Origin of the sequence: Xenorhabdus entomophaga, assembly GCF_037996725.1 — a bacterium.
Taxonomy (GTDB): domain Bacteria; phylum Pseudomonadota; class Gammaproteobacteria; order Enterobacterales; family Enterobacteriaceae; genus Xenorhabdus; species Xenorhabdus khoisanae.
The window spans coordinates 1-57,671 of record NZ_JBBMXH010000013.1 but is presented as its reverse complement, the minus strand read 5'-3'; the positions used below and the strand labels follow the sequence as shown (position 1 = coordinate 57,671).

The following is a 57,671-nucleotide window of genomic DNA, read 5'->3' as shown; positions in this document are numbered from 1 at the left end:
GATACGAATTACATTGTTTATACTTATGGCGGCAGGATTAATAAGCCGGGAATTAATAGCTACGATTGGGCGGAGCACGCCCGCAAAGATGAAGTCAATTTTCAAATAAGTTTTGGTTTCCCACTGTGGCGGGACATCGTAGGTGAGGACTCGTTGCTTGGTGCTTCCTACACCCAGCGTTCATGGTGGCAGCTCAGTAATAAGAAAGAATCATCACCATTCCGTGAAACGAATTATGAGCCACAACTTTTTCTGGCATGGTTGACTGATTATGAATTTGCTGGCTGGCATCTGCGGGAAGTTGAGATGGGATTTAACCATCAATCAAATGGACGTCCGGAAGCCACTTCTCGTAGCTGGAACCGCCTCTATGCCCGTTTTATGGTGCAAAACGGTAATTGGCAGGTGGATTTAAAACCGTGGTATCGTCTGCCAGAACGCTCCCGCCATGATGATAACCCAGACATGAGCCGCTACATGGGATATTACCGCCTGAAGATAGGGTATATCTGGGGAGACAGTGTATTTACCGCTAAAGGGCGTTATAACTGGAATAGCGGTTATGGTGGCGGAGAGTTGGGTTGGAGTTATCCAATATCGAAGCATGTTCGTTTTTATACCCAGCTCTTCTGCGGTTATGGCGAATCAATGATTGATTATAATTTCAAGCAGACCCGTTTTGGTATCGGTGTCATGTTGAATGATATGCTGTAATTACTATGACTCATTGCTGCGACAGTGAAATAGCGTAATCTGCAGGCGCTTAGATCGCGTCTGTATTTTTTACAGCCTGTTTTTAGGCTTTTTTTAGTTACGATTGAGGAAAAGCGTGTCTACCGCAGAACTCATCAGCACGGCATCGCTGGCTGAACAAGCATTACGAAAAACATTCGGATACCAGCAATTTCGCCCGGGACAGCAACAGGTTATTGACGCCGTTCTTGATGGGCGTGACTGTCTGGTGATTATGCCAACGGGAGGCGGTAAATCGTTGTGTTACCAAATTCCAGCATTGGTAAAAAATGGGCTGACGCTGGTCGTGTCGCCATTAATTTCGTTGATGAAAGATCAAGTTGACCAATTGCGGGCAAATGGCGTAGAAGCGGAATGTCTGAATTCAACGCAAAGCCGTGAACAGCAGTTTGATATTATTCAACGCTGCCGTCAGGGGGTCATTAAACTACTTTATATTGCCCCTGAGCGGCTGGTGACAGATAACTTCCTCGATCAGCTCCACGACTGGCAGCCGGTCTTATTGGCTGTTGACGAAGCACACTGTATTTCCCAGTGGGGACATGACTTTCGCCCGGAATATCGGGCGCTGGGTCAGCTTCGCCATCGGTTCCCTGCTCTTCCTGTGATTGCACTGACGGCAACGGCGGATAAAACCACCCGTCAGGATATTGTGCGTTTATTGGAATTACACGAACCGATTATTCATATCAGTAGTTTTGACCGTCCCAATATCCGCTATACGTTGGTAGAAAAATATAAACCGCTCGATCAACTCTGGTCATTTGTACGTGGTCAGCAGGGAAAAAGCGGGATTATTTACTGCAATAGCCGTACTAAAGTGGAAGAAACGGCAGAGCGTTTGCAAAAGCGTGGATTAAGCGTTGCACCTTATCATGCAGGGTTGGAAAACAATCAACGTGCATGGGTGCAGGATGCGTTCCAGCGGGATGATTTGCAGATAGTTGTGGCAACCGTTGCATTTGGTATGGGGATTAACAAACCCAACGTGCGCTTTGTCGTGCATTTTGATATTCCCCGTAATATCGAGTCGTATTATCAGGAAACGGGTCGTGCGGGGCGAGATGGTTTACCTGCTGAAGCTGTGTTGTTTTACGATCCTGCGGATATGGCGTGGTTGCGCCGTTGTTTGGAAGAAAAGCCAGCTGGTGAACAACAAGATATTGAACGACATAAGCTCAATGCCATGGGGGCATTTGCGGAAGCTCAGACTTGCCGACGCCTGGTTCTGCTGAACTACTTTGGTGAAAGCCGTCAGACAGCCTGTGGCAACTGTGATATTTGCCTTGATCCACCCAAGCGTTATGACGGGCTGGTGGAAGCGCAGAAAGCGTTATCTTGCATCTATCGAGTTGGACAACGTTTTGGGATTGGCTATATTGTAGAAGTGTTACGCGGTGCGAATAATCAACGCATTAGAGATTTTGGGCATGACAAACTGCCTGTGTATGGCATCGGTAAAGAGCAAAGTCAGGAACATTGGATGAGCGTTTTGCGTCAGCTTATTCACTTGGGGCTGATTAGCCAAAACATCGCCAATTATTCTGCATTGCAATTGACAGAGGCTTCACGGCCTGTATTACGGAGCGAAGTGCCTTTACAACTTGCCGTACCGCGTATCCAAAACCTGAAAAGCCGTAATCAGCAAAACAAATCATACAGTGGCAATTATGATCGTAAATTATTTGCGAAATTGCGCAAACTGCGTAAATCCATTGCTGATGAAAATAACATTCCGCCTTTTGTCGTCTTCAACGATGTCACGTTAATTGAGATGGCAGAACAGTGCCCGATTACACCTGATGAGCTTTTGCTAATCAATGGGGTTGGGCAGAGAAAACTGGAGCGTTTTGGCGATGCGTTTATGACGCTTATCCGCGAGCATTTTGAGGGATTTGAATAACCGAAGGATACTTAACAGAGGAAGATAAATGGCACCTGAGATATTGAAAGCAAGCTGGTTAAACCGCGAACCTCAGTTCTCTGCCTTTACGAATGGACTATTACTGGATTTTTGGCGAACAAGAGAAGAACGGCAATTTATGGGAGTTGATGATATTCCCATCCATTATGTCTCCTTTTGTTCCCCCCATCATGACAAAACACTCGTGATTCTGCCCGGTCGTAGTGAAAGTTACGTGAAATACCCTGAAGTGGCCTATGATTTTTACCATCTAGGCTACGATATTTTTATCATTGATCATCGTGGGCAAGGGCGCTCAGGACGAATGTTGGATGATGAACAAAAAGGTCATGTTGAAGCGTTTGAACATTATGTAGATGACCTTGCGAAATTCATCGAGCTGGAAGTGACGTCCCGTCCGTCTCATCATTGTTATGCGTTGGCGCATTCAATGGGAGGGGCTATCTTGAGCCGTTTCCTGCAACGTCACCAAGAACCTGTTTTTCGTGCGGTGGCGTTATGTGCGCCAATGTTTGGTATCAACTTACCCATGCCCCGCTGGTTGGCGAATTTTCTGGTTAATCAGGCAGAACCCAATGCCAGGATCCGTAATGCTTACGCATTATCGACGGGGCAATGGAGACCATTGCCTTATTTCATCAATCTATTAACGCACAGTTATGCACGTTATCAGCGTTATTTACGCTATTATGTTGATTATCCTGAATTACGCCTTGGCGGGCCGACTTACCATTGGATGCGTGAAAGTATGCTAATGGGAGATAGTCTGGTTGAAAATGCGGGTGAAATTCAGACTCCACTCATCGTGTTACAGGCGAGTGAAGATAAAGTAGTTAGTAATCGGGAGCTACTGGCTTTTTGCGAATCACGTCAAAAAGCGGGAACAGGAAAAGAAGAACAAAAGCCTCTGGTTATCCAAGGAGCTCATCACGAAATCCTGTTCGAAAAAGATGTATTGCGGGCGCAAGCCCTTAATGCAATTTGTGATTTTTTTGACCAGAACTGATTTAGTTTAGGAACTATAACTATGTATCAAGTTGTTGCTTCAGATTTAGATGGCACGTTGTTGTCTCCCGCCCATAAATTAACGCCATATACCAAGGAAACGTTGAACCTGCTGACAAATCAAGGGATTCATTTTATTTTTGCGACAGGGCGTCATCATATAGATGTGGGACAGATTCGTGATGGATTGGGCATTGATGCTTATATGATCACTTCCAATGGCGCAAGAGTTCACAATACGCAAGATGAATTGGTATTCAGCCACAACTTAGATCCTGAAATTGCCCATGATTTATGCCTATTGGAATTCGATAATCCCAATGTGCTGACTAACTACTTCAATAATGATGATTGGTTAATGAATCGTGATGCTCCTGAACAGGAGGAATTTTTTCAGGAGTCAGTTTTCCATTACCAGCTTTTTCAGCCCGATAATTTTCCTCTGGATGGTGTGTGCAAGGTTTACTACACCAGTGACGATCATGATTATCTGGTGGATTTGGAAGAGAGGATCAAGGCGCGTTGGGGAGAAAAAGTCAATGTTAGTTTTTCACTGAGAAATTGTTTGGAAGTGATGGCAGGTGGTGTTTCCAAAGGTCATGCGTTGGAGCAGGTTTGTCAATCCATCGGGTATCAGTTGAGTGACTGCATTGCTTTTGGTGATGGTATGAATGACCGTGAAATGTTGAGTGTGGCAGGAAAGGGCTGCATTATGCAGGGGGCACACCAGCGTTTGAAAGACATTCTACCGGAGATGGAAGTTATAGGTTCCAATTCTGATGACGCAGTTTCTTGTTATTTGCGGAAAATGTATCAGGTTTGATGCTAATAATCTGAATTATTGAGAGAAAACAGCCTCCTATTGGAGGTTGTTTTTTGCTTTTAATATTAAGCATGATAATTAATAGCATTATTTATTTTTAACTTTTTCCTGAGTGTGATTTTTATTTTCAATTCTAAATAAATAGAAAGTAATTATTTATAAAATGAAATTATTTTTATTGTTCTAATTTTAATTGGTTTTGTTGTGGCGTGATGATTTTTTGTTAATGTATTGTTTTTTAAATGGATTTATCTTTTCAATTTGGATGTGATATCGACGGTTTTAATGGATTAATTCTGTGATTATATTGTCTTGAAACAAATTTTAGTGTCTTCCTTTTAAAATTTATTAATTACAAAACTTAATTTTTCCCTAATGTTTGTGACTGGCATTAGATTATTGATTTCTTCTATTTGAATATTCTACGCGAGTAGATAAGTTTATGTATAAAAATTATTCATGAATAACAATAATATTTTTAGATATACCACGTTGGAATTAAAATTTTACTGCTCCAACATTCAGGGAATATATTGCAATGCCGTATGAAAATACGGCATTAGCGCCCATTCAGATACAGCATGCTTCTGAAGCGTGTCTGGCAACAAAAGAAGGGCGCAATGGGTTTCGGCGTGCCGTGTTTTCCTGTTGGTTGGGAACAACAATGGAATATGCTGATTTTGCTCTATATGGATTAGCGGCGGGTATTATTTTTGGGGATATTTTTTTCCCTGATATGACACCCACCGTCGCCCTCTTTGCCAGTTTTGCAACCTATTCAGTTGGATTTATCGCTCGCCCTATTGGTGCTCTTTTGTTTGGATGGTTAGGTGATCGCAAAGGGCGAAAGATCGTCATGATAATGACGATTATCTTGATGGGGATCTCAACCACGTTAATTGGATTTATTCCAAGTTATGCTCATATCGGAGCTTGGGCTCCTGCCTGTTTGGTAATATTGCGATTCATACAGGGATTAGGGGCAGGTGCAGCACTATCTGGCGGCACGGTTATACTTGGGGAATTTGCACCACCAGCAAAACGGGGGCTGGTTTCTTCTGTCATTGCCTTGGGTTCAAATAGTGGAACTCTGTTGGCATCGCTGGTTTGGTTGCTGGTATTGACAATGGATAAAGAAGATTTACTCGATTGGGGATGGCGTATTCCATTTCTGTCCAGTGCCTTAATTGCGATAGTTGCACTTTATATTCGCCGATATATGAATGAGACACCTGTTTTTGAACGCTACAAGACAGAGCTGGCAGAGCAACGTTTGCAATCATTGGCTGCAAGTGAGAAGCAACGAGTCGCTTATGAAAATCGAAGTTTCTGGCAACGTACTAAGGCTTTTTGGATCATGGTTGGCTTGCGAATTGGTGAAAATGGCCCGTCGTATCTGGCTCAGGGGTTCATTATCGGCTATACCGCGAATGCACTGATGCTGGACAAATTTATTCCTACAATTGCAGTATCCATCGCATCCATGTTGGGTTTTTTGATCATACCATTGTCAGGTTATCTGTCCGATCGCTTTGGACGCCGTATTACCTATCGTTGGTTTTGCCTGTTGCTCATGTTGTACGCATTTCCTGCTTTTATCTTGCTGGAAAGCCGCGAACCTATGATTGTCATCCCAACGATTGTTGTAGGCATGGGGCTGGCTTCTTTGGGGATTTTTGGTGCTCAGGCTGCATGGGGGGTAGAACTTTTTGGCGTGGCGAATCGTTATACTAAGATGGCTTTTGCGAAAGAGTTGGGAGCCATGTTATCCGGAGGCTCTGCACCATTAATTGCGTCAGCATTATTATCTTTTACAGGGCATTGGTGGCCTATTGCCTGCTATTTTGCGTTGATGGCAGGTATTGGGTTTATTACGACATTCTTTGCACCAGAAACACGTGGTCGGGATCTCAATTTACTTGAGGACGCGATTTAGAATCGATCTTAACCTGCGGGCGACATATATCATGAGTTCACACTTGAAAAGAGTGACGCGTAGTGATGTTGCAAAAGAGGCTGGAACCTCAGTAGCGGTTGTCAGTTATGTTATCAATGGTGGCCCCCGACCTGTTGCAGAAGCGACTCGTCAGCGTGTATTAGCAGCGATTCAGAAAACGGGATATCGACCTAATAGTATTGCAAAGGCATTGGTTTCTGGGACGACACATGCTTACGGGCTTATTTTGCCAAATATTGCCAATCCTTTTCTTTCTTCTGTTGCTCATGCTTTGCAGCAGGAGGCATTCAGGCATGGGCAAGTTTTGCTGCCAGGGGATTCCGGGGATAATCGTACCCGTGAAAAAGAGTTGCTCAACAACTTATTGAATCGTCAAATTGATGGCCTGCTGTACACGAGTGTTGATCGCCATCCATATATTGATTTGATTCAGGCCAGTGGCACACCTTGCGTGATGTTGGATTGGGTTAATGCGGGATCAAATGTCAGTACGGTTCGTGTCAATGAACGGATCGCCGCATTTAAGGTGACCCAACATCTCACTCAGCATGGTTATCGGGATATTGCTATTATTTGTGGTCCTCTTGATATGTTGAATACACAAGATCGGCTGTCTGGTTGGCGTGATGCTTTGATGCAGGCAAATTTGGTGGTACGTGATGAGTGGATTTTTTCTACGAAATATACCCGTCAGGGAGGCTACGAAATCACTTTACAAATGTTAAAAGGAAAGCGGCCTCGTGCGCTGTTTGCCACCAATGAATTACAGGCATTTGGATGCCTGCGTGCGTTGGCTGAGCATGGAATCGCTGTACCTGATGATATTGCATTGGTTTGTTTTAATGCCACACAACAATCCCAGTTTAATGTACCGTCTTTGACGGCAGTGCGTCAGCCAATTGACAAAATGGCGCAAACAGCCATTGAAATATTGAGAACCTGGGATGGGAAAGCTCAGGAACGCGAGTTTGAATTTGAATTACAGATTGGTGAGTCTTGTGGTTGTCGCAGTATTTTTTGATTTTTTCCTCTTGGGTAGTGAAATAAAGTGTTTTTGTATTGATATTGGTTATTTTATATATATAACATGATTAACTATCATCATTGAAATTAAATTAATCTCTAACGAGTGTTAATAATAAATTTATTAGCTTTGTTTTTCTGATAGTTTTGTGTGTGACTTTGGTATGTGCCAGAGATATCTATATTGGATTTTTTTATAATTTAGCATTTGGAAGAGTTTTTTAATTCATTATCTAATAATGATGTAAATAATACAGTATTGCCCTGGGAATAATGAAATATAGACTTTAAAAGGTAAATAAGTGTAAAGTTAATCATCCTTTATAGTTTGTCTGTTTTTCCTTTATAAAATCTAATTTCAGTTAAGTGATATTATGAATTGGTATCTTGGTGTCTTTACAAAATATGCTATATTTTCAGGGCGAGCCCGACGTAAAGAATATTGGATGTTTTATTTGTTCAATATGATTGCACTTCTGGCACTCTGTATATTGGGTTCAGCAATTGATGAGTCCATTGGTGTGGTCTTGGTTGGTGCTTATACGCTTTTCTCCTTAATTCCAAACATCGCAGTAACGGTACGTCGCCTTCATGATACTAACCGCTCTGGATGGTGGTTTTTATTGATTTTTGTTCCATTATTTAACATTGCCTTATTAGTATTTACCCTGTTAGAAGGTACTCAGGGAGATAACGAATACGGAGCAGATCCGAAAAAAATGCCTTAATAATTTAAGGCATAACCTAAATTAAAAGTTCAGTTTGCCATCACTTTTAAAACGCTGTTCATAATTTTCTTACAGCGTTTTTTTATAAAAAATCGCTGTAAGAAAATAATACCGTTTTTCTAAATATCATAGATTACTTATTTTCTCCCTTTTTTGCATCACCCCGTAAATTGCTAATCCTCCCAATACCACGACAGCCATCATCAATGGTGTTGTCTGGCAAAGTCGGTTTCCAGCACTGCACCAAAACAGAGATACCCGACAGGTACGGCAAGGAATCGTGTAGAGGAAAACAGCGTCATTATGCGGCCAAATAGTTTTTCTGGTACTTGGCGTTGTATCAGAGTGACTTCAACGGGTGCAGAAAACCCAATGCACATGCCAATAGCGAAAAGCTGGATGAACAGGACATATTGTCCGCTGAATAGGTTCAGGGATATCAGAAACAGCACAAATAGGCTGTATCCAGAAAGGATTATACGGTTGCTGGAAAAATGTTTTCCGTAAACACCATACAGCAATGAAGAAAGCGTTGTGCCTGCGCCAAAGCAAGTCATTGAGACACCGAGGCTTAAAACAGAATTAAATTCCTGTTTATTCACATACGGTAGATAAACGATCAGGAGCGGTGTGAGCACAAAATTAACGACTGAACTGATGATAAGGACGGCAAAAATATTTTTTTCAGATTTTATATACCTGAATGCTTCAAGGAAATAATGACGTGATAACGGGGGCGTTTTAGTGACCTCATTGATATCGGCGACAAAGTGTTTTTTCAGAATAATCAGCCCCAGCGAGACGGCCAGGAAACTTATGGCATCGAAATATAACGCATTGATCGTACCGAGCAGGGCGATAATGAATGATCCGATAACAGGGCCGATCAAATCGCAAATATTCTCAATGGTGCCGTTGATCCCATTGATCAACTCATGTTCCCGTTTATTTTGCCTGATCTCCTTTGCCAGCATCACATCTTTTGCCAGTCTCCCCGGAGAATCCAGAATGGTGGAGAATATTAGCAAAACAGCCAACAGATAGAAGTGCAGTATATCCATTGTATAAAACACAGGGATCAGCAGGACACTGAGGAAATTCACCAAATCAGATGACACTGAGATGCGGAACGCCCCGTATTTATCCACTAATTGTGCGCTGAAGAAAATGGAAAAGATCAATGGCAGGATTTTTGCGGACATCACTGTAGCAACCAAAAGCGGGCTACCTGATATTTCCAGAATCAGCCACGGAGTCGCAATTTCAGTAATGGCGTTCCCTAAGATAGAAACGCCATTTAATGTCAGTAACCCACTAATTTGAAAAGGAATGTGTTTTATCATGTCCCGGCACTATTATAGTGATCCCGGTTTACGGGGTGGATTCCGCCCCGAAGTATTGACGGTATAACTACGCATTTCCTGACTAAAAACATCAACATGAGCCTGAAAAGGCGGGAATGGCAAGGTAATGTCGTGCTTGCGGAATTCCTGCAAAATGTGTTGGTTTACTTCATGGCGGGCAGGCATACGGTGCCCCATTTCTGCGGCATAAGCACGCAACTCATAAATCTGAATACCTTGCTGTAAATCCACTAAATAGACTTCCGGCATCGGGTTGTCGAGAATTAATGGCGAGCTTCTGGTGGCACTCATTAATATCTCCGTCGCATAGGCAGATTCAGTCTCAGCGGGTACAGGGATCGTCAGAACAATACGGGTGATTGTGTCAGACAATGACCAGTTGATAAATTGCTCAGTAATAAAGGCCTTGTTGGGAACGATAATTTCTTTCCTGTCCCAGTCAGATAGCGTGGTTGCACGTGTATTGATTTTTGTGATGCTGCCGGTCAGGCCACGGATCGTTACGGTATCGCCAATTCGAATGGGCTTTTCAAACAGGATAATCAGGCCGGAAATGATATTGGTAAAAATTTCCTGTAAGCCAAAACCCAGCCCAACCCCCATTGCGGCAATCAGCCATTGCAGTTTTGACCACTCAATACCCACCAGAGAAAAACCAACCAGACCACCAATCAGGGTAATACTGTATTTGGTCAGCGTTGTGATGGCATAACCTGTACCTGGTGATAGATCCAAATGCTGTAATAGGGCAAGTTCCAGCAATGCCGGCAAATTACGGACCAGTTGCGTAGTAATGATGATAACTAATATCGCAACGAGTATTGCACCGAGAGTAATTGGCTGGACAGTATCGACGCCGTTTATGGTCGTACTAACGCTCCAGAGCCTGATATTTTCAAGGAAAGAAAACGCAGAATGTAATTCAGACCACAATAGAATGAGTGAAACGAGAGCAAGCATTGTCAGGATCGAGCGTACTAACCCTAATGACTGGGCGCTGATGGCATCCAAATCAATAACAGGTTCTTCAACTTCGATCGAGCCTTCTACGCTACTGTTAATATTGCTTGAATCCTCTTCACTTTTGGCGCGTTGAGCCAGTATTTCTGCACGGCGCTGTTTGGCACGTTCAAAAGCAATTTTGCGCCGTTGGATCAGCATCCATCGACGAATAATGTGGTAAATGACCAGCAAGAAAAACCAGATAGCAACGGAGGTTTCCAGACGCCCCAGCAAAGCCTGTGATGTTTGCAGGTAGCCGAGAATCGAAGCAAATGCTGCCAAGATCGGGGCAGAAAACAGTATCCACCATAGGACAGAGCTAACGATATTTTCACCTGACCCATATTTGTCCATGTAAAGCGGGATACCGGCGCGTTTTAGGCTGTTAGTCACCAAACTTAAGGAAATACAGAGCATCACAAAACAGAGCCTGCCGAGGGTAGGGGTAAATTCCCGGTCGCTGTAATTGTTAAAGGTGATTAATGCCATCATGAGAGGCACGATCAGGAAAATGGACAGGCGATAGAACCGCATTGCCCGTTTTATGCGCTCTTCGGGCCAGCGAAAATGCGCGATAAATAAGCCATTAGGATGAGCAAACGCGGCACTGAGCATAAAGATCCATAGAACCGGCGTTGTTGCACGTACACCATCACCAATTGCGTTAGCCATCGGATACTGCCACGCATTTTGCAGGCCATAACCAATGGCTGACCAGAGCATTGGCAGCGGTAATGCCGCGATGATAGACCAGAAAACAGTACGCAAAGTAAGAGAGAAATGATCTTGTGTCACTTTGCCGATGCGATTGCTGGAACGCTCAAGAAAAGCATGATATTGGCGGTGCGAGCTGATACTGAAAATCACTAGTAGCAAAGTACCCAGCAGATAGAGCAGAGTATCCTGTGTGGTCAGCATATTATGGATTGCAGCACCTAACTGCGAAAATGTATCCAGAGACAGAAGGCGCGTCAGAGCCTGCACTACCTGTAGCGGATAATCCAGCGATATGGAGTTAACATCTGCGACCCAGAACAGATAGCGATGAGTGGCGTCCCGAACTTCTTTCACCGCATCATTTAATTGGTTGGTGGCTACTTTGAGCTTTGTTAATTCCAGAATTTCGCTGTCATACCCTGAAAGCAGAGAATTTAACAGCTCTTTCCGAGTCCGGGTCAGGGATTCATAAACTTGTTTCTGTGCCGGAGTCAGGGAGTCATATGAAGATGATGTCTGGTCAGAGTCGTTCTGTGAATGTTCCAGCATATCCTCGTATTTCAGCCGTTCAACCCGCAATTCGGCAATACTTCTGTCGAGTTGCTGGGATTTTGGCATATCAGGGATACGAGTGACCTGAGCTCTTAAGGCTTCCCCAAGTGCAGTGGAGTCGCTTAGCCATTGTGCCTGTTCACGAATAGTATTAAGTGTCTGGCGTACCAGCAAAATATCGCTGGCAGCCTTGCGCTGTTGTGAACCAATAACATCCATGCTCTGAGTCTGGTGGCTGAGCATTTGTGATAATTGGCGGTTTTGCTGAAGCTCATCCAGCAAAAATTGTGGCAGTTTCCCTCCACTCTGCTCTGCCAGCATTTCGGTATGTTCAAGTGCGGATTCCGCTTTTTGTTGGCGTTGGCTGTTTAGCTGACTGCGCAATTGTTGGAGTTTAAGATCCAGCCTCTGATAGCGTTTTTTAAATAAATCGGCCCGTATGCGGGCAATTTCTTGCCGGTTATTCGCAGAAAGTTGTGCCATTTCCAGTTCGTTGGTCACGGCTTTACGGGCGTTGACTTCTGTTTGGGCCAAAGTCAATTGTGCTTCAGAGAGGGGGGAGGCCGGTGAACCCAAAGACTGGAGACGGGAAGTCGCTTCTGTCAGCAGACGTTTCGCCTCAACCTGTTGCTGAGGCAACAGGTTCATAGAGTCGCTGATTTCCCGGATCTTATCCTGTTCTTGCTGTAATTGGCGTCCCTGTTCCAGTAATTCGCTACTAACCTGAATAATTTGTTGTTCTAAGTTACTGATAGACTGATTAGCAGGAATGGGGGGGACAGTATTACTTTCGGCAAGAATTTTCTGGCGTAATTCTCTGATGATAGATGGAAAATCATCAATCGACTGTTGATACTTTTGAGTGCGCTCATCGGCGGATTTTGTATCGTTAACCCAATTTATAGCCCCTTGAAGTGCTTGCGCGATTTCAGAACCTTGTGGATTCTTACTGCCTTCAACCTGCTTTAGCTCCTGTTTCAGCTGGGTTTCATCCAACTGTGTGATAGCGGCAAAAGCCGGATTTGCAATCAACAGGCTGAGAAGTAAACTGATAATCAGGCGCACAATAAGGGGCTCCTTGGTTCTAAAATTAGATGACGATGTCTTTACTCATTGGTTCATCATTTGCTGCTTCATCGGTATTCTCTGTCGGTTCTTCTGCCGTGATAGCCTGAGCCAGCAAACCACCCATGAGGGTTTGTGAACCGCTGTATAAATTATTGGCAAAATTAACCTGATTGGAAGCAAACAGGTTGATTACAGTTGAACCAAGTTTGAAGCGCCCCATTTCCTCTCCTTTTTTGAGAGAAACCACACCTTCTTCACCTTCTGCCGGATATGCCCAGCGTTTGATGATGCCTTCACGCGGTGGTGTGACACAACCGCTCCAAACGGTTTCAATACTGCCAACAATCGTTGCACCCACCAGAATTTGTACCATTGGCCCGAATGCTGTTTCAAACACACAGATGACACGTTCATTACGCGCAAACAAATTTGGTACATTGGCTGCCGTCAATGGATTGACTGAAAACAGATCGCCGGGAACATAGATCATTTCTTTTAGTACACCGTCGCATGGCATATGGACACGATGATAATCTTTTGGCGATAAGTAAGTGGTAATAAACTGACCGTTGCGGAATTGCCCGGCGAGTTGATATTGCCCTGCCAGAAGAGCTTCAACAGTGTAGTAGTGGCCTTTGGCCTGAATAATTTGCTCTTCGCGGATCGCTCCAAGCTGGCTGACGGTTCCGTCTGCCGGCAGAGCCAATTGATTGGCTTCACTGACGATAGGGCGAATGTCTTCCTTCAATGGACGGACAAAAAACTCATTGAATGTTGAGTAAGCAGTGAATGAAGGGTCTTTGGCTTCATTCATGTCCACTTTATAAGTTTTGGCGAAAGCTTTGATTACAAGTTGTGTCAGCCAGCCAGCCTTTTTATTGGCAAACCAGCCTGCCAAATTTGTAATACATTGTTTTGGCATTAAATATTGTAACCTGATTTTAAGATTATCCAGCACGTCAACCTCTTGGATTTTTTTCTGGCAAATTGGACAAAAGTTTTCTATTGTACCTGCCATTATTTTGAATGTCAGGGTATCGTTAATTATTGTCTTATTTTTGACCGCCTGTGAAATTTCGGCGTGGTTTAACTTGTGCCATGCTTTCCAGAATCCGGTGATAATTTTCGAAACGCTCTTCTGCAATAATGCCTTGTTCTAACGCTTCCCTTAAGGCACATCCCGGATCATCGTGATGTTTGCAGTCCCGGAATTTGCATCCGCCAAGGTATTCCCGGAACTCAATAAAGCCTTGTGTCACCTGCTCTGGTGTCAGGTGCCATAATCCGAACTCACGAACACCCGGAGAGTCGATCACATCGCCCCCCAACGGGAAATGATAGAGGCGTGCTGTCGTGGTGGTGTGCTGACCCAGGCCGGAATTATCAGAAACTTCATTAACCAGAATGTCTTTTTCAGTATCAGGCAGCAGGGTATTGAGCAAGCTGGATTTTCCAACGCCAGACTGCCCAGCAAAGATACTGATTTTATCAGCCAACAGGGAGGTAAGTTCAGCGATCCCTTCATCGGTATGGCTGGAAACTTCCAGTACGCGATAGCCGATATTGCGGTAAATGTTCATGGTATCGTTAACCCATGCCCGGCTTTCGGGGTCCAACAGATCGACTTTATTGAGTACGAGCAAAGGTTCGATGTTGAGTGTTTCACATGCGACTAAATAGCGATCAATAATATTCAGTGAAAGCTCCGGCAATATAGCGGAAACAATCACAATTTGGTTGATATTTGACGCGATAGGCTTGATGCCATCGTAGTAGTCGGGGCGTGTAAGCACAGAAGTACGCTCATGAACCGCTTCTACGATCCCATTCACTTTGACATCAGATTGGAGCTGCAACGCAGGACGCCATACAACGCGGTCGCCAGTCACTAATGAGCCGATTGTTCTGCGAATATTGCAACGCTGTATGGAAGAATCTGCGGCCTCAATATCGGCATGTTGTCCGAACCGGCTGATTACCAGCCCTTCCTGTGGGTCACCAAACTGGCTATCATCCATTTCTGGTTTGTTGGCATTAGCCTTGTTCAGCCTGCGCTGATGATTGGCTTGCACACGGCGTTGCTGCCCTTTGGAGAGTTTACTTTTAGCCACTGAACCTCACTTATTTTATCTATCTTGCTGATTATCGCTGTGAATGATCAAAAACGTTATGATACATCACCGATACAGACTACCTCTTTTGAAGGAAACTAGGATATATCATGTCAAAAAGTGAGAACAATCTTATCTGGATAGATTTAGAGATGACGGGATTAGATCCCGAGCGGGATCGCATAATCGAAATCGCAACTATTGTCACAGATGCGGAGTTAAATATCCTTGCAGAAGGCCCTGTGATTGCGGTGCACCAGTCAGATGAGCAATTGGCATTGATGGATGACTGGAATGTGCGGACGCATACTGCCAGTGGGTTGGTCGAGCGAGTGAAACAGAGCCAGTTTGCTGATGCTCAGGCAGAGAAAGCGACTATCGACTTTCTGGAACAGTGGGTTCCGGCAGGAAAATCGCCAATTTGTGGCAATAGTGTGGGGCAGGATCGCCGTTTCCTGTTCCGTTATATGCCAGAGTTGGAGAAATATTTTCACTACCGTTACTTGGATGTCAGTACGCTGAAAGAATTGGCCCGTCGTTGGAAACCTGAGATGTTGTCAGGGTTCAGTAAGAAAAATACCCATCAGGCGTTGGATGATATTCGGGAATCCATTGCTGAATTGGTGTATTACCGTGAGCACTTTATCCAGAAATAACGTTATCCAGAAAAAAATCAGGCATTGGTAAAAGGCTTGTACGTAAATTAATCGCTGCATTGATGATTAAGCGGATGATTTGCCGATTTAATCATCAATCAGAGAAAAAACGCGATTTTTTGTGTTTTGGGGCTTGCCAGAAGAATAATTCCTCGTATAATGCGCTCCCCGTACCGATGAATAATTTCAACAGTACGTCACACCAAGATTTAAGCGGGAATAGCTCAGTTGGTAGAGCACGACCTTGCCAAGGTCGGGGTCGCGAGTTCGAGTCTCGTTTCCCGCTCCAAATTAAAAGTTATGCAGGTGTGAAAAATTAGGCCGATATAAGCCATAAAAATGCGGGAATAGCTCAGTTGGTAGAGCACAACCTTGCCAAGGTTGGGGTCGCGAGTTCGAGTCTCGTTTCCCGCTCCAAATTCAGGACGGTAGATTTTTATCAAAGTCTGCAAGTCATAGAAAAAAGCGCCGAAAGGCGCTTTTTTTGTTTTCAAAATATCTAACCAAGGCCAACGGCCACGTGAACATTCAATGGTGCTGCGGTTTAGTCAGTTACAATGATGTCCAACACGTATTATCACATCGTTTTTTGTAATTCTTTCAGCAATGTTTCCTTACATTCCATCATATATTTCATCGCTTTTTGCTTCACATGTCCAAAACCACGCACCTGATTGGGTAATTCTGCAAGTTGCTGACAGGTTGCCAAATTATTGTGATCTATTTTTTCGATCAAAATATCAATTAATCGCTCATACTCAAGCAGCAAATTTCTTTCCTGCTTACGCTCTTCCTGATAGCCAAAAATATCGAAAATAGTACCACGCAGTGATTTACACGCAGCAAGAAAGTGGAGAATAGGAATAATCCATGAACCGTATTCCCGTTTTCCTCGTTGACCTGTGCGGGGATCTTTACGATTGAGAAGGGGAAGGCTGAGGTGAAAGCGAATTTTATTTGTATTATCGAATTGAGTTTTGAGATTATCGAAAAAATCAGTTTTGACGAAAAGGCGTGCAACTTCATATTCATCTTTGTACGCCATCAATTTAAATAAGTTTTCAGCAACTGCTCGGGTAATTTCTTCGGCATCAATCTGTTGCGCTACCATCTGAATCTGGGCAACACGGCTGAGGTAATGCATCGCGTATCTTTCATTCTGATAATCAACCAGCAATTGATATCGGTGCATCACGAGGTCGTCCAGACTTTTTATGCTTTTTTGTGGATGCATATTTAAATGCTCCTGTAAAATTTCTGGCTGTACAGCCGCGATACGGCCTATCAGAAAAGCCCGTCGCGCATTATCCGCTGAATTTTCCAGCTCTTGAATGGTATTGTTGATAGAAGATAAGGTGATCGGGAGTTTACCGAGTTGCCAGGTATAACCGATTAATATGATATTTGTTTGATCCCTGTCTCCTACCAGATGAGTAGCCATCATTTCTGCATCAATAGAGAGTAATGTGTGAGTATGTTGGTTAAGGATATCTAGCATTTTAGGTTGATCCAGATCCAACATCGGGGCTCGGAGCATTGCGCCAATCTGCGTTTCATGAGTGTTCAGGATACATTTCGTTGACCCCCTCGACATCACTTCCAGCGCATTTTGTCCTACCGCAGCAACGAGGTCAGCCGCGATAACCAGATTGGCTCTTCCCCGATCAACCCTGACTTGATGCAGTTTATTGGCGTCATGGCATAACCGAACATGGGTGATCGCTTCCCCTCCCTTTTGGGCAAAACCGGTAAAATTGAGCAAGCTGACGGCACAATCATCTAATTGTGCGGCATTTGCAAGGAGGTGTCCTGCGGTGACGATGCCTGTACCGCCGACCCCAACCAATAGGATTTCATAAGGGGTTTCCGCCAAGACAGGTGTTGGTAGTGGTAGTGGTAGTTTCTGGATAATTTTTTCTAAATCGGCTTGTGAAAGAATTTTGTTGAGATCGGGACATGGATTGGCATTTTCGACGGTGATAAAGCTGGGGCAAAACCCTTTCAGACAGGATAAGTCCGAATTACAAACGTGTTGATCTATTGTGCGTTTAGTGCCTAAAAGGGTTTTTGTCGGGATCACCGCGAGACAATTCGATTGTATTTGACAATCACCACAGCCTTCACAAATTTGCTCGTTAATGACAGCACGTCGCGTCACTTTGGGGGCTAACCCACGCTTTCTTTTGCGGCGAAGTTCTGTAGCACACTCTTGATCGTAGATGATGACTGTTACGCCGACAATCTCACGAAGTCGTTTCTGAATATCTTCCAAATAGTCCCGCCCATAGAGCTTCACACTGGCGGGAAGGCGGTTTTTATCTTTATATTTATCAGGACGGTCTGTCACGACAACGACTTCTTTTACCCCTTCTGAAATCATCAAAGAGGCAATTTGTAATATTGTAATGCTTCCATCCAGTGGCTGCCCGCCTGTCATTGCGACGGCATCATTAAACAGTAATTTATAAGTAATGTGACTTCCCGCAGCAACAGACTGACGGATAGCCAAGTGACCGGAATGAAAATAGGTTCCATCTCCCAGATTCTGAAATACGTGAGAGCGATTGACAAAAGGGGCATGTCCTATCCAATCGACACCTTCTCCTCCCATTGGCAAGAGGCCGCTTCCGGAGTTGCGATCCATCCATGCAGCCATGACATGGCATCCTATGCCAATTTGAGCTTGGCTACCGTCCGGCAAGCGGGTTGAAGTGCTATGGGGACACCCTGCACAAAAATAAGGGGTTCGTTTAGGCAAAGTGGCATCATGCGGAAGAATCGCTGTTGACCATTCTGGCGGTACGGAGAGAAAGAGGCCGAACTGTTGTAACCACCCGGAAAGCGGAGTTACGATCCGTGAGGGGCGTAATTCTATATCAGTCGGCAACAATTTTTGACCGAGATGGTTGTGTTTACCGATCAGATTGACATTTTTTCGTAACTTAACTAATTGATGTGCCAACAGCATTTCAACGATGGCTGCTTTCTCTTCAATGATAAAAATATCAGTGACTTGTGCAGCTAGTTCGCTGAGAAGCGGTGATAAAGGAAAAACCAAGCGTACATGAAGAAATGCGATTCCTTGTTGTGCCAAGTCGGAAGGCGTCAGTCCCCCAACACGCAGAGCTTCCATGACATCCTGATGGGCTTTGCCAACTGTGACCAATAAGGCGCGTGGTTGTTCGCAAGGTGTGAGGAGATAATCGATGGGGTTCAGTTTGGCAAAATCTTCAATGGCTTTTAGTTTATAGGCTAAACGCTTTTCAATCTGCGGGCCGGGGAGGTCTGGCCAACGCCAGTGCAGCCCATCGGGGCCAGAATCAATTTGGGGGATTTTGTACTCGGGGAAGGGTTTGCTTTCTCTGACGGCACCACTTTCCACAACTTCACTGATCGCCTTGAATCCAAACCATGCGCCGCTTATGCGTGAGGCTGCCCATCCCCATAGACCAACATCGAGGTAATCAGCAACCGATGCCGGATGCAGAATGGGCATGCTCCATGCCATCATCGCGAGATCAGATTGGTGGGACATGGAAGAAGAGACACAGCCATGGTCATCCCCGACGATAACCAACACCCCACCGTGTGGTGAAGAGCCATAGGCATTGCCATGTCTCAGTGCATCACCAGAACGATCGACTCCCGGCCCTTTGCCGTACCACATCCCAAAGACACCATTAACTTGCCTGTCAGGGTCAGACTCCACTTTCTGTGTACCCACCAGTGCATCTGCCGCAAGATCCTCATTGACTGCCGGCTGAAACCGGATGTTAGCTTGAACAAGTTCTTTGCTGTGTTGCCATAATGTTTGATCTAAACGGGCTAAAGGTGAACCGCGATAACCCGAAACGAATCCCGCTGTATTAAGATTATGGAGTTCATCTAATTTAGCTTGAGCGAGTAGAAGGTCAACCAGCGCTTCAGTGCCCGTGACAAATTTAGATTGATAATATCGAGCCATATCTTTGACCCTCTCTGAAGAGAATAATCATCTAAGTAACGACCAAAATTGATGCTAATCTATTTCTATCAAATGGTTACGACAAGCATAAGTCTTATTAGATGTTGGTTATTTGTTTATTTAATGTTAATTTTATGAGCTAAGCCATTCTAAATAATTGTAACGGAGATAGCATGTCATTTTTGTGTCAGAACAGAGAGGGTATCTTTTGAGCGTTTAGTGTGAGGATAAATGTAAAGGGCTTGCCATCTTATCTGAACATGTTCATAATAGCGCGCATTCCTGATATGCAGGTTAAGATATAGCCTTGCTATTCATAGCGTTAACCAGTATTCAGGTATCTCCGGCTAATGATAGCCGTCAGCGACGCGGGAATAGCTCAGTTGGTAGAGCACAACCTTGCCAAGGTTGGGGTCGCGAGTTCGAGTCTCGTTTCCCGCTCCAATTTCCTCCATTCTGTTATTTTATTTCCATAAGAATATTTACGTCTGAAAGTGTAATTTGCTTTTTTTGTCTGTTTTTTATACTTCTTTTTTACCCTTACAAAAAGAATGGTCATGTATTCAACACGTTATTATTCAGATATTATCCCTATTTTTATGGGAAAACTTAATGGCCACAGTAGAAGTTAAGTGTCGATTTTGCAATCGGGCAAAAGGTGTTAAAAAGCATGATACGGGTAAAGGAAGCCATCAACGTTATCGTTGCTTGTCTTGTCATCGCACTTTCCAACTCGAGTATTCCTATCGTGCCTGTCAGGCCGGAATAAAAAGCCGCAACGTTGGTTATGGTATGCTTGGGAAGCTTACCTAAAGCGTACAATTGCTCATACTTTTGGAAAGCGAAGCAAGAAAACGCTCAAGAAACTACTGAAAAAATTATCTCGATTCAACAAACCGGATTTTTAGGCAAGGGTTCTTTAATTCAAATTATTATCTTTTTGAGGAAGTTTATTAAGACCTTTTGCCTCATTGAATATTGAGTTGAATGTAACCAAATAACATGAACCTGAATTGTATCGGTAGAGTAATCGCTTAATATCGGAACAAGCAGTTTTTTATCTAAATAATGTTGAATAGTGATATCAGGCAAATATGCAATCCCTATCCCTTTTAGGGCAAAATCAATACGAGCATTTAAATTATTGCACACAATTGATCTAGGAAGGTTAGTTTCTCTGGTTGAGTCAATTGGCCATTGTTCAATAATCCCAGTATTTGGTGAACGATAGTGTAGTAATCTATGGTTCATCAAATCAGAGGAAGTTAGAGGTTCTCCATTCTTCGCCAAATATATTGGTGATGCAACGATAAGACGCCGGAAATTACCTAAATGATGGGATCTTAGATTATTATCTGGAATATACCCAACACGTATAGCAGCATCGAATGCTTCTTGGGTTAAATCAACATTGCGGGCTGAGTAATCCAGTTCCAATTCAATGTCTGGATATTGTTCATTAAATTTAGACAAGTGATCTAAAAAAATATCTGTGATTGGAGCGAGGCTTATCTTTAAGCGTCCTTGAGGTTTTTGAACAGCGTTGGATAGCTCATATTGGAGTTCATCTATCTCGTCTAGGATTCGTCGGCTCTTTACAAGCAATATATTCCCTTCATGAGTAAGAGAAATACTCCTAGTTGTTCGGTTAAATAGTTGTACTCCAAGTTCCTTTTCAAATCGCGATATTCGCTTACCAACAGCAGATGCTGTAAGACCTAATACCCGACCTGCACCGACAAAACTTTTGAGTTCTGCGACTTGGACAAACACCGAAATTGCGGTAAGAGATTCAATCATTTTTTCTCCATTGCGGACAATTATGTCTCCATAGACCGGAGATATACCCTACTTTTTCCACAAATGCCAGTAAGATAAGATTATGTGATTCCATAAAACTATTATGTTTTTTAGTCGGCATAAGTTGTTTTTTTGATGTAACCTTTGTCGTTAATTGGAGTTTTTTATGAATAGTAATAAAGTCATGAGTTGGCCACTTTTTGCGTTGGCAATCTCCGCTTTTGCGATTGGTACAGCAGAATTTATTATTATGGGCTTATTATCCCAAATTTCGGTGGATTTGAGTATTTCTATACCTACTGCCGGATATCTGGTTTCAGGTTATGCAATTGGTGTTGTAATCGGTGGTCCTTTGTTTGCGTTTGCCTTGCGTAAGGTAGAAGAAAAAACGGCACTTCTACTGCTTATGGTTATTTTTATCGTTGGCAACTTAGCCTGCGAGTTAGCATCTGGTTTTGAAGTATTATTGATTGCTAGAGTTTTTACAGCGTTTAGTCATGCCTCTTTTATTGGGATAGCTGCAGTTTTGGCATCGCGCATTGCACCACCCGGTAAGGAAGGGAGGGCTATGACTCTTATGTTCACTGGAATGACCTTGGCTAACGTCCTGGGTGTACCAGCCGGTTCTTATATTGGTCTAGAGCTTGGTTGGAGAACGACATTTGTAGGTGTTGTTATCTTGGGCCTACTGTCTTTATTCATGATATTTATTCTTGTGCCATCCAAAAAAATCACGAAGTCTAGCAAGCGTGAAAATAGTATGATTGGATTAAAGAGACCTCTCGTTTGGCTCGGATTAATAACCAGCGTGATGGCATCAGCAAGTATGTTTACCTTCTTCACTTATATTGTTCCTATCCTTCAGGATGTTACTCATGTAGAACCAAAATTTGCCAGTCTTGCTTTGATGATCTGTGGTATTGGAATTACCATCGGCGGGCTACTTGGGGGACGTCTTGCAGATTGGAATCTCACCAAATCTTTGGTTTTAGCATTGTGTATTTTAATTGTAACGCTTGTTGCCTTCTATTGGACAAGCTATGTAAGGTATCCAGCTGTAATCAATATGGCTATTTGGGGATGTTTATCTTTCACAGTAGGAATGCTCTTGCAAGTTTTGATAATTAGAGTTGCAGGGGAATCTGCAAATTATGCCTCAACTTTGAATATCGGTGCATTTAATCTTGGTAATGCTATTGGGGCGTGGATTGGTGGGAAGGTTATTGATGCAGGATTCCCATTGAATACAATCTCCTTGGTGGCTGCTGCTATCTCTGTTGCCACTTTGATAATGGTACTTATTATGTTTATTAGCAATGGTCGACAACTTCTGATCTACAGATAGTTCTAGAATAGGATTGGTTAATAGCTTTTGCTCTCTATAAAAATGACAACAATAATTAATTCAAAGAGAGTAAACGGTCTGCTTTTTGCCAACACGACACTATCCAATCCATTAATACCGATATCCGATTGGGAACATAGTGGCTTTTCATTCTTAGCAGATGAACAGGCAGTGCGGGCAACAGCCACTCGGTTAACAGTCTGATTATTTTCACTACCATGTGGGCTTGTGGCGAAGCGAGATGACTATTTATAGTGGTGCTTTCAGTATCCTGACTTATACCTTGATGGGGATAACATTATTGGCTGTGTCTAAAATCAATTGAATATCGTTAATAAGCTCAGTGCCAAAATATAACTTCTGTTGATTAGGTTAATCTATCTATTATTCATTATCACGACAGCACTGGAATTTGATATCGCTTTTCTTGCTACTTCACTGGAATATATTTCAGTGTATTGAAAAGTAAAATTTTTTGTTAGCACTGGAAAGGTAATCTCCCCCATGATCATCATCGAGAGCCTGCGTCTATAGAATAATTACAGTAGGTATTAGTGACATTCATAGATTCTCGCCCTTTGCGATATTTAACATCTGTATTGTCGTTATGTTTGTCCTAAATAGGGGCAATTATCTTCATATATTAATCGCTGGTGCTGATTAAAAGACTTCTTTTCTTGATCTTTAAAAAAATCGTCATTATTGATGGGAGTATAGAAAAGATGATAAGAACCGGAGAAAGATATGTTGATGACCTGCGTGATGGACGAACGATTTTTATTAATGGAGAGAAGATTACAAATCATGTGGATCATCCTGCGTTCAGGAATGCTATCAGGTCTGTAGCGAATTTATATGATTATAAAGTTAAACATGCCGATAGCATGACGTTTAAGACAGAAACGGGGGAGCAAATCAGCCTGCACTGGGAATTACCCTCTACACCGGAAAAGTTAATTGCACGTGGTCATGCTGCCTATGAATGGGCGAAGCAGACGGTTGGCTGGTTGGGCAGAAGCCCTGATTATACTCCATCGGCACTTACAGGAATGCTGACGCATATTGAGTTATTTGAATCTTACTCACAAGAGCGAGCGGATGCTCTGCGGAATTATTTTGCTTATGCGAGTGAAAAAGATCTCTATCTGACTTATGCACTGGTTAGCCCACAAGGCGATCGTTCAAAAACACCGGGCGAGCATACTAAGAATATTTATCACACTCTTGGTGTGGTGGAAAAGAATGCGAAGGGCATTGTTGTCAGAGGCACAAAGATGCTGGCAACCGGGGCAGCTCTGGCAGATGAGGTTTTTGTTGGTACGCATTATCCCCTTAAGCAGGGCGTTGATGAGCGATATGCACTCTCTTTTGCTATGCCACTTAATACGGATGGCATCAAAATCATTTCAAGGCAATCTTACGAACTAGGGGCCAATCCCAAGGATTATCCGCTATCGTCCCGGTTTGATGAAAATGATTCCATGCTCTATTTTGATGATGTTTTGGTACCCTGGGAAAGGGTTTTTGTCTTCGAAGATATTGAGATGTGTCTCAGGCAGTTAGACTCAACGGCGACAGAAGTGATAATGGATACCCAAGGTCTGGCCCGTTATGCTGTGAAATTGCATTTTTTGGCGGGCTTGGCTCAGAATATGGCTGAGATAAATGGCGTGTGTCAGATCCCAGCCGTGAAGGAATCACTTGCACAGTTAGCCTGCTATGCCATGAATATGGAGGCGCTGTTTAAAAGTGTCATCCATTGTCCAAAAATATATAACGGATTTTATATACCAGATAAGACCCTGCTTTATACGTATCGGGTTATGTCGCAGTCAATATATCCTAATGCGTTGGAAATAATCAGAAAGTTGGCGGGTGGGGGCATTCTGATGTTGCCATCCAGTGAGGCAGATTTAGAAAATGATGAAATTTTAGGAATCATTGAGAAAACACAATATTCTTCAGTTGTTTCCCCTATCGAAAGGGTCAGGCTGATGAAGCTGGTGTGGGATGCGGTTGGGTCAGAGTTTGCTTCAAGGCATCATCAATATGAATTGTTTTATGCAGGCGCCCCTTATCAGACGTTAGGACGTTTTTATAAGCAATACGATTGGGAATCATCAAGAGCATTGGTTGAGAAGGTAAAAATGCCATAGTCGGTAAGGGAAAGTGCCAGCATGGAAATGCTGGCACTTATTGCAATCCCCGCCAAAAATAAATTGTCGATAAAGCGCTTGCTATCCTGTTCTAACAGGTCCATAATGCCGCCTCATTTTTGAAGAGGCAGAGGAAAATTTCTCCACTAGCGTCTAGAATGGATGAGTGGGTTTTTTGTTTCCCTGCTGATTTCTGGTGTTTTCTACTAGAATTCAATTCTTGTTTTTATCCACAGAATTTAAAATTACAGTCATATTGAGTCACTTGATGATGCTCTACTTGTTGCACAGAGTTATCCACAGGCGGCTTTGTCGTGTTTGCATATTTTGAGTTATCACTCAAGGCAATGGTTTATATTTAACTTATTGATTAATTAAAATAATTAACTTCATTTCAAAATACACCGTTCAATATTTACCCCTGATTTGTTTATTGTTCAGAAAAGCATTTTTATTTTATTCACAAGGAAATAGAAGGCTTTTTTAACAAAAAATTTGATTGGTTGATTGTTAAGCATCTCTGGGTAGGCCTTTAGTAATAGCACGTATCAATCGTTTTTGTTGTGAGGTTTGAACTTCGATTGAATTAGCATTACGGCGGGTTATTTGTTGATCAATGGCCCAGTGGATATGTTCATCTAAAACATCACCTAATCCCGTTCTTTTTTCCAAAGCTAACACGATGTCATCTTGGTAAGGCGCATTGCCTAAGGCAACAGAAATGTTGCGTAGCCAGCGCAAATACCCAATGCGACGAATTGCTGAACCTTCCGTGATGCGCAGAAACTTTTCCTCACTCCAACTGAACAGGTCAAGCAGCTCTGGAGTATGTAGTGCTGCACGCGGGCTGAAATCAGCTTCATCCGTTAATTGTGAAAAACGGTTCCACGGGCAGATAAGCTGGCAATCATCGCAGCCATAAATCCGGTTACCCATTAATGGGCGGAATTCTTCCGGTATTACGCCTTCCAATTCAATTGTCAGATATGAAATGCACCGACGGGCATCAATGGTATAAGGCTCAACGATGGCCCCTGTCGGACAAGTTGTCATGCAGGCTACACATCGCCCACATTGTTCTTCTTGGGGGACATCAACAGGCAAGGGAAGATCAATCAGCAATTCACCAAGGAAAAACCAGGAGCCTGAATCTCGGTTTAATATAAGTGAGTGTTTACCAACCCATCCAAGCCCGGCTTTTGCTGCCAGTGGGCGCTCCATGATAGGAGCTGAATCGACAAAAGGACGAAAATTCAGCGTTCCTTGATATTCATGAGTGGTGCAATAGTCTTGGATCGTATCGCCTAGTTTTTTGAGACGTTGGCGCAGCAGTTTATGATAATCTCTGCCCAGCGAGTAGCGGCTAACATAGCCCATTTGTGGATTGTTAAGCGTACTGGCAAAAGCGGCTTTAGCGGGCAGATAATTCATGCGTACACTAATCACCCGCAAAGTTCCGGGCAGCAGTTCGTGGGGGCGGGCGCGCATCATGCCGTGACGTGCCATCCAGTCCATTTCGCCATGATATTGCTTATCAAGCCATTCCTGTAGCTTCGGTTCTTCTGCCGATAAATCGGTGTCACAGATACCGACTTGTTGGAAACCGAGGGAAATACCCCATTGTTTGATATTTGCTGCTAGAAGATTCAGATCGAGAGGGGCTGCCATGGGATGTCAATTTACTGCTGTAAGAGGAGCGTAGGTTAACACAGTGTGGGTTGAATACAAAAAGTACGGAATATGGCGTTACAGCGGTGCATAAGATGTTCAATGATCATGCCTGAGATATGTTATGGTTATCGGTTAAGCTATTTTGCTGATATGTCTACCTGTTCAGGCTCTTAATTCAATAAATAAAATAGATATTTTTCGATGAAAGAACTCGTTTTATCACTTCCAAATGAAAATGCCACAGTTGCATTGGGTAATGCAGTGGCGTCAGTCGGCGATCGCGGCTATGTTATTTATTTATATGGTGATCTCGGTGCAGGAAAAACCACATTTAGCCGTGGTTTCCTACAGGCGCTCGGCCATCAGGGGCATGTGAAAAGTCCAACTTATACGCTGGTTGAACCTTATGCTTTACAACCACGGCCTGTCTATCATTTTGACTTATACCGTCTGGCTGATCCTGAAGAGCTGGAGTTTATGGGGATCCGTGATTATTTCCATCAGGACGCTATTTGTTTGGTGGAATGGCCTCAACAAGGCGCCGGTGTTCTGCCTGATGCCGATATTGAGCTGCATTTGAGTTATGACAGTGAAGGTCGACAGGCGCGTTTTGTTGCGTTATCTGAATATGGTGAAAGTCTGTTGGATAATTTGAAGTCCTTATGAAGGAATACCCGACCATGATGAATGCCTTTTTCGTAAATGTGGTAAAAAAATGGCATGCCCACTGGGTGATGGCCTGTGTTTTGTTTGTCATGTTGAGTCAGATGGTTATGACAACGGCTACGGCGGCTACGTTGTCGAATGTTCATGTGAATAATAGCCCCTCTGAGGCCACAGTAACGTTGGAATTCACTGGCGGGCGTCCTGATTATCGATTTTTTCCTTTACATTCTCCCGAACGATTAGTCGTGGATATTCGTCAATCTGGCAAAATTGTTGGTCTGCCGATGCGCTTATCCGGGCAGGATTTGGTCAGGCTGGTACGCTCCAGTCAGCCGCCTGATGCACATCATCAGAGGGTTGTGCTGGAATTGGCGAATAAAGCTACAGAGACGTTTTCAGTGAAGAAAGCAGGTAGCAAATACCAGCTAGTTATTACTCTGAAAACCAAGGGCGTAGTGAATAATAGAGCACCTATTTTCAGGGACAATACTGCTAAAAATGAAAGTAAGCAGTCACTTACTTCTGATGCCCAGCTAATAAAGCCGGAGGAAAAACCTGCCCCGAAATCTTATGAACCCACGAATCTTAATGAGAAAAGCGTGAAAAAACAGGCAATTCAATCTGGGCAAGGAAAAGGTATCCGCCCGATTGTGGTTGCTATTGATGCAGGGCATGGTGGGCAAGATCCCGGTGCGAGTGGTCAACGTGGATTGAAGGAAAAAAATGTAACTATTAGTGTTGCCCGTAAACTGGAAACACTTTTACGCAATGACCCCATGTTTAAGCCTGTACTGACGCGGAATGGCGATTATTTTATTTCTGTGGCGGGGCGTTCTGAGGTTGCCCGTAAGCATGGAGCTAATATGTTGATATCGATTCATGCGGATGCGGCTCCTAATCGTGGTGCCAGAGGGGCTTCTGTCTGGGTGCTCTCTAATCGCCGGGCAAACAGCGAATTGGGTAATTGGCTGGAACAGCATGAAAAACAGTCCGAGTTGCTGGGAGGCGCAGGAGATGCCCTTGCCAATGGCACTGACCCATATTTGAGTCAGGCTGTGTTGGATTTACAATTCGGCCATTCCCAGAGAGTTGGTTATGATGTCGCTATGCAAGTATTGAGTCAGCTCACCAGAATTGGCTCTTTACATAAACGCACGCCAGAACATGCGAGCCTCGGTGTTTTACGTTCTCCGGATATCCCGTCCATTTTAGTGGAAACCGGCTTTATCAGTAATCTGTCTGAAGAAGAGTTATTGGGTTCCAACCAATATCAGGAAAAATTGGCACAAGCCATCCATTTAGGATTACGTCATTATTTCCAGACTAATCCATTGCAGACAGCACCAAAGTAACCAATATATATGCCTATCAGAATAGGCTTAAAATCGTAAGTAAGGTCGAATAATGGCTATCAGGATATTACCCCCACAATTGGCAAATCAGATTGCCGCTGGTGAAGTGGTTGAACGCCCTGCATCAGTGGTGAAAGAATTAGTGGAAAATAGTCTTGATGCTGGTGCTACCCGCATTGATATCGATATTGAACGTGGCGGCGCAAAGCTGATTCGAATCCGTGATAACGGCTGCGGAATCAGTCAACAAGACCTTACCTTAGCGTTGGAACGTCATGCCACCAGTAAAATTGCTTCATTGGATGATTTGGAAGCAATTATGAGTATGGGCTTTCGTGGAGAAGCGCTGGCGAGTATCAGTTCTGTTTCTCGGCTGACATTGACCTCTCGCCCTGAAAGCCAGACAGAAGCGTGGCAATCTTATGCCGAAGGCCGTGATATGGACGTGACGGTTAAACCTGCTGCGCATCCTGTGGGTACGACGGTTGAAGTGTTGGATCTGTTTTATAACACGCCTGCCCGCCGCAAATTCCTGAGAACGGAAAAGACGGAGTTTGGTCACATTGATGAAGTGGTACGCCGGATCGCATTGGCGCGGTTGGATGTTGCCATTAACCTGAATCATAACGGAAAGTTGGTACGCCAGTATCGCCCTGCAAAAGATGAATCTCAGCACGAACGGCGTTTGGCTGCAATTTGTGGTACGACGTTTGTACAGCAGGCTTTGGCGTTGTCATGGCAACATGATTCCCTGTCCATTAAAGGTTGGGTGGCTGACCCAATGAGTGCTACGGCAGGAAGCGATATTCAATATTGCTATGTCAATGGACGTATGATGCGGGATCGGCTGATTAATCATGCGATTCGCCAAGCCTATCAAGATTTGATTCAGGAGGAGCAGCAGCCTGCTTATGTTCTGTATTTGGAAATTGATCCGCATCAGGTGGATGTCAATGTTCATCCTGCCAAACATGAGGTTCGTTTCCATCAAGCGCGGTTGGTGCATGATTTTATTTATCAGGGTGTGTCTGCGGTATTGAAACAGCGTAGCAAGGGCGCGGAGTTAGAGCTTGGTTGTCAGGAGACGGCTGCGAATTGGGTGCCAGAGAATCGCCCTTCTGCGGGAGAAAACCATTTTCTTCGGAAAAGCAACGTACCCGCAGATTCTGAATCTTCCCGACATCATGATACTGATGGGAACGGTAATAACGGCAAAAAGCAGGAGCATGGGGAACGACAGTATTCAGACCGTGAAACACAGCCATCGCATCATGGAGAAGGCTATCAGAAAAAACAGGGTGAACTGTACCAAAAGCTGATGCAGTTTTCACCGGAAAAAAAGAGTCCTTTGTTTCCGCAAAGAGTCACTTCAACACCTGATTCGCCAAGTCCCGGCTCAATGTCTGTTCCGGTCAGCCCGGTGCAACCGGGGCAGGGAAAAAATAACGCAGTTAATATTGGCAATACGTATGGCCTTGAAAAATACACGTTCGGAAAAGTATTGAGCATTTATGCTGATTGCCATGCCTTGATTGAATCGCCATTAGGGATAGGCTTGCTCTCCCTTCCAGTCGCTGAGCGCTGGTTGAAGCAGGCGCAACTGACACCGGGAAAACAGGGGCTTAAATCTCAGCCTTTGTTGATCCCGCTGAAACTTGCTCTCAATCAGACAGAAATGAGCACCTTGAAGCAGAATAGTGAGCTACTGAAGACTTTTGGTATTGAATCGACAGTCGCACATGGAAAAGTGACCATTCATGCGGTATCGTTGCCTTTGCGTCAACAGAACCTGCCAAAACTTCTGCCGGAGCTGTTGGGTTACCTTGGCGGATTGTCAGCCGCTTCTACTGAACAGGTGGCAATTTGGCTTTCCCGTCATTTGGGTAGTGAGCATGAAACGTGGAACGTCGCACAAGCCGTCCAGCTTTTGGCTGATGTCGAGCGTCTTTGCCCCCAACTGGTGGTATCGCCACCGGAAGGGTTATTACAGTTAATTGATTTACAAGCAGTGGTGGCACGCCTTAATCATGAGTGATTTAAAAACTCAACATCTGCCGACAGCCATTTTTATCATGGGGCCAACGGCTTCAGGAAAAACGGCGTTATCGATCGCCTTGCGTCAGCATCTTCCGGTTGAATTAATCAGTGTTGATTCCGCGTTGATTTACCGTGGGATGGATATTGGGACAGCCAAACCTTCCGCAGAAGAGCAGGCACAGGCGCCTCATCGCCTGATTGATATTCTCGATCCTGCCGAAACCTATTCTGCTGCCGATTTTCGCCGTGATGCTCTAAAAGCAATGGCGGAGATCACGGCGGCGGGGAGAATTCCACTCCTGGTTGGTGGAACCATGCTATATTTCAAAGCATTGCTGGAAGGATTATCGCCTTTGCCCTCTGCAAATCCTGAAGTTCGGGCGCAGATTGAACAGCAGGCAGCGGAGATTGGATGGGATGAATTGCATCGGCAGTTACAGGAAATTGATCCGGTTGCGGCTGTAAGGATTCATCCTAATGATCCACAACGTCTTACTCGTGCACTGGAAGTTTTTCGAATTTCGGGTAAAACTCTAACTGAATTGACTGAAACGTCTGGGGAAATATTGCCGTATCGCGTTCATCAATTTGCGATCGCGCCTGCAAGCCGTGAAATTTTGCATCAGCGTATTGCAGCCCGTTTTGAACAAATGATCAAATCAGGGTTTGAAGATGAAGTGAAAGCGCTTTATGCTCGTAGCGATTTGCATACAGATTTACCCTCCATTCGTTGTGTTGGTTATCGTCAGATGTGGTCCTACCTCGCAGGCGAAATATCTCATGATGAGATGATCTATCGTGGTATCTGTGCGACTCGCCAACTGGCGAAACGTCAGATCACATGGCTCAGGAGTTGGGACAATGTGACTTGGTTGGATAGCGATCAACCTAAACAATCACTAAACACAGTCATGCAGGTTATTAGTACATAAATTCATTGATTGTGTACAATTGATCGGTACAAAGCATCATTTTTGAGTAGTTACTTTTTCGAACCAATCGGTTCTTAGTTAAAAACAACAAAATAAGGAAAATATAGAATGGCTAAGGGGCAATCTTTGCAAGATCCATTCCTGAATGCTTTACGGCGTGAAAGGGTCCCGGTTTCTATTTATTTGGTCAACGGCATCAAATTACAGGGTCAGATTGAATCTTTTGACCAATTTGTCATTTTACTGAAAAACACTGTCAGTCAGATGGTTTATAAACATGCCATCTCAACTGTTGTGCCTTCCCGTCCTGTGTCTCATCATGGTAGCAACCAGAATGTGACAACTGGCGTTGGAAATTATCATGCTGGCACTAACCCAGCAGCACAACAGGAAACTGATGCCACTGAGTAAACCAGTGGCTGTGCATGACGTAAATAAAAACATAGGTAGGGAGACTTTACCTATGTTTTTTCCTATGGATTTTTACTTAGCCTGAGAGGTTGCGCCGTTGTTTGATCGTTATGAAGGCGGAGAATTAGCCGTTCTGGTGCATGTTTTCTTCTCACAGGAAAAAGATACGGAAAATCTCAGTGAGTTTGAGTCATTGGTAACTTCCGCAGGTGTTTCTCCTGTGCAGATTGTAACGGGAAGCCGGAAGGCGCCTCATCCGAAATATTTTGTCGGAGAGGGTAAGGCAGAGGAAATTGCCGAAGCTGTCAAAAACAGTGGCGCAGATGTGGTTTTATTTAACCATACTCTCAGCCCGGCCCAGGAACGTAATCTTGAGCGCTTGTGTCAGTGCCGCGTTGTTGATCGCACGGGCGTGATTCTGGATATTTTTGCCCAGCGGGCAAGAACGCACGAAGGCAAGTTGCAGGTTGAACTGGCGCAGTTGCGTCACTTATCTACCCGTCTGGTACGGGGCTGGACCCACCTTGAACGCCAGAAAGGGGGGATCGGGCTGCGTGGTCCCGGAGAAACTCAGCTAGAAAGTGACCGTCGTATGTTGCGTGACAAAATCAAACAGATTTTGGGGCGTCTCAGCAAGGTTGAAAAACAGCGTGAACAGGGGCGTCAGGCACGCAATAAGGCAGATATTCCTACCGTTTCTCTTGTTGGCTATACCAACGCAGGGAAATCGAGCTTATTCAATAGGATAACTTCTGCTGAAGTTTATGCGGCTGATCAGCTTTTTGCCACCTTAGATCCGACTCTGCGCCGAATAGACGTGGATGACGTCGGTGCCGTGGTTTTGGCGGATACAGTTGGTTTTATCCGTCATTTGCCTCATGATTTGGTTGCAGCATTTAAGGCGACTTTGCAGGAAACCCGGCAGGCAAAATTGCTGCTGCATGTTGTCGATGCGGCTGATAGTCGTCTTGATGAAAACATCATCGCTGTTGATAGTGTCCTTGAAGAGATTGAATCCAATGAAATTCCTTCTCTATTGGTCATGAATAAAATCGATATGTTGGAAGATTTTGTTCCACGCATCGACCGCGATGAGGAAAACTACCCTGTCAGGGTATGGTTATCCGCGCAGACTGGTGAAGGCATTCCGCTTCTATTACAGGCCTTGACTGAACGCCTTTCAGGTGAAATCGCACACTATGAATTGCATCTTCCGCCGGAAGCGGGGCGTCTGCGCAGCCGTTTCTACCAGCTTCAGGCTATTGAGCGTGAATGGGTGGAAGAAAATGGTCAAATGGGTGTTGAAATCAGAATGCCAATGGTGGATTGGCGCCGCCTGTGTAAACAAGAACCAAATTTACCCGACTATGTTGTCTGATTGATTGGCGCAGAGCGACAAACAAGGTATCATTTTACCCGCCATTTCAAGGTGCTTATGGTCATGGCGTAGCGGAGATGGAATGGCGGTGATGAAATGACTGTGCCAAAATTGCAGTGACTGAATTGCACTGTCAAAAGTATCACCAAATAATATTGGTTGCTTACAAAAACAACGAAATTCGTTGTTTCTGCCCATGGAGGCCGCTGTCAGACCTGTCAGGAACAGGCAACGGCCTGTGAAGTGGGAAGCCTCACCCATTAGGGTGGAGAGCAGTCACCTCTGAAAAACCAGTAAAAACTAAAAAGTGGAGCTAAAACATGGCGTGGAATCAGCCCGGTAATAACGGACAGGACCGCGACCCGTGGGGAAGCAGCAAAAATAATGGCGGCAACTCCAGCGGCAACAATAAAGGTGGTCGAAACCGTGGGGCAACTGATCTCGACGATCTGTTCCGTAAACTGAGTGAAAAGCTCGGTGGTCTCGGTGGAAACAAAGGTGGAAATGGTTCTGAACAGAACTCTAAATTTGGCGGGCGTCTTATTGGTCTTGCCGTTGCTGTTGCAGTTGTTGTCTGGGTTGTAAGTGGTTTCTATACGATTAAAGAAACAGAGCGTGGTGTAGTTACTCGGTTGGGTAAATTTAACCACGTTGTTCAGCCTGGCTTGAACTGGAAAATGACGTTTATCGATCGAGTACGTGCCGTTAACGTCGAATCTGTTCGTGAACTGGCAACAACGGGTGTCATGCTGACATCAGATGAAAACGTTGTACGTGCTGAGATGAACGTTCAGTACCGTGTCACTGACCCTGCAGCTTATCTTTTCAATGTCACCAATCCTGATAACAGCCTGCGTCAAGCGACAGACAGCGCTGTGCGTGGCGTGGTTGGCAAATACTCAATGGAAAAAATTCTGACAGCAGATCGTACGATTGTGCGTAACGATACTCAGAAAGTACTGGAAGAAACTATTCGTCCGTACAACATGGGGATCACGCTGCTGGACGTTAACTTCCAAACTGCGCGTCCACCAGAAGAGGTGAAAGCGGCATTTGATGATGTTATCGCCGCCCGCGAAGAAGAGCAAAAAACCATCCGTGAAGCAGACGCTTATAAAAACTCAGTTCTGCCAATAGCCAAGGGTTATGCTCAACGTATCATTGAAGATGCTAAAGCTTATAAAGTGAGTGTGGTATTGAATGCACAGGGTGAAGTGGCAAGTTTTGCCAAAATTCTGCCTGAGTATAAAGCTGCACCGGAAATTACCCGTGAGCGTCTTTACATTGAAACAATGGAACGTATTCTGAGTCAGACCCGCAAAGTTATTGCAAACGAAAAGAGCAACAACATGCTGGTATTACCATTAGATCAAGTTTTACGTAACCAGTCTGAAATGCCGACACGTCATCAAGACGCTAAAGTCGCCCCAGAACAGCGTAATACGACACATCCTACATCTACACAAGGGCGTTCAACCGATTCTGGCTATGGCAATTCAGGCTATGGTGATTCAAACAACCTGCGTGGTGAGACGCTAAGACAAGGGAGACCATAATCATGCGTAAGTCGTTCGTCTTTGTTATTGCCATCATATTGGTTGTGCTGTATTCGTCGATATTTATCGTCTATGAAGGTCAGCGTGGTATCGTGCTGCGTTTTGGCAAAGTTATGCGTGACGCTGAAAATAAACCTGTGGTTTATCAGCCTGGTCCGCACTTCAAAATTCCATTTATTGAAACTGTTAAAACGCTTGATGCTCGTATCCAGACTATGGATATCAAAGCTGACCGTTTCCTGACAAGTGAAAATAAAGACCTGATTGTTGACTCTTATCTGAAGTGGCGCATTAACGATTTCAGCAGATATTATCTGGCAACAGGTAATGGAGAAATTTCTCAGGCTGAACTGCTGTTGAAACGTAAATTCAGTGACCGTCTGCGTTCTGAGATTGGTCGTCTGGATGTCCGTGGCATCGTGACAGATTCTCGTGGTCGTCTGACGACAGATGTGCGTGATGCGCTGAACTTGGGAACAAGTGATGCTGATATTGCCGACAACGAAATTGCTTCGGCTGCGGCCCGAGTGGAGAAAGAAACGAAAGGTAAACAACCAATCCTGAACCCGAACAGTATGGCGGCATTGGGGATTGAAGTTGTGGACGTTCGTATCAAGCAGATTAACTTGCCAGATGAAGTCTCAGACGCAATTTATCAGCGTATGCGTGCAGAACGTGAAGCGGTAGCCCGTCGCCATCGTTCACAAGGTCTGGAAGAAGCTGAGAAAATCCGTGCGGCCGCTGATAAGACAGCGACTGAAATCAAGGCCGCAGCAAAAAGTGAGGCATTGGTTTTACGCGGTGAAGGTGATGCGGAAGCAACCAAATTGTTTGCTGACTCATTCAGCAAAGATCCGGAATTCTACGCATTCATCCGTAGCTTGCGTGCTTATGAAAATAGCTTCAAAAATGATGGCAACATCATGGTGCTCAGCCCGGATAACGATTTCTTCCGTTATATGAAAGAGCCGGCTAAGCAGCATAATCGTGCGAATGATTAAGTGGTTTTGACGGGCAAATAGCCTCCAATCTACTTTAATTGACAAAATAAACCTACAGGCCAGCGTGTGTCTGGCCGCTTCCTAAGCCACTGTAAAAAAACATATAGTGGCTTTTTTGCATGCTATTTTCATTACCAATGTTCACTTATCAGCCCATTTATATGACGAAACGAAATAACAGAAGTAACAAAAAATACTGAAAGGTGCTAAATGAGATGTTAGAATCCATTTTTAAGCAACCGAGTGAATTTTTGAAATGGGTAAGAACGTTGTCGTATTGGGCACCCAATGGGGTGACGAGGGCAAGGGTAAAATCGTCGACTTGCTGACTGAACGGGCTAAATACGTAGTTCGTTATCAGGGGGGCCACAATGCCGGCCATACACTAGTCATCAACGGTGAAAAAACCGTTCTCCACTTAATCCCATCTGGGATCTTACGTGAAAACGTCATTAGCATTATCGCAAATGGGGTCGTTTTAGCACCAGATGCTTTGATGAAAGAAATGAAAGAGCTTGAATCACGTGGGATTCCTGTACGTGAGCGCCTGCTTATTTCTGAAGCTTGTCCGCTGATCCTGCCTTACCATGTTGCATTGGATAATGCCCGCGAGAAAGCACGTGGCGCCAAGGCAATTGGTACAACAGGTCGTGGTATCGGCCCTGCATATGAAGACAAAGTCGCACGTCGTGGCCTGCGTGTCGGTGATCTGTTCGATAAAGAAAATTTCGCAGCCAAGCTGAAAGAAATCATTGAGTACCACAATTTCCAACTGGTTAACTATTACAACGAACCAGCGGTTGATTACCAGAAAACGCTGGATGATATTCTGGCTGTTGCTGACATCCTGACTGGCATGGTAGTTGACGTTTCTGACCTGCTTTATAAAGCAACTCAGAAAGGTGAATTGGTCATGTTTGAAGGCGCACAGGGTACGCTGCTGGATATCGACCACGGTACCTATCCTTATGTGACGTCTTCCAATACTACTGCGGGTGGTGTTGCGACTGGTTCCGGTCTGGGCCCACGTTACGTTGACTATGTACTGGGTATCATTAAGGCTTACTCCACCCGTGTTGGTGCAGGCCCATTCCCAACTGAATTATTTGATGAAACTGGTGAATACCTGCGTCAGAAAGGTCAGGAGTTTGGTGCGACTACAGGCCGTAGCCGTCGTACTGGCTGGTTGGATATCGTTGCTATCCGTCGAGCGATCCAAATCAACTCCCTGTCTGGCTTCTGCATGACCAAACTGGACGTGCTGGATGGCCTGAAAGAAGTCAAAATCTGTATTGGCTATCGTCAGGCAGATGGCTCTGTCATTGATACTACTCCTCTGGCAGCAGAAAACTGGGAAGGTCTGGAAGCAGTTTATGAAACTCTGCCAGGTTGGGATGAAAGCACTTTCGGTGTGAAAGATCACAGCCAGTTGCCACAAGCAGCATTAAACTACATCAAGCGTGTAGAAGAGCTGACCGGCGTTCCTGTTGATATTATTTCTACAGGCCCAGATCGTGCAGAAACGATGATTCTGCGTGACCCATTTGATGCTTAATTGATAGCTTAATCTTTTGGGCAAATAACCGGGCTTAATGCCCGGTTTTTACTTTTTATAGATAAAGAAATTCATAAATAAAGAAATTTATAGATAAAAAAATAAAGCAGCGAATCGCCCGTTTTGCTTAATTTTTAAAATACCCACATAATAATGAACAACTAACGAAAACCAACAAACAGACATTTTTTGGTTCCAAATAAACCCCGTAATATTCAGTCTCCCAGAGGTGAGTGTGCAGTTAACCAGTTTTACTGATTATGGACTACGTGCCTTAATTTACATGGCTTCTTTACCGGAAGGTCAAATGACCAGCATTACAGAGGTCACTGAAGTTTATGGTTTATCACGTAATCATATGGTAAAGATCATCAATCAACTGAGTCACTTAGGATTGGTGAATGCTGTCAGGGGAAAAAATGGTGGCATAAGTCTGGGTAAACCTGCCAGCGAGATCAGAATTGGTGATGTGGTTCGTTCATTGGAACCACTTTCATTGGTTAACTGTAGTGCCTGTCAAATAACGCCTGCATGTCGCTTAAAATCAGTCTTGAATCAAGCGGTAGAAAATTTTTTGGAAGAGTTGGATAAACATACTTTGGCCGATATGGTTGAAGACAATCGTCCCCTTTATCAATTGCTTCTGATTAAGTGAAGCAGGGGGATAAACAGCTTGCTGATGACAACAGAGGAATGACGATGTCAAAAGATCCTTTTCAGGAACGAGAGGCTGAAAAATACGAATCTCCTATCCCAAGCCGTGAATACATCTTGGATATCATTTCTAAACACACCATTCCGGTAAGCCGTCAGGAATTAGCACAAGAACTTGAGTTAACCAGTGCAGAAGCACAGGAAGCATTGCGCCGCCGTTTGCGGGCAATGGAACGCGATGGACAGTTGGTTTTTACCCGCCGTCAATGTTACGCGTTGCCGGAAAGGCTGGATTTATTGAAAGGTACGGTGATTGGGCATCGTGATGGATATGGCTTCCTGCGTGTGGAAGGCCACAAAGAAGATTTTTATCTGCCTTCTGAGCAGATGAAAATAGCAATCCATGGTGATGTGATACTGGCGCAGCCTTTGCAATCAGACAGAAAAGGCCGCATTGAAGTGCGCATCGTGCGGGTATTGGAGCCAAAAAGCAGCCAAATCGTTGGGCGATACTTCGTGGATGCTGGCATGGGTTTTGTCGTCCCTGATGATAGCCGCTTGTGTTTCGATATCTTGATCCCCAAAGAGGAAATTTGCGGAGCAAGAATGGGGAATGTTGTGGTGGTTGAATTAACAAACCGCCCGACCCGCCGAACCAAGGCCATAGGTAAAATTGTTGAAGTACTGGGCGAAACGATGGGAACGAACATGGCGGTTGAAATTGCGCTTCGTACCCATGAAATCCCCCGTAGCTGGCCACCAATGGTAGAAACACAGGTGGCAGATCTGGATGAAAGCGTTCCGGAATCTGCCAAACAAGGTCGTGTTGATTTACGTGAACTACCGTTGGTGACGATCGATGGCGAAGATGCCCGTGACTTTGATGATGCCGTGTATTGTGAAAGAAAACGCGGTGGTGGCTGGCGTTTATGGGTTGCGATTGCTGATGTCAGTTACTACGTTCGTCCGCAAACACCGCTGGATACAGAAGCACGCAGCCGGGGTAATTCGGTCTACTTCCCTTCTCAGGTTGTACCGATGTTGCCGGAAGTGCTGTCGAATGGATTGTGTTCCCTTAATCCAGAAGTCGATCGCCTGTGTATGGTGTGTGAAATGACGGTTTCTGCCCAAGGCAAACTATCTTCCTATAAGTTTTACGAAGCAGTGATGAATTCACATGCTCGTTTGACTTATACGAAAGTCTGGAAAATCTTGCAGGGCGATCAGGAGGTGCGTGATCACTATAAGCCATTGGTGAATCATATTGAGCATCTGCATGAACTTTATCAGGCATTAGAACAGGCACGTGAACAGCGTGGTGCCATTTCGTTTGAATCTGAAGAAGCCAAGTTTATTTTTAATGCGGAACGTCGTATTGAGCGGATCGAGCCAGTTGTACGCAACGATGCGCATAAACTTATTGAAGAGTGCATGATTCTGGCAAATATCGCTGCGGCTCGCTTTGTTGAGAAATATCATGAGCCTGCGTTATATCGTATTCATGACCGACCAAGAGAAGAGAGTATTCTGAACCTGCGTTCAGTCTTCAACGAATTGGGGCTGAGTCTATTGGGCGGGATGAAACCAGAACCGAAAGACTATGCGCAGTTGATGAAGGACGTCGCGGATCGGCCGGATCATGAGCTGTTGCAGACCATGCTGCTGCGTTCAATGAAACAAGCGATCTATGAGCCTGAAAACCGTGGTCACTTTGGCTTGTCGTTGCGTGCTTATTCCCACTTTACTTCACCGATTCGCCGCTATCCTGATTTGGCGTTACACCGAGCGATCAAGTACTTATTATCGCAAGAGAATGGTGTTGTTGAACATGGTGTTGTTAAACATGGTGTTGCTAAACATAGTATCGCTGAGCATTGCTCGACGCCGACAGGCGGTTGGCATAATGATATGGATCACATGCTGCAACTGGGTAATCATTGCTCCATGACGGAACGCCGTGCCGACGAAGCAACAAGGGATGTAGCAGATTGGCTGAAATGTGATTTCATGCAGGATCAGGTAGGCAATGTTTTCACCGGATTGATTACCAGCGTGACAGGCTTTGGCTTCTTTGTTCGTTTGCATGATCTGTTCATTGATGGTTTGGTGCATGTTTCGACGCTGGATAACGATTATTATCGATATGATAATGTTGGTCAGCGTTTGATTGGTGAATCTTCTGGGCAGACTTATCGCCTTGGTGACGAGGTTGAAATCCGCGTAGAAGCGGTTCACATGGATGAACGTAATATTGATTTTACTTTGCTTTCAACAACGCGTAAGGCACGAAACCAAGGTAAAACAGCGCACGATAAAGCGAAAAAAGGCAGGCCAGAACGTAAAAATGACAGAAAAGGCCGTGATTATAAAAAATCAGCCAATGTTGAGTCAGATGGCGCTTTCCGTAAAAAGAAAAGTGCGGAAAAGCCTAAATCGTCCAAGAAAAGCAATGCTAAGCAAGGCAATACTCATCAAAGTAATGCTACTCAAGGTAATGAAGATCAAAGTAATACCAAGCAAAGCAAAAAGAAAAAACAGTCTGACAAGACCAAAAGAATTACGGCAAAACTGAAAGCGAAACGCGCGAAAAAAAGCGCGGGTTAATAGCCCATAAAACAGCCGGTAAAAACAGTTAATCAGTGAGTTAGGTATTAGCCAGTCATGAGTGAAATTATCTACGGTATTCATGCCGTTAAAGCTTTGTTGGAGAGCGATCCACAACGCTTCATGGAAGTTTATGTATTGAAAGGGCGTGAAGATCGCCGTTTAACCCCATTGTTGCAGGAACTGGAAAGCATCGGCATTGCTGTGCAACTTGCCAATCGCCAATGGCTGGATGCCCAGACAGAAGGCGCGGTACACCAAGGCATCATTGCACGGGTTAAACCGGGGCGTCAGTATCAGGAAAGTGATCTGCCTGATTTATTATCAGGGTTGGATCGTCCATTCCTGCTGGTATTGGATGGCGTCACCGATCCACATAATCTTGGAGCTTGCCTGCGTACTGCGGATGCTGCGGGGGTTGATGCGGTTATCGTTCCGCGCGATCGTTCAGCACAACTGAATGCGACAGCGAAAAAAGTTGCCTGTGGCGCGGCGGAAAGCGTTCCACTGATTCGCGTTACCAACCTTGCCCGTACCCTGCGCTTACTGCAAGAACACAATATCTGGGTCGTTGGCACTGCGGGAGAAGCGACTCATGCGTTATATGAGAGCAAACTGACTGGCCCTATGGCCTTGGTCATGGGCGCGGAAGGTGAGGGTATGCGCCGACTGACCCGCGAACACTGCGATGAGCTGATCAGTATTCCTATGGCGGGTTCAGTTTCTTCCTTGAATGTATCGGTTGCTACAGGGGTATGCCTGTTTGAAATCGTGCGCCAGAGAAACACTCAATAATTCAAGTTCTTTCATTCGAAAGCGTCTGAAAGAAGAATAAACGCGTTTTCTTTACCGGTATCTTGAGTTTTTTGTCTTGTACGGGTATAGTGACGCGTCGATTTTTCAGCCGTACTAAACACGTTCCTTGCCTCCATGGGCCACGGCTGACCCTGACAGGAGGCTGAATAATCCGTAAGGAGCAATGCTAATGCGTCATTACGAAATTGTTTTTATGGTCCATCCTGATCAAAGCGAACAGGTTCCGGGCATGATCGAGCGTTACAGTGCGACTATCACTAACGCGCAAGGTCAGATTCACCGTCTGGAAGACTGGGGCCGTCGTCAACTGGCTTACCCAATCAACAAACTGCACAAGGCTCACTACGTTCTGATGAACGTTGAAGCGCCACAAGAAGCGATTGATGAGCTGGAAACTAACTTCCGCTTCAACGATGCCGTTATCCGCAGCATGGTTATGCGCGTTAAGCACGCAGTAACTGAAGCATCACCAATGGTTAAGGCTAAAGACGAACGTCGTAGCCGTGATCTGGTCTTGGAAGAAGACCTGGTTGATGATGTTGATGAAGCTGGGGATTCTGAAGAGTAATCACCGTGACAACGAATCGTTTGGTGCTCTCTGGCACAGTGTGCAAGACACCGATACGAAGAGTCAGTCCATCCGGCATTCCACATTGTCAGTTTGTGCTTGAACATCGTTCACAACAACAGGAAGCCGGATTCAGCAGGCAGTCATGGTGCAGAATGCCCGTCATTGCCAGCGGACAATTGTTACAGGAATATACTCACAGTATAACGGTCGGCAGTAGAATCACTGTTTCAGGATTCATTAATTCCCATCATGGGCGTAATGGTCTTAGCAAATTGGTTCTTCATGCCGAGCAGATTGAATTGATAGATTCTGGAGACTAGCCAAATGGCACGTTATTTCCGTCGTCGCAAGTTCTGCCGTTTCACAGCGGAAGGCGTACAAGAGATCGATTATAAAGACATTGTTACGCTGAAAAACTACATTACCGAAAGCGGTAAAATTGTACCAAGCCGTATTACTGGCACTCGTGCAAAATACCAGCGCCAGCTCGCTCGTGCTATCAAGCGTGCGCGCTACCTGTCTCTGTTGCCTTACACTGATCGTCATCAGTAATAGGCTCAGTCCATTAACGACTTTGAGAGGATAAGGTAATGCAAGTTATTCTGCTTGATAAAGTAGCAAACCTGGGTAGCCTGGGTGACCAAGTTAACGTTAAAGCGGGTTATGCCCGTAACTTCTTAGTACCACAGGGCAAAGCTGTTCCTGCGACTAAGAAAAACATCGAATTCTTCGAAGCTCGCCGTGCTGAACTGGAAGCTAAACTGGCTGACGTTCTGACAGCAGCAGAAGCTCGTGCAGAGAAAATCACTGCACTGGGTTCTGTCACCATCGCTTCTAAAGCGGGTGACGAAGGTAAACTGTTCGGTTCTATCGGTACTCGTGACATCGCTGATGCAGTTATTGCTGCTGGTGTTGAAGTATCTAAGAGCGAAGTTCGCCTGTCTAACGGCGTTCTGCGTACTGTTGGTGAGCACGAAGTTCACTTCCAGGTACACAGCGATGTATTCGCACAGTTGAACGTTAACATCGTTTCAGAAGCTTAATCCCTGATTAGCTGAAGAACATGTGACAAAAAACGCTGGCAATGCCAGCGTTTTTTATTATTTAAACCAAGATGTTATTTTGACTCTGAAAGCCAACGAACAGTGTGGCAACTCTCTGGCTTGAGCCCTTACCCAATACTTACCTATGAAATGATGGCCTTAGTTATCTCGGTCACTGTGTCGATAATGTCTTGAGGTGCTTTCTCAATAAATTTGACCTGACGATCCAAAAAATCTAAGGATTTAACCTGATGAATAAGAATTGTACCTTGGGTAGATAATTCTTCGGGTAAGGGAACTTCTAGCTTCATTCCCCTCACTGTACTGGTGATTGGGGCTACAACAGCAAATCCGGTATGCTCGTTAAACATCTTGCGAGAGATCACGAATGCAGGGCGGCGTTTCATGATTTCCTTTCCTGCGCTCGGATCGAAGTCTATTGAGACAATATCTCCTTTGTCTGGTATGTACATCAGAGTATTTCCTTACCAACAGGTTTAGCGTTGAGCCACTCTTTATCCTCGTCTGTTACCGTGAAACATTCTTTAGGGCTTCCAGCCAACAATGATTCCAGCGTCAACTCTTCTTTGATGGGTGTAAGCACAATTTTGTTATCCTGAATGGATAGGTCTAATTTTGAACCTGTATGCAAATTAAGTGTTTTCACAATGGCTTTTGGGATGCTAACTATATTAGCTCCACCAGATTGGCGGATGACAACAGCAGTCATGTCTGGCCCTCCTTTTATTAAAGTTATACTAAAGTATAATAATATATTTATGTTTTACAAGAGTAAAACCTCCTTGAAAAACTCCTCACGCGTTTACCCATTCAGGCAGTGCTGTTATGCTTGAACCTTCACCCATTTAATAACAGGTATTTTCATGACAACACCTTCTTTTGAGTCTATTGAAGCGCGGGCAAGTTACGGTATTGGCTTGCAGGTTGGGCAACAATTACAGGAATCTGGTTTACAGGGGCTGGAGCCCGAAGCGCTGTTAGCAGGGCTGTGTGATGCGCTGGAAAGCCGTTCTCCTGCGATCCCTGTAGAAGAGCTGCATCGTGCGCTGCGTGAGATACATGAACGTGCTGATAGCGTTCGTCGTGAACATCAGCAGACGATGGCAGAAGAAGGCAAAAAATTCCTGACAGAAAATGCTCAGCGTGAAGGCGTAAGCAGTACTGAATCTGGTTTGCAGTTTTCTGTCCTGACACAAGGCGAAGGTTCTATTCCGGCTCGTACTGACCGTGTTAGCGTCCACTATACTGGCCGTCTTATTGATGGCACGGTATTTGATAGTTCAGTACAACGTGGCACACCAGCAGAATTTCCTGTCAGCGGCGTGATCCCAGGTTGGATTGAAGCTTTGACCCTGATGCCAGTAGGTTCTAAATGGGAACTCTATATTCCTCACAATCTGGCTTATGGTGAGCGTGGCGCAGGCGCGTCTATCCCTCCTTACAGCACATTGATCTTCGAAGTAGAATTACTGGAAATCCTGTAATTCTCTATTAGACCAAAAAAATAGCCGGTTATCCGGCTATTTTTTTGTGTGCATTTAGGGATCATTGGGGAATTTGGGAATCATTGAGCAATAAAGTGTTCGCTATTTCAGTAAAAAATGCGCTAAAAATGTAGCTTCAAGGGGTATGCCCAGATAGTTTTCAATTTGAAAACGCAAGGGGATAGCTGAACAATGAATGCAGAGGTGTATGATGCTACAACAGATCTGCCAATTGGCACGGGAAGCAGGCGCGGCGATCATGGAGGTTTATCAGGCTGAGGAACCGTTGCAAGTGGAACATAAAACGGATGACTCACCTGTTACTGTTGCAGATATTGCCGCTCATAAGATTATTAAAGCAGGATTATCGCGCATTGCGCCTGATATCCCGTTGTTATCAGAGGAAGATCCTCCTTCGTGGGAAGAACGGAAGAACTGGCAGCGCTATTGGTTGGTTGATCCACTGGATGGGACGAAAGAGTTCATTCGTCGGAACGGTGAATTTACCGTCAATATTGCATTAATTGAAGATGGTGTGCCTGTAATGGGTGTCGTTTATGTTCCTGTGCAGAATGTTTTGTATTCAGGGCAAGATCGTCAGGCGTGGAAGGAAGCCAATGGTCAAACCCTTCCTATAAAAGTTATTTCTGCGACGCGACCAATCGTAGTCGTCAGCCGTTCTCATCGGGATGATGAGGAATTGAAGGACTATCTTGCCCAATTAGGGGCTCACGATACACTTTCGGTAGGGTCTTCACTGAAATTCTGTATGGTTGCCGAGGGAAAAGCCCAACTTTATCCCCGTTTTGGGCCAACCAATATTTGGGATACTGGTGCGGGTCATGCTGTTGCAATTGCCGCGGGTGCACATGTAACGGACTGGGAAGGAAAAACATTGAATTACACACCGCGTGAATCTTTCCTGAATCCAGGGTTCAGGGTCAGTATTTTTTAATGTCGGAATGATAATGGCTCACAATGTCAGAGCCATTATCACTGTACATTCATTAAAATCACCGCAATTGAAAATCTGATTGCGGTTCAGGTTATTTTTTCAGTTCGTCTTTGATAATGCTGATAACGTGAGTGATCTCTTCGTTATTTAGTTTGCCATCTTTGACAAATTTCACATTGCCGTTTTTATCCAGCACGATGATTGCTGAACTTTTAGGTTCCAAACCCCAGGCTGCTTTAGACAACCCATCGCTATCGACAATAAATTGTGACCACGGGAACTGTTTTTTGCTGTCTTCAAGGCTATTACGGACAAAAACGCTGGTGCCAAAAATAGCATCATCAGTATTTACGATGCTGGTTGTTTGATATTGATCCTTGGGTAAATCCGCATTTTTCAATGCTTGGATAAGGGGATCATTCATCTCTTTTGCGGAACTACGACCGGCAATATGCTGGATAGTTCTCACTTTTCCCGGAAGCTCGGTAGTACTCCAATTTTGGTAGCTGAATTTGCCATCGTTAAGCAAAAGCTCACCTTTATCTGTCACACTAACCGCAGGAACTTGTTGTCCTAACGTGATGTTATGGGCGAATGCAAATATTGGCATTAAACTCAACAATGCAGATAACGTGATGTTTTTTATCATATTTATACCTTATTTGACATGGTGTGGCATGTTATCAGGGAACATCATACTCAGCATAGCGCTTGTTAACTGGTCTGTCCTCAATAAAGTAAACATTTTGGTAACATTTAGAATAATATATAAGCTTAATAATGTGTTTTTGTTGAATAATTCTATTGAATTTCATGATGTTATGCTGAAATAGTGATTAAATCTTTGCACTTGAGGGGAACAAATTTCTATAAATGTAGTCTATACATTCTGCATGACAGTGATGTGTCTTTTGATTCACTGCTTGTGTGATGTAAATTGTTTGATGCAATAGAATGATATCGTAAGAAGCATGGGAGGAAAAAAACAGAGATGAAAATCTTTCACCACTATAACCCACTGAAAATTGCTCTCTACGTAAAAACCCTATTTCGTGGGCGTTTATACATTAAAGAGATGGGGGCTTTTGAATTTAACTACGGGAAGATTTTACTACCGAAGATAAAAGATAAACGTCATTTCAATGTAATGAGTGAAGTTAATCAGCAAGTATTGCGCCTACAGACTGAAATGGGATGATTTTTCTACAAATGCTCATTTACTGATAGATATGTGCCATTATTAATCGCGCATCATTAGATAAACGGCCTTGCGGCCGTTTTTTGATCTTCGCTATTTATTTTTACGCTTCATGTGGCTGTTCAGCACCAGGTTGGTTGGGTTGAACAAGGGAATCAACAACTTTTGTCACGAGCAATTGATCGATCTTATAGTTATCAATATCCACCACTTCAAACTTATAACCGCCAAGTTTCACAAAATCTGTGCGTTTAGGAATTTTGCGTAAGCGGAACATCATAAAGCCAGCGATGGTTTCATAATTACTGGAATCTGGAAAGTTATCGATATCCAGAACTCGCATGACATCTTCAATTGGTGTGCCACCCTCAATCAGCCATGAATTTTCATCGCGAACAACGATTTGTTCTTCTTGTCCCTGACCGACTAAATCTCCCATTAATGTGGTCATAACGTCATTGAGAGTGATGACCCCCATCACCAAAGCATATTCATTGAGAATGATTGCGAAGTCTTCACCCGCGGCTTTAAAACTTTCCAATGTATCAGAAAGTGAGAGGGTATCCGGGATCATCAGGGCACTGCGGATTTGAACGCCCTCTTTCAGATTGAGGCTTTGGCCGCTCAGGACGCGATTGAGTAGATCCTTTGAATCTACATAACCAATGACATGATCAATGTCGCCATCACAAACAAGAAATTTTGAATGGGGATGAGTGGAGATCTTTTCTTTAATGCTGTTTTCATCTTCATTTTTATCAAAATACACCACACTTTCTCGGGAGGTCATGGCAGAAGGTACGGTGCGTGATTCCAGTTCAAAAACATTCTCAATCAGCTCATGCTCTTGTTTACGTAGTACACCTGCAACTGCACCTGCTTCAAAGACAGCATAAATATCATCGGAGGTGATGTCTTCATTACGCTCCATTGGGATCTTAAAGATTTTGAAGATACAGTCAGCGAGGCCATTGAACAACCAGACCAGCGGGCTAAGAATAGTCAGGCAGAAACGCATTGGGTTGACAATTTTCACGGCAATGGCTTCGGGCTGAGTCATACCAATGCGTTTAGGGGTTAAATCAGCAAGCAGGATAAAGATACTCGTAACGATGGTAAAAGAGCAGAGAAAACCTAGCTGGTCTGCCCATTCTGGGCGCATGAACTTTATAAACAGGGTCTTCAGAGCGGGAGAAAAAGCGGATTCCCCAACAACCCCCGCAAGGATTGCGACGGCATTCAGGCCAATTTGAACGACAGTAAAGAACATGCCGGGAGTTTCTTGTAGTTTAAGAACATGGGCAGCGTTGAGATTTCCCTCATCAGCCATGAGTTTTAATTTGATTCTTCTTGAAGCAGCCAGCGAAATTTCTGATAACGAAAAAAATGCACTAATAGCACAAAGCAAAACTATTACTAATAAACTGTTTAACATAAAGTGTCCGTATCTTGTCCCCAGCGACAGGGTAGGTGTTATTTGAATAGCACTGGAGGGAGATGAAAAAACCTATAAAGAAAAAATTACGGCGATATGCCGTAAAGTAAATAATAGCCTAATTCCATCAGGCTTTGGGTCTAGCCCAATAATTATAACATTGGGCTAACTAAATCGGCTAGTTTCTGTGCGTTGGAGGGAAGCAGATTCCAATACCACCTAATCCACAATATCCTTCGGGATTTTTGTAGAGATATTGCTGGTGATAATCTTCGGCAAAATAGAATGACCCGGTTTCACGGATTTCTGTCGTGATAGTACGTTGGTCGCCATTTTGAGCCATTATTTGCTGGAATTGGTCGCGGCTGGCAATCGCCTGCTCATGTTGTTGTGCTGAAACGGTGTAAAGGGCAGAACGGTACTGTGTGCCGATATCACCGTGCTGACGCATACCCTGGGAGGGATCGTGATTTTCCCAGAACAGCGTTAATAACTGTGCATAGGTTATTTGGGTTGGATCAAACACGATCCTGACCACTTCGGCATGCCCGGTTAAGCCTGTGCAAACTTCTTCATAAGTCGGATTTGGCGTTGTGCCGCCACTGTAACCTACAGAGGTGGTATAAATGCCTTCCTGTTGCCAGAAAAGGCGTTCAACGCCCCAGAAACATCCCATACCTACATAGGCTATTTCCATATTTTCTGGAATGTTGTCTATCGCATGCTGTGTGATGACATGGTAGGGTGATACAGTTAATGGGGTGGCCCTACCAGATATAGCATCTTGTGAAGAAACATGTTGGCTTTCATTGACTGAATTTGGCAAGATTCCTCCTATTATTCACGGGTTTTATGGTTATGTGTTGCTTGTATATCTTTAAAACTTTACCAGAATTAACTTATTACAGCATTTTTATATTGTTGGATCTTACCCTGTAGATAGATAAATATTAGGAGTTCGAGTGTCACGATACCCCCTCATATGCGCGCTTTTTGTATCTATCGTCACTCCATCGGCTTACAGTGCAAATTTACGATTAAAAGTAGAAGGACTTTCTGGCGAATTGGAAAAAAATGCCAGAGTGCAACTTTCAAATATCAGTACTGATGAAGTGTCTCCTGATGGTCGTTTTCGCGCACGTGTAGAAAAAGCGATACGACAGGGGCTTCGTCCACTGGGATATTATAATCCCACCATTGAATTTACCTATCAAGAGAATACTCCGCCAGCCCGCCCTGTTCTGACTGCAAAAGTCACCCTTGGTGAACCTGTGCGAGTGACTGAAGTGAATGTTGATTTAGAAGGTGGTGCAAAAACAGATAAAGATTATGCTGCCCTCATCAAAAAAAATATGCCTAAAAAAGGGACCATTCTTAATCACGGCGAATATGAAAGTTTTAAAGGTGCATTGACTAATCTTGCGGTCAGAAAAGGTTATTTTGATGCCGTGATGAAGAAGGGTGAATTAGGGGTATCAAAAGAGCTGTATGAATCGATTTGGGATTTCGATTTCGATAGCGGGCAACGTTACCACTTTGGCCCTGTAATATTCCATGGTTCGCAAATTCGTGAAACTTACCTGAATAACCTGATTCCTTTTAAAAAAGGTGAATATTACACATCGGAACAGCTGGCGGAATTCAACCGTCGTTTGGTGGATACGGGGTGGTTTAATTCTGCGGTTGTTGTACCTGATTTTAAAGTAGGGCGCGAGAGTCAGGATAAGATATTGCCACTGGATGCTTCGTTAGTCCCTCGTTCTGCCAATTATGTTGAATTGGGTGGGGGTTATGCCACTGATGTTGGCCCCCGTGTACAAACAAAATGGAAAAAACCCTGGCTTAATTCCCGTGGGCATAGTTTGAGCACCAGTCTTAACCTTTCTGCCCGGGAACAAATTATTGACGCATCTTACAAGATGCCGCTGAAAGCCAATCCACTCGAAGAATATTTTGAACTGCAAACGGGCTATAAACGTAAAGATATCAACGACACGACTGCGGACACAGCAACGTTGAACCTTGCCCGTAACTGGGATCGCTTCACTGGCTGGCAGTATGGTGCCAATATCCGTTGGAGTCTCAGCCACTTTACCCAGGCCAATGTGACTAATACCACCATGCTGCTTTATCCGGGGATAAATGTCAGCCGCCTTCGTCAGCGTGGTGGAACTATGCCTTTTTGGGGCGATAGTCAGCGTTATTCGATAGATATTTCTGATAAGACTTGGCGGTCTGATGTGGACTTCCTCGTGTTACAGGCACATCACGTTTGGATCAGATCTTATCGGGAAAATCATCGTTTTGTGGTACGGGCAGATCTGGGCTGGATAGAAACCAGTCAATTCGAAAAAGTGCCGCCGGATCTTCGCTTCTTTGCCGGTGGCGATCGCAGCATTCGTGGCTATAAATACCAGAAAATTTCACCGACAGACAAAAAGGGTAAATTAGTCGGGGCATCAAAACTGGCCGTTGGTTCGTTGGAGTATCAATACAATATTTATGGTAATTGGTGGAGTGCTTTGTTTGTAGATTCAGGTGAGGCCGTGGATGACATTAGAAGGAGTAATTTCAAAACAGGCGCGGGGATGGGTGTGCGCTGGGCCTCACCGGTCGGGCCGATAAAATTTGATTTGGCAACGCCAATCGGAGATCCAAATAATCACAATGTTGAATTTTATATCGGTCTAGGGGCTGAACTATGAAGTGGGTAAAAAGGGTCAGTATTATTTTCCTGCTGATTGTTGGCCTGTTATTGATGACGGTTGTAGGATTGGTCGGCACACAAACCGGCTTGCACTTTGTGATTAACAGTGCCGCACGTTGGGTGCCCGGATTGGATATTGCCAGTGTCAGCGGAGGCTGGCGCGACCTAACGCTACAGGGCGTGAAATATCAGATGCCGGGCGTTAATGTCAGTGCTGACAATCTGCATCTTTCGTTGCGGCTTTCCTGTTTGAGACACAGCCATGTATGTGTTAATGCCCTGACGACAGAAGGTGTCGTTGTTTCGGTCAATATGGCTGAGCTTCCGCCATCGGAGCCGTCTCCGGCATCGAAACCCTTGACTGAATTGATAACGCCTTATCCTATTTCACTGGATCTGCTTTCTTTGAAAAATATCCATGTCACAGTGGATGATATTGCTATTGCATTGGATGAATTTAAATCTGGCGCTCAGTGGCGGGAAAAACAGTTACGATTAAAGCCAACGGAAATCACTAACCTGTTGGTGGCATTGCCAAAATCGCCACCTGAACCCATTGATACAGTACAGAAAACAACGCCAAAGACTAAACAGCAGATAGAATCTGAGAAGCCCTTGAGTGAAACCTTGAAGGCGCTGTTTGCCAAACCGCTCTTAACGAAATTACCCAATATCCCGATTCCCCTTGATATCACTATAGACGGTATTCATGGCCGCCAGCTTCGTCTGACCGGAGATACCGGCATCACGATTAATGACCTGAGGCTACAGGCCAGCAATCAGGGACAGCAAATTGATGTAAAAACCTTGAAGGTGTTGGCGCCAGAAGGTTCACTTGCGATACAGGGCACGGCAAAACTTTCTGAGCAGTGGCCAATCAACCTGATGGTTAAAGGAAAATTAGATAATTTAAATCACCTGAATGAGTTGAAAGGGCAACAAATCGATCTGACGCTGAAGGGGGCTTTTTTACAGCAGCTTGATCTCGCGTTACAGCTTTCCGGGCCTGTTTCTGCCAATCTGGATGCGCAGGCTGAATTGGCAAAGGCAGGCTTGCCTTTACGCTTGACACTGGAAAGCAGCCAACTGAAATGGCCATTGAAAGAAAAGGCGGAATATCAGCTGGATGGCGTAAAACTGCGCTTTAATGGTCAAGCCAGCCGTTACGATCTTTCACTTCGTTCTGATATTAAGGGAAGTGATATTCCTCCGGCATTATTAATGCTGGATGCAAAAGGTAATGAAGAATCTCTCCGGTTAACACGTTTGCGTCTGGCTGCATTACAGGGCAAAGCTGACGTCACGGGAGTTGTTGATTGGAGTAAGGCGGTAAGTTGGAATGCCAAGCTGGTTCTGGATGGTATTAATACGGCCAAACAGTGGCCGGAATGGCCGGCCAGAATGGATGGTAAAATAGCGGTACGCGGCAGTTTGTATGGTGGAAGCTGGCAACTTCAGGTTCCGGAAATTGCCCTTCACGGTCATGTAAAGCAGAACGCCGTCAAAGTTTATGGTACAGCATCAGGTAATGCGGCAGGGCAGTGGGATATTCCTCAGTTTGATCTTGCGTTTGGGCGTAATAAATTAAATGCGCAGGGGCGGCTTACCGATGAGGTCTGGAAACTGGATGGCGATATTAACGCGCCGCAATTGGATGGGTTACTGCCGGGACTGGGTGGTTTTATCACTGGTAATGTCAAACTGCGCGGTAATATGAAAGCTCCTCAAATCATCGCGGATTTGAATGCGCGTGGGGTGCGGTGGCAGGATTCTCTGCGGGTGGACAGCGCCACGATTAAGGGGGATATACGCTCGGCGGAACAGATTCAAGGACAGTTATCGGTTGTTGTTCGCCATTTGAAACAGGCAGATTTAGCCATCAATAGCCTGATACTCAATGCCAAGGGCACAGAAAAGCAGCATGATTTACAAGTAAAAGTGGAGGGTTCTCCAGTATCAGGCGAGTTGGCACTTAATGGAAGTTTTGATCGCCAGCAGGAACGTTGGAAAGGCAATATCAATCATACCCATTTTGATACGGTTGTCGGTGAGTGGCGCTTAAGTAAAGCAATGACGGTTGATTACTTTAATCTACAACAGAAAGCTATTGTCGGAGCTCACTGTTGGCTCAACCCTAATGCTCAAGTGTGTTTTTCAAAACCGATTGAAGCCGGGAAAAATGGCCATGCACAAGTTGCACTTGAACGCTTTGACTTAGCGATGCTCCAGCCATTCCTTGATAAAAGCACTCAGCTTAAGGGAGTATTCAGTGGTGATGCTGATGTCAAATGGGTGGCAGATCAAGGGCTACCGCAAGCAAAAATCGCCTTGCAGGGGAATGGTGTTCAGGTTCGGCAGGTTGTAGAAGGTATTACGTTACCGATCGATTTTGAAACGCTGACATTGAATGCTGGCCTGAAAAACGGCAAGGCAAATTTAGACTGGTTAGTCAAACTGGTTGGCAATGGACAGTTGAACGGTGATGTTCAGGTATCTGATTTGGAAGGCCGTCGCAAATTATCGGGTAACGTAGATATTCAAGATCTCTCCTTAAAGCTGATTAAACCTATTCTGGGCAAAGATGAAAAAGCGGAAGGGGGGATGAATGCGAATTTGCGTCTTGGAGGGAATGCCAAGAATCCATTGTTATTCGGTCTGCTCAAAGCCGATAACCTGCAAATGAGTAGTCATTGGCTGCCATTCGATATCTCTCAGGGCCAGTTAGTCATTCATTTTGATGGTGTCCGCTCTGATTTGAATGGGATGATTAAAACGCCTAAGGGGCAACTAAACCTGAATGGTCATGCGGATTGGCACAGTTTAGACGCATGGTATGCCAGAATCGCAGCTAATGCCGAAAAATTACGTGTGGTTGTTCCTCCGATGGTTAAGGTCGATGTCAGCCCGAATCTGGTGCTGGAAGCGACACCAAATCTACTGAAACTTGATGGCAATGTTGATATTCCATGGGCGCGCATTACGGTTCAGGAACTACCGGAATCAGCGGTAGGTGTTTCTCCTGATGAAGTGATGCTGGATAAAAATCTCCAGCCGATAGGGAAGAAAAAATCGTCTATTCTGATTCAAAGTAACTTGAATGTTCATATTGGTAATGATGTGCGTTTGAGTGCATTTGGTCTGGAAGCACAGCTTAAGGGGGCTTTAAAAGTCCTTCAGGATAAACAGGGGCTGGGGCTGAATGGTCAGATTGATATTCCGGAAGGGCGCTTCCATGCTTATGGACAAGATTTGCAGGTACGCAGAGGAACGATTATGTTCTCTGGCCCGCCAGATCAGCCATTATTGAATATTGAAGCGATCCGTAACCCGGAATCGACGGCGAATGGCGTTATTGCCGGAGTGAGGGTGACCGGTCTGGCGGATAAGCCTAAAGTGGAAATTTTCTCTGATCCTGCAAAATCACAACAGGAAGCTTTATCCTTTCTTTTGCGTGGAGAAGGTTTGGAAAAAGGGGATTCTGACAACTCGCAGATGACGGCAATGCTGATTGGTTTGGGTGTTGCGCAGAGTGGTCAGTTAGTTGGCAAGATTGGTGAAACTTTTGGTGTCTCTGATTTGGCTTTGGATACTCAAGGTGTTGGCGATAAATCTCAGGTTGTCGTTAGTGGCAGGATTACCAAAGACTTACAAGTGAAGTATGGGGTGGGTATTTTTGACTCTTTGGCAACACTGACGTTGCGCTATCGTGTTATGCCAAGATTGTATCTGGACGCGGTATCTGGTATTGATCAAGCTTTAGATCTGCTCTATGAGTTTGAGTTTTAAAAATGCGAGTTATTGTTTATGGTAGCCTGAGGCGCAAACAAGGTAACCATCACTGGATGACAGATGCCCAACTGTTAGGAGAACACAAGTTAGAAGGTTATGAGATTTATGACCTTGGGCATTATCCCGCTGTTATCCGTGGTGAAGGAATAATCGAATGCGAAGTATACCGCATTACGCCATCTATACTGACAGAGCTGGATGAGTTGAAAAAGAACTCTCAGGAGTATCAAAGGGAACTGATTGAAACACCTTATGGTAGGGCATGGATTTATCTTTATAAATTGCCTGTAGAGGGATTGAGTCGGATAACAAGTGGTGACTGGTTGAAACGCTACGGAGAAGAATAAAGAACAGCGAACCACTGTTTATATCATTTTTTAATAAAAGTGAGCATCAAAAAAACCTCTGCGTCCATGAAGGGGCAGAGGTTTTTTTACAATCAAAACCCGCTGTTAACCGTTAAGATTATTTTTTGGCAGCGCGTTCGAAAGAAGACAGGATCTCAGCCTTAGCGGCTTCAACATTATCCCAGCCCTCAACTTTAACCCACTTGCCTTTTTCCAGATCTTTGTAATGTTCAAAGAAGTGAGTGATTTGCGCACGTAACAGTTCTGGCAGATCGTTCACATCTTTGATGTGATCGTATTCTTTGCTCAATTTGGTATGAGGAACAGCCACCAGTTTTGCATCTTCACCAGACTCATCGGTCATTTTCAGAACACCGACCGGGCGGCAGCGGATAACAGAACCCGGCTGCAATGGATATGGTGTTGGAACCAGTACATCAACAGGGTCACCGTCAAGGGACAAAGTATTGTTGATGTAGCCGTAATTGCATGGGTAGAACATAGCTGTTGACATGAAACGGTCTACAAACAGAGCGCCGGAGTCTTTGTCTACTTCATATTTAATAGGATCTGCATTAGCTGGGATCTCAATGATGACATAGATATCTTCTGGTAGCTCTTTACCCGCCGGTACGTTGTTCAGGCTCATAAAAGGTTTCCTTCAATGTTAAACCAAAATGGGGTGCGGGGTATTATAGCCAAAACAGGCCCGAATTCCTCGGGTTTTTCGGCTGGCGTGGTAGCTTAAGCGTCAGATTATGAGTTATTACATCCTGATAAAAAAGCACAGACCCCCTCGTTACTGAGTCTGTGCTTACTCTGTATTAATGGTGATTTAATTTAACATCACGCTTTAGTAAACAGAGCTTATTTGGCATATCAATGTCACCGGAGTCCCGAGTGGAAGTGCGTTACTGTCACCATCCAGGTAGACCCTGTTCTGATAGTTATAGCCATAATAAGCTCCGCCCACGGTATCCGAAAACGTACTATCAACCTTCCAGTATTTCTTAGGTAGTTGGTCAAACCCAAAGTCCGGGAAAGTCTCTTTGTCGTATTCCCGACTAAATGAGGTCTGCGTAGTTGTTTCGGGATTGGTTCCTATATCATACATGGTCGGTATTCTTTGCGTATCATTAGTGGCTTTGGGTGGTCCGAAAGCACAAGTATCATGAGCGCCATCACTCACACTCACAGTCGGATAATCAGGACTAACAAATAGGTATCTTTGTGGGTTGAATGTATAAGTATAAATAGACGTTATTTGAGTTTGGGGAGTGAATACCGTGAGTTTAACGGTTACTGGCCATACACCTTTGTCGGAAAAGTGCTCTTTCGCGAATGTGACAACCCCTGTGTCAGCCCCAGTACTGTTCTTTTCGATTTTCACCAAGTTATCATTGCTGCTCACCATGGTTATGTCAGTCAAAGGGTCATCAGGCAAAGCGTCTGTTCCATTTTTCGTCAGCTTAACTTCTACGTTGCCATGCACGTTGTAAGGCCTTTCCTGTTGAGGAAAGTATTTCGTTTTACTTGAACCTTTTTTACTCAGCAGAATGCCTACGGGTTCTTCAACAGCCTCGAAGTCCACAGGCGAGGATTGCCGGCTATTTGCTATATCGGTGGATGAATCTGGGTAGAGCCGGAAAAAAACGCCCTTAATGCCTACTTTACTGGTCATAGAGAGAGTCAAATAACCCTCATCATCCGTGACTGGCTTGTCAGGAACCTCGAAATGAACTTTGTCTGAAACGGGGCTAGGAGACCGTGCCAGATGCAGCGTCGATATTACTCCTTTCAGGCTCTGGTTTTTCAATGGCTTTTGCCCTGCTTCGTCGAGTATTCGCACCTTAAAGGCATAGCTATCTTGTCCATTACCTTTTAATGAGCTTCCTCCGGTAGATGATTGCGTGATGACATCAAATAAAAACTTCAGATTTTCCGGCACCACAAAATTGAATGGCTTAGAGAAGTTTTGATGCTTTTTATTAATCAACACCCCGGCTTTAACCTCTTTCACTGCCTGGGTACTGGTCACAATTGCCTTGATTTTACCGTCCTTATCCGTGGAATTTTCATAGCCGGGCGCGGGCTTAATCGTCAATCCCGGCAGGTTAGCAGGCTCGGTATTCCACTCTAAGTCCATCTCCATTTTTTTATTGATGGGGTTGCCATCGGTATCGAACACGGTCGCCGTCACCATGACGGGCTTTTGGTCCGTTGCCTCAAAAGGCGGTTTGTTGTCAAACACAAAGTCGTCGGCGTGAATGGCATCAGAAAGATTAGTAAAACCAAATGGTTTATCGCCTTTTATCTCCAATTTGGGTTGATTATCCATTTCCAGATAAACTTTTGTTTTCGGATCAATAGGCTGAGTACTGCTTAAGGTTGCAGCTAACTGGCCTGCATCATTGGTCATTCCTGAGGGATCCCAGTTTAATGTTGCATGTTGATCCGGCGGGTCGATGCTCCATTTTATGTTGGGTATGGCCTGGTTTTTAATCGGCGGGTTACTTTTATCGCCATAGGTGACCGTTGCT

Annotated in this window: 47 protein-coding genes, 3 tRNA genes and 1 pseudogene (1 of these 51 running past the window's edge); 36 read left to right on the top strand and 15 right to left on the bottom strand. The window is 44.5% G+C overall.

Going from position 1 to position 57,671, the window contains the following annotated elements; genetic code table 11:
- The 7 genes from pldA to AAC854_RS04490 all read left to right on the top strand — a co-directional run.
- Nucleotides 1-714: the 3' portion of a phospholipase A gene (pldA, locus tag AAC854_RS04520; RefSeq protein WP_340616061.1), read on the top strand. The gene continues 147 nt to the left of window position 1, outside the view; 714 of the gene's 861 nt are visible here — the last part of the coding sequence; the start codon falls outside the window, past its left edge; it ends in the stop codon at nt 712-714.
- A gap of 115 nt (nt 715-829) precedes the next feature.
- On the top strand, nt 830-2,656 hold the full coding sequence (gene recQ / locus AAC854_RS04515; RefSeq protein ID WP_340616060.1) for an ATP-dependent DNA helicase RecQ: 1,827 nt from the start codon (nt 830-832) through the stop codon (nt 2,654-2,656).
- Between the two features lie 28 nt (nt 2,657-2,684).
- Nucleotides 2,685-3,683, top strand: coding sequence for a lysophospholipase L2 (gene pldB / locus AAC854_RS04510; RefSeq protein WP_340616059.1), 999 nt, complete (start codon nt 2,685-2,687; stop codon nt 3,681-3,683).
- 21 nt (nt 3,684-3,704) lie between these two features.
- Nucleotides 3,705-4,505, top strand: a complete 801-nt coding sequence (gene yigL, locus AAC854_RS04505; protein ID WP_340616058.1) for a sugar/pyridoxal phosphate phosphatase YigL — start codon at nt 3,705-3,707, stop codon at nt 4,503-4,505.
- Nucleotides 4,506-5,043: 538 nt separating this feature from the next.
- Entirely contained in the window at nt 5,044-6,441 is a 1,398-nt protein-coding gene (locus AAC854_RS04500; protein ID WP_340616057.1) for an MFS transporter, read from the top strand.
- Between the two features lie 31 nt (nt 6,442-6,472).
- On the top strand, nt 6,473-7,483 hold the full coding sequence (locus AAC854_RS04495) for a LacI family DNA-binding transcriptional regulator (RefSeq protein WP_340616056.1): 1,011 nt from the start codon (nt 6,473-6,475) through the stop codon (nt 7,481-7,483).
- A gap of 376 nt (nt 7,484-7,859) precedes the next feature.
- A complete protein-coding gene (locus AAC854_RS04490; RefSeq protein ID WP_340616055.1) occupies nt 7,860-8,213 on the top strand; it encodes a DUF805 domain-containing protein in 354 nt (117 codons plus the stop codon).
- Between the two features lie 203 nt (nt 8,214-8,416).
- Here AAC854_RS04490 and AAC854_RS04485 read toward each other — a convergent pair whose 3' ends face one another.
- The 4 genes from AAC854_RS04485 to rsgA all read right to left on the bottom strand — a co-directional run bounded on the left by AAC854_RS04485 (nt 8,417) and on the right by rsgA (nt 15,027).
- The gene (locus AAC854_RS04485) at nt 8,417-9,556 is read right to left on the bottom strand and encodes an MFS transporter (RefSeq protein WP_340616054.1); all 1,140 of its coding nucleotides are present in this window, start codon (nt 9,554-9,556) and stop codon (nt 8,417-8,419) included.
- A 12-nt stretch (nt 9,557-9,568) separates the two neighbouring features.
- Nucleotides 9,569-12,913: a miniconductance mechanosensitive channel MscM gene (gene mscM / locus AAC854_RS04480; RefSeq protein ID WP_340616053.1), complete on the bottom strand. Its 3,345-nt coding sequence runs from the start codon at nt 12,911-12,913 to the stop codon at nt 9,569-9,571.
- 25 nt (nt 12,914-12,938) lie between these two features.
- Nucleotides 12,939-13,874 carry an archaetidylserine decarboxylase gene (gene asd / locus AAC854_RS04475; protein ID WP_340616052.1) on the bottom strand — a complete coding sequence of 312 codons (936 nt, stop codon included), beginning with the start codon at nt 13,872-13,874 and terminating at the stop codon, nt 12,939-12,941.
- Between the two features lie 94 nt (nt 13,875-13,968).
- Nucleotides 13,969-15,027 carry a small ribosomal subunit biogenesis GTPase RsgA gene (gene rsgA, locus AAC854_RS04470; RefSeq protein ID WP_340616051.1) on the bottom strand — a complete coding sequence of 353 codons (1,059 nt, stop codon included), beginning with the start codon at nt 15,025-15,027 and terminating at the stop codon, nt 13,969-13,971.
- A gap of 110 nt (nt 15,028-15,137) precedes the next feature.
- On the opposite strand from rsgA, the gene orn reads away from it, so the two are divergent.
- The 3 genes from orn (at nt 15,138) to AAC854_RS04455 (ending at nt 16,100) form a co-directional block, all read left to right on the top strand.
- Nucleotides 15,138-15,683: an oligoribonuclease gene (gene orn, locus AAC854_RS04465; RefSeq protein WP_340616050.1), complete on the top strand. Its 546-nt coding sequence runs from the start codon at nt 15,138-15,140 to the stop codon at nt 15,681-15,683.
- A gap of 213 nt (nt 15,684-15,896) precedes the next feature.
- Nucleotides 15,897-15,972: transfer RNA gene (locus AAC854_RS04460), tRNA-Gly, on the top strand.
- 52 nt (nt 15,973-16,024) lie between these two features.
- Nucleotides 16,025-16,100: transfer RNA gene (locus AAC854_RS04455), tRNA-Gly, on the top strand.
- A 160-nt stretch (nt 16,101-16,260) separates the two neighbouring features.
- Here AAC854_RS04455 and AAC854_RS04450 read toward each other — a convergent pair.
- Complete coding sequence (locus AAC854_RS04450) at nt 16,261-19,647, bottom strand: indolepyruvate ferredoxin oxidoreductase family protein (protein ID WP_340616049.1); 3,387 nt, start codon at nt 19,645-19,647, stop codon at nt 16,261-16,263.
- 368 nt (nt 19,648-20,015) lie between these two features.
- On the opposite strand from AAC854_RS04450, the gene AAC854_RS04445 reads away from it, so the two are divergent.
- Nucleotides 20,016-20,091, top strand: a tRNA-Gly gene (locus AAC854_RS04445).
- A gap of 168 nt (nt 20,092-20,259) precedes the next feature.
- Nucleotides 20,260-20,540 (top strand): annotated as a pseudogene (locus AAC854_RS04440) (IS1 family transposase); the annotation flags it as partial.
- Nucleotides 20,541-20,571: 31 nt separating this feature from the next.
- Here the strand turns inward: AAC854_RS04440 and AAC854_RS04435 are convergent.
- Entirely contained in the window at nt 20,572-21,447 is an 876-nt protein-coding gene (locus tag AAC854_RS04435) for a LysR family transcriptional regulator (RefSeq protein ID WP_340616048.1), read from the bottom strand.
- Between the two features lie 166 nt (nt 21,448-21,613).
- Here AAC854_RS04435 and AAC854_RS04430 point away from each other — a divergent pair, with 166 nt between their 5' ends.
- Both AAC854_RS04430 and AAC854_RS04425 read left to right on the top strand, forming a co-directional pair.
- Nucleotides 21,614-22,792: an MFS transporter gene (locus AAC854_RS04430; protein ID WP_340616047.1), complete on the top strand. Its 1,179-nt coding sequence runs from the start codon at nt 21,614-21,616 to the stop codon at nt 22,790-22,792.
- Nucleotides 22,793-23,514: 722 nt separating this feature from the next.
- Nucleotides 23,515-24,948: a 4-hydroxyphenylacetate 3-hydroxylase family protein gene (locus AAC854_RS04425; RefSeq protein ID WP_340616046.1), complete on the top strand. Its 1,434-nt coding sequence runs from the start codon at nt 23,515-23,517 to the stop codon at nt 24,946-24,948.
- 510 nt (nt 24,949-25,458) lie between these two features.
- Here AAC854_RS04425 and queG read toward each other — a convergent pair.
- Nucleotides 25,459-26,616, bottom strand: a complete 1,158-nt coding sequence (queG, locus tag AAC854_RS04420) for a tRNA epoxyqueuosine(34) reductase QueG (protein WP_340616045.1) — start codon at nt 26,614-26,616, stop codon at nt 25,459-25,461.
- A gap of 204 nt (nt 26,617-26,820) precedes the next feature.
- Between queG and tsaE the strand changes: the two genes are divergently transcribed.
- The 6 genes from tsaE to hflX all read left to right on the top strand — a co-directional run bounded on the left by tsaE (nt 26,821) and on the right by hflX (nt 33,395).
- Nucleotides 26,821-27,285, top strand: coding sequence for a tRNA (adenosine(37)-N6)-threonylcarbamoyltransferase complex ATPase subunit type 1 TsaE (gene tsaE / locus AAC854_RS04415; protein WP_273547750.1), 465 nt, complete (start codon nt 26,821-26,823; stop codon nt 27,283-27,285).
- A gap of 14 nt (nt 27,286-27,299) precedes the next feature.
- On the top strand, nt 27,300-28,637 hold the full coding sequence (gene amiB, locus AAC854_RS04410) for an N-acetylmuramoyl-L-alanine amidase AmiB (protein WP_422824045.1): 1,338 nt from the start codon (nt 27,300-27,302) through the stop codon (nt 28,635-28,637).
- Between the two features lie 52 nt (nt 28,638-28,689).
- A complete protein-coding gene (gene mutL / locus AAC854_RS04405) occupies nt 28,690-30,672 on the top strand; it encodes a DNA mismatch repair endonuclease MutL (protein ID WP_340616044.1) in 1,983 nt (660 codons plus the stop codon).
- Complete coding sequence (miaA, locus tag AAC854_RS04400) at nt 30,665-31,606, top strand: tRNA (adenosine(37)-N6)-dimethylallyltransferase MiaA (protein WP_340616043.1); 942 nt, start codon at nt 30,665-30,667, stop codon at nt 31,604-31,606. The genes mutL and miaA overlap by 8 nt, the downstream gene beginning before the upstream one ends.
- Before the next feature lie 108 nt (nt 31,607-31,714).
- Nucleotides 31,715-32,017: an RNA chaperone Hfq gene (hfq, locus tag AAC854_RS04395; protein ID WP_340616042.1), complete on the top strand. Its 303-nt coding sequence runs from the start codon at nt 31,715-31,717 to the stop codon at nt 32,015-32,017.
- 97 nt (nt 32,018-32,114) lie between these two features.
- Nucleotides 32,115-33,395: a ribosome rescue GTPase HflX gene (hflX, locus tag AAC854_RS04390; RefSeq protein WP_340616041.1), complete on the top strand. Its 1,281-nt coding sequence runs from the start codon at nt 32,115-32,117 to the stop codon at nt 33,393-33,395.
- Here the strand turns inward: hflX and AAC854_RS04385 are convergent.
- Nucleotides 33,375-33,656 carry a hypothetical protein gene (locus tag AAC854_RS04385; protein ID WP_340616040.1) on the bottom strand — a complete coding sequence of 94 codons (282 nt, stop codon included), beginning with the start codon at nt 33,654-33,656 and terminating at the stop codon, nt 33,375-33,377. The two genes, hflX and AAC854_RS04385, sit on opposite strands and share 21 nt — an antisense overlap.
- A 59-nt stretch (nt 33,657-33,715) precedes the next feature.
- Here AAC854_RS04385 and hflK point away from each other — a divergent pair, with 59 nt between their 5' ends.
- The 10 genes from hflK (at nt 33,716) to rplI (ending at nt 43,195) form a co-directional block, all read left to right on the top strand.
- The gene (gene hflK / locus AAC854_RS04380; protein ID WP_340616039.1) at nt 33,716-34,951 is read left to right on the top strand and encodes an FtsH protease activity modulator HflK; all 1,236 of its coding nucleotides are present in this window, start codon (nt 33,716-33,718) and stop codon (nt 34,949-34,951) included.
- A 2-nt stretch (nt 34,952-34,953) separates the two neighbouring features.
- A complete protein-coding gene (gene hflC, locus AAC854_RS04375) occupies nt 34,954-35,952 on the top strand; it encodes a protease modulator HflC (RefSeq protein WP_340616038.1) in 999 nt (332 codons plus the stop codon).
- Nucleotides 35,953-36,208: 256 nt separating this feature from the next.
- Nucleotides 36,209-37,507 (top strand): adenylosuccinate synthase, encoded by a 1,299-nt coding sequence (locus tag AAC854_RS04370; RefSeq protein ID WP_340616037.1) that lies wholly within the window; start codon nt 36,209-36,211, stop codon nt 37,505-37,507.
- A 235-nt stretch (nt 37,508-37,742) separates the two neighbouring features.
- The gene (gene nsrR / locus AAC854_RS04365) at nt 37,743-38,162 is read left to right on the top strand and encodes a nitric oxide-sensing transcriptional repressor NsrR (protein WP_047962420.1); all 420 of its coding nucleotides are present in this window, start codon (nt 37,743-37,745) and stop codon (nt 38,160-38,162) included.
- A 44-nt stretch (nt 38,163-38,206) separates the two neighbouring features.
- Nucleotides 38,207-40,765 (top strand): ribonuclease R, encoded by a 2,559-nt coding sequence (gene rnr, locus AAC854_RS04360; protein WP_340616036.1) that lies wholly within the window; start codon nt 38,207-38,209, stop codon nt 40,763-40,765.
- A 57-nt stretch (nt 40,766-40,822) separates the two neighbouring features.
- Entirely contained in the window at nt 40,823-41,560 is a 738-nt protein-coding gene (gene rlmB, locus AAC854_RS04355; RefSeq protein WP_047962418.1) for a 23S rRNA (guanosine(2251)-2'-O)-methyltransferase RlmB, read from the top strand.
- 190 nt (nt 41,561-41,750) lie between these two features.
- Entirely contained in the window at nt 41,751-42,149 is a 399-nt protein-coding gene (gene rpsF / locus AAC854_RS04350; protein ID WP_047962417.1) for a 30S ribosomal protein S6, read from the top strand.
- 5 nt (nt 42,150-42,154) lie between these two features.
- Nucleotides 42,155-42,472, top strand: coding sequence for a primosomal replication protein N (gene priB / locus AAC854_RS04345; protein WP_072061396.1), 318 nt, complete (start codon nt 42,155-42,157; stop codon nt 42,470-42,472).
- 4 nt (nt 42,473-42,476) lie between these two features.
- Nucleotides 42,477-42,704 (top strand): 30S ribosomal protein S18, encoded by a 228-nt coding sequence (gene rpsR, locus AAC854_RS04340; protein ID WP_012986941.1) that lies wholly within the window; start codon nt 42,477-42,479, stop codon nt 42,702-42,704.
- Nucleotides 42,705-42,742: 38 nt separating this feature from the next.
- On the top strand, nt 42,743-43,195 hold the full coding sequence (rplI, locus tag AAC854_RS04335) for a 50S ribosomal protein L9 (RefSeq protein WP_047962415.1): 453 nt from the start codon (nt 42,743-42,745) through the stop codon (nt 43,193-43,195).
- A gap of 143 nt (nt 43,196-43,338) precedes the next feature.
- Here the strand turns inward: rplI and AAC854_RS04330 are convergent, their stop codons facing one another.
- Together AAC854_RS04330 and AAC854_RS04325 are read right to left on the bottom strand one after the other, a co-directional pair.
- Complete coding sequence (locus tag AAC854_RS04330) at nt 43,339-43,668, bottom strand: type II toxin-antitoxin system PemK/MazF family toxin (protein WP_047962414.1); 330 nt, start codon at nt 43,666-43,668, stop codon at nt 43,339-43,341.
- On the bottom strand, nt 43,668-43,925 hold the full coding sequence (locus tag AAC854_RS04325; protein WP_047962413.1) for an AbrB/MazE/SpoVT family DNA-binding domain-containing protein: 258 nt from the start codon (nt 43,923-43,925) through the stop codon (nt 43,668-43,670). Before AAC854_RS04325 ends, AAC854_RS04330 begins: the two co-directional genes overlap by 1 nt.
- 154 nt (nt 43,926-44,079) lie before the next feature.
- Between AAC854_RS04325 and AAC854_RS04320 the strand changes: the two genes are divergently transcribed.
- Together AAC854_RS04320 and cysQ are read left to right on the top strand one after the other, a co-directional pair.
- The gene (locus AAC854_RS04320) at nt 44,080-44,700 is read left to right on the top strand and encodes a BamJ family beta-barrel-assembly machinery protein (RefSeq protein WP_340616035.1); all 621 of its coding nucleotides are present in this window, start codon (nt 44,080-44,082) and stop codon (nt 44,698-44,700) included.
- Nucleotides 44,701-44,911: 211 nt separating this feature from the next.
- On the top strand, nt 44,912-45,655 hold the full coding sequence (gene cysQ, locus AAC854_RS04315) for a 3'(2'),5'-bisphosphate nucleotidase CysQ (RefSeq protein WP_340616073.1): 744 nt from the start codon (nt 44,912-44,914) through the stop codon (nt 45,653-45,655).
- A gap of 91 nt (nt 45,656-45,746) precedes the next feature.
- Here the strand turns inward: cysQ and AAC854_RS04310 are convergent, their stop codons facing one another.
- Complete coding sequence (locus AAC854_RS04310) at nt 45,747-46,304, bottom strand: YtfJ family protein (protein WP_340616034.1); 558 nt, start codon at nt 46,302-46,304, stop codon at nt 45,747-45,749.
- A 342-nt stretch (nt 46,305-46,646) separates the two neighbouring features.
- Between AAC854_RS04310 and AAC854_RS04305 the strand changes: the two genes are divergently transcribed.
- Entirely contained in the window at nt 46,647-46,853 is a 207-nt protein-coding gene (locus tag AAC854_RS04305; RefSeq protein WP_340616033.1) for a DUF1107 domain-containing protein, read from the top strand.
- Nucleotides 46,854-46,956: 103 nt separating this feature from the next.
- Here the strand turns inward: AAC854_RS04305 and paeA are convergent, their stop codons facing one another.
- Both paeA and msrA read right to left on the bottom strand, forming a co-directional pair.
- Nucleotides 46,957-48,288 carry a polyamine export protein PaeA gene (paeA, locus tag AAC854_RS04300; RefSeq protein WP_340616032.1) on the bottom strand — a complete coding sequence of 444 codons (1,332 nt, stop codon included), beginning with the start codon at nt 48,286-48,288 and terminating at the stop codon, nt 46,957-46,959.
- A 178-nt stretch (nt 48,289-48,466) separates the two neighbouring features.
- Entirely contained in the window at nt 48,467-49,114 is a 648-nt protein-coding gene (gene msrA, locus AAC854_RS04295) for a peptide-methionine (S)-S-oxide reductase MsrA (protein ID WP_340616031.1), read from the bottom strand.
- Nucleotides 49,115-49,250: 136 nt separating this feature from the next.
- Between msrA and tamA the strand changes: the two genes are divergently transcribed.
- From tamA to AAC854_RS04280, 3 genes are read left to right on the top strand one after another with little or no spacing between them, the layout of a single operon-like run.
- Nucleotides 49,251-50,993 (top strand): autotransporter assembly complex protein TamA, encoded by a 1,743-nt coding sequence (gene tamA, locus AAC854_RS04290; protein ID WP_340616030.1) that lies wholly within the window; start codon nt 49,251-49,253, stop codon nt 50,991-50,993.
- The gene (gene tamB / locus AAC854_RS04285) at nt 50,990-54,781 is read left to right on the top strand and encodes an autotransporter assembly complex protein TamB (protein WP_340616029.1); all 3,792 of its coding nucleotides are present in this window, start codon (nt 50,990-50,992) and stop codon (nt 54,779-54,781) included. Before tamA ends, tamB begins: the two co-directional genes overlap by 4 nt.
- Nucleotides 54,782-54,783: 2 nt before the next feature.
- Nucleotides 54,784-55,131, top strand: a complete 348-nt coding sequence (locus tag AAC854_RS04280; protein ID WP_340616028.1) for a gamma-glutamylcyclotransferase family protein — start codon at nt 54,784-54,786, stop codon at nt 55,129-55,131.
- A 118-nt stretch (nt 55,132-55,249) separates the two neighbouring features.
- On the opposite strand, the gene ppa is transcribed toward AAC854_RS04280, so the two are convergent.
- Together ppa and AAC854_RS04270 are read right to left on the bottom strand one after the other, a co-directional pair.
- Nucleotides 55,250-55,780 (bottom strand): inorganic diphosphatase, encoded by a 531-nt coding sequence (gene ppa, locus AAC854_RS04275; RefSeq protein ID WP_340616027.1) that lies wholly within the window; start codon nt 55,778-55,780, stop codon nt 55,250-55,252.
- A 204-nt stretch (nt 55,781-55,984) separates the two neighbouring features.
- A partial coding sequence (locus AAC854_RS04270) for a hypothetical protein (protein WP_340616026.1) occupies nt 55,985-57,671 on the bottom strand: 1,687 nt, incomplete at its 5' end.

Excerpts from the sequence above, each read along its gene's own strand:
- pldB (WP_340616059.1), top strand. The coding sequence starts at position 2,685 with ATGGCACCTGAGATATTGAAAGCAAGCTGGTTAAACCGCGAACCTCAG.
- yigL (WP_340616058.1), top strand. The coding sequence starts at position 3,705 with ATGTATCAAGTTGTTGCTTCAGATTTAGATGGCACGTTGTTGTCTCCC.
- AAC854_RS04500 (WP_340616057.1), top strand. The coding sequence starts at position 5,044 with ATGCCGTATGAAAATACGGCATTAGCGCCCATTCAGATACAGCATGCT.
- AAC854_RS04495 (WP_340616056.1), top strand. The coding sequence starts at position 6,473 with ATGAGTTCACACTTGAAAAGAGTGACGCGTAGTGATGTTGCAAAAGAG.
- AAC854_RS04490 (WP_340616055.1), top strand. The coding sequence starts at position 7,860 with ATGAATTGGTATCTTGGTGTCTTTACAAAATATGCTATATTTTCAGGG.
- AAC854_RS04485 (WP_340616054.1), bottom strand. The coding sequence starts at position 9,556 with ATGATAAAACACATTCCTTTTCAAATTAGTGGGTTACTGACATTAAAT.
- orn (WP_340616050.1), top strand. The coding sequence starts at position 15,138 with ATGTCAAAAAGTGAGAACAATCTTATCTGGATAGATTTAGAGATGACG.
- AAC854_RS04450 (WP_340616049.1), bottom strand. The coding sequence starts at position 19,647 with ATGGCTCGATATTATCAATCTAAATTTGTCACGGGCACTGAAGCGCTG.
- AAC854_RS04435 (WP_340616048.1), bottom strand. The coding sequence starts at position 21,447 with ATGATTGAATCTCTTACCGCAATTTCGGTGTTTGTCCAAGTCGCAGAA.
- AAC854_RS04430 (WP_340616047.1), top strand. The coding sequence starts at position 21,614 with ATGAATAGTAATAAAGTCATGAGTTGGCCACTTTTTGCGTTGGCAATC.
- AAC854_RS04425 (WP_340616046.1), top strand. The coding sequence starts at position 23,515 with ATGATAAGAACCGGAGAAAGATATGTTGATGACCTGCGTGATGGACGA.
- queG (WP_340616045.1), bottom strand. The coding sequence starts at position 26,616 with ATGGCAGCCCCTCTCGATCTGAATCTTCTAGCAGCAAATATCAAACAA.
- tsaE (WP_273547750.1), top strand. The coding sequence starts at position 26,821 with ATGAAAGAACTCGTTTTATCACTTCCAAATGAAAATGCCACAGTTGCA.
- amiB (WP_422824045.1), top strand. The coding sequence starts at position 27,300 with ATGATGAATGCCTTTTTCGTAAATGTGGTAAAAAAATGGCATGCCCAC.
- mutL (WP_340616044.1), top strand. The coding sequence starts at position 28,690 with ATGGCTATCAGGATATTACCCCCACAATTGGCAAATCAGATTGCCGCT.
- miaA (WP_340616043.1), top strand. The coding sequence starts at position 30,665 with ATGAGTGATTTAAAAACTCAACATCTGCCGACAGCCATTTTTATCATG.
- hfq (WP_340616042.1), top strand. The coding sequence starts at position 31,715 with ATGGCTAAGGGGCAATCTTTGCAAGATCCATTCCTGAATGCTTTACGG.
- AAC854_RS04385 (WP_340616040.1), bottom strand. The coding sequence starts at position 33,656 with ATGGGTGAGGCTTCCCACTTCACAGGCCGTTGCCTGTTCCTGACAGGT.
- hflK (WP_340616039.1), top strand. The coding sequence starts at position 33,716 with ATGGCGTGGAATCAGCCCGGTAATAACGGACAGGACCGCGACCCGTGG.
- hflC (WP_340616038.1), top strand. The coding sequence starts at position 34,954 with ATGCGTAAGTCGTTCGTCTTTGTTATTGCCATCATATTGGTTGTGCTG.
- AAC854_RS04370 (WP_340616037.1), top strand. The coding sequence starts at position 36,209 with ATGGGTAAGAACGTTGTCGTATTGGGCACCCAATGGGGTGACGAGGGC.
- rnr (WP_340616036.1), top strand. The coding sequence starts at position 38,207 with ATGTCAAAAGATCCTTTTCAGGAACGAGAGGCTGAAAAATACGAATCT.
- rlmB (WP_047962418.1), top strand. The coding sequence starts at position 40,823 with ATGAGTGAAATTATCTACGGTATTCATGCCGTTAAAGCTTTGTTGGAG.
- rpsF (WP_047962417.1), top strand. The coding sequence starts at position 41,751 with ATGCGTCATTACGAAATTGTTTTTATGGTCCATCCTGATCAAAGCGAA.
- rpsR (WP_012986941.1), top strand. The coding sequence starts at position 42,477 with ATGGCACGTTATTTCCGTCGTCGCAAGTTCTGCCGTTTCACAGCGGAA.
- rplI (WP_047962415.1), top strand. The coding sequence starts at position 42,743 with ATGCAAGTTATTCTGCTTGATAAAGTAGCAAACCTGGGTAGCCTGGGT.
- AAC854_RS04330 (WP_047962414.1), bottom strand. The coding sequence starts at position 43,668 with ATGTACATACCAGACAAAGGAGATATTGTCTCAATAGACTTCGATCCG.
- AAC854_RS04325 (WP_047962413.1), bottom strand. The coding sequence starts at position 43,925 with ATGACTGCTGTTGTCATCCGCCAATCTGGTGGAGCTAATATAGTTAGC.
- AAC854_RS04320 (WP_340616035.1), top strand. The coding sequence starts at position 44,080 with ATGACAACACCTTCTTTTGAGTCTATTGAAGCGCGGGCAAGTTACGGT.
- cysQ (WP_340616073.1), top strand. The coding sequence starts at position 44,912 with ATGCTACAACAGATCTGCCAATTGGCACGGGAAGCAGGCGCGGCGATC.
- AAC854_RS04310 (WP_340616034.1), bottom strand. The coding sequence starts at position 46,304 with ATGATAAAAAACATCACGTTATCTGCATTGTTGAGTTTAATGCCAATA.
- AAC854_RS04305 (WP_340616033.1), top strand. The coding sequence starts at position 46,647 with ATGAAAATCTTTCACCACTATAACCCACTGAAAATTGCTCTCTACGTA.
- paeA (WP_340616032.1), bottom strand. The coding sequence starts at position 48,288 with ATGTTAAACAGTTTATTAGTAATAGTTTTGCTTTGTGCTATTAGTGCA.
- tamB (WP_340616029.1), top strand. The coding sequence starts at position 50,990 with ATGAAGTGGGTAAAAAGGGTCAGTATTATTTTCCTGCTGATTGTTGGC.
- AAC854_RS04280 (WP_340616028.1), top strand. The coding sequence starts at position 54,784 with ATGCGAGTTATTGTTTATGGTAGCCTGAGGCGCAAACAAGGTAACCAT.
- ppa (WP_340616027.1), bottom strand. The coding sequence starts at position 55,780 with ATGAGCCTGAACAACGTACCGGCGGGTAAAGAGCTACCAGAAGATATC.